Annotated in this window: 54 protein-coding genes and 2 tRNA genes (1 of these 56 only partly in view); 18 read left to right on the top strand and 38 right to left on the bottom strand. The window is 65.7% G+C overall.

Annotated features, from left to right (window positions below; all coding sequences use genetic code 11):
- Positions 1–88: 88 nt before the first annotated feature.
- From VRZ08_RS15985 to VRZ08_RS15975, 3 genes are all read left to right on the top strand, one after another.
- Complete coding sequence (locus VRZ08_RS15985) at positions 89–1,279, top strand: M48 family metallopeptidase (protein WP_414533162.1); 1,191 nt, start codon at positions 89–91, stop codon at positions 1,277–1,279.
- 178 nt (positions 1,280–1,457) lie between these two features.
- On the top strand, positions 1,458–2,231 hold the full coding sequence (locus tag VRZ08_RS15980; protein ID WP_011160028.1) for a hypothetical protein: 774 nt from the start codon (positions 1,458–1,460) through the stop codon (positions 2,229–2,231).
- 58 nt (positions 2,232–2,289) lie between these two features.
- Positions 2,290–2,955: a hypothetical protein gene (locus VRZ08_RS15975; RefSeq protein ID WP_164573842.1), complete on the top strand. Its 666-nt coding sequence runs from the start codon at positions 2,290–2,292 to the stop codon at positions 2,953–2,955.
- Positions 2,956–3,131: 176 nt separating this feature from the next.
- Here VRZ08_RS15975 and VRZ08_RS15970 read toward each other — a convergent pair whose 3' ends face one another.
- The 4 genes from VRZ08_RS15970 to VRZ08_RS15955 all read right to left on the bottom strand — a co-directional run bounded on the left by VRZ08_RS15970 (position 3,132) and on the right by VRZ08_RS15955 (position 7,286).
- The gene (locus VRZ08_RS15970) at positions 3,132–3,677 is read right to left on the bottom strand and encodes an adenine phosphoribosyltransferase (RefSeq protein WP_011160026.1); all 546 of its coding nucleotides are present in this window, start codon (positions 3,675–3,677) and stop codon (positions 3,132–3,134) included.
- Between the two features lie 153 nt (positions 3,678–3,830).
- Entirely contained in the window at positions 3,831–5,990 is a 2,160-nt protein-coding gene (locus tag VRZ08_RS15965) for an anthranilate synthase component I (protein WP_414533161.1), read from the bottom strand.
- Between the two features lie 232 nt (positions 5,991–6,222).
- The gene (locus VRZ08_RS15960; protein ID WP_346295731.1) at positions 6,223–6,873 is read right to left on the bottom strand and encodes a hypothetical protein; all 651 of its coding nucleotides are present in this window, start codon (positions 6,871–6,873) and stop codon (positions 6,223–6,225) included.
- Positions 6,873–7,286 carry a RusA family crossover junction endodeoxyribonuclease gene (locus VRZ08_RS15955; RefSeq protein ID WP_414533160.1) on the bottom strand — a complete coding sequence of 138 codons (414 nt, stop codon included), beginning with the start codon at positions 7,284–7,286 and terminating at the stop codon, positions 6,873–6,875. Before VRZ08_RS15955 ends, VRZ08_RS15960 begins: the two co-directional genes overlap by 1 nt.
- 393 nt (positions 7,287–7,679) lie before the next feature.
- On the opposite strand from VRZ08_RS15955, the gene VRZ08_RS15950 reads away from it, so the two are divergent.
- Positions 7,680–7,856, top strand: a complete 177-nt coding sequence (locus VRZ08_RS15950) for a hypothetical protein (RefSeq protein ID WP_199851773.1) — start codon at positions 7,680–7,682, stop codon at positions 7,854–7,856.
- 36 nt (positions 7,857–7,892) lie between these two features.
- Here VRZ08_RS15950 and VRZ08_RS15945 read toward each other — a convergent pair whose 3' ends face one another.
- The 10 genes from VRZ08_RS15945 to VRZ08_RS15900 all read right to left on the bottom strand — a co-directional run bounded on the left by VRZ08_RS15945 (position 7,893) and on the right by VRZ08_RS15900 (position 19,094).
- The gene (locus tag VRZ08_RS15945) at positions 7,893–8,105 is read right to left on the bottom strand and encodes an alkylphosphonate utilization protein (RefSeq protein ID WP_174270129.1); all 213 of its coding nucleotides are present in this window, start codon (positions 8,103–8,105) and stop codon (positions 7,893–7,895) included.
- 140 nt (positions 8,106–8,245) lie between these two features.
- Positions 8,246–8,935 (bottom strand): OmpW/AlkL family protein, encoded by a 690-nt coding sequence (locus VRZ08_RS15940; protein ID WP_107357007.1) that lies wholly within the window; start codon positions 8,933–8,935, stop codon positions 8,246–8,248.
- 232 nt (positions 8,936–9,167) lie between these two features.
- Positions 9,168–9,428, bottom strand: a complete 261-nt coding sequence (locus VRZ08_RS15935) for a hypothetical protein (protein WP_414533159.1) — start codon at positions 9,426–9,428, stop codon at positions 9,168–9,170.
- 177 nt (positions 9,429–9,605) lie between these two features.
- Positions 9,606–11,516, bottom strand: a complete 1,911-nt coding sequence (locus tag VRZ08_RS15930) for a propionyl-CoA synthetase (RefSeq protein ID WP_414533158.1) — start codon at positions 11,514–11,516, stop codon at positions 9,606–9,608.
- A 173-nt stretch (positions 11,517–11,689) separates the two neighbouring features.
- Positions 11,690–12,448, bottom strand: coding sequence for a tetratricopeptide repeat protein (locus VRZ08_RS15925; RefSeq protein ID WP_414533157.1), 759 nt, complete (start codon positions 12,446–12,448; stop codon positions 11,690–11,692).
- A gap of 235 nt (positions 12,449–12,683) precedes the next feature.
- The gene (locus VRZ08_RS15920) at positions 12,684–13,487 is read right to left on the bottom strand and encodes an SDR family NAD(P)-dependent oxidoreductase (RefSeq protein WP_107357010.1); all 804 of its coding nucleotides are present in this window, start codon (positions 13,485–13,487) and stop codon (positions 12,684–12,686) included.
- A 98-nt stretch (positions 13,488–13,585) separates the two neighbouring features.
- On the bottom strand, positions 13,586–15,361 hold the full coding sequence (locus tag VRZ08_RS15915) for a B12-binding domain-containing radical SAM protein (RefSeq protein ID WP_414533156.1): 1,776 nt from the start codon (positions 15,359–15,361) through the stop codon (positions 13,586–13,588).
- 147 nt (positions 15,362–15,508) lie between these two features.
- Complete coding sequence (locus VRZ08_RS15910) at positions 15,509–15,883, bottom strand: DUF1850 domain-containing protein (RefSeq protein ID WP_414533155.1); 375 nt, start codon at positions 15,881–15,883, stop codon at positions 15,509–15,511.
- Positions 15,880–18,000: a TRAP transporter permease gene (locus VRZ08_RS15905; RefSeq protein WP_414533154.1), complete on the bottom strand. Its 2,121-nt coding sequence runs from the start codon at positions 17,998–18,000 to the stop codon at positions 15,880–15,882. Before VRZ08_RS15905 ends, VRZ08_RS15910 begins: the two co-directional genes overlap by 4 nt.
- 146 nt (positions 18,001–18,146) lie before the next feature.
- Positions 18,147–19,094: a TAXI family TRAP transporter solute-binding subunit gene (locus VRZ08_RS15900; protein ID WP_414533153.1), complete on the bottom strand. Its 948-nt coding sequence runs from the start codon at positions 19,092–19,094 to the stop codon at positions 18,147–18,149.
- A gap of 155 nt (positions 19,095–19,249) precedes the next feature.
- Here VRZ08_RS15900 and VRZ08_RS15895 point away from each other — a divergent pair, with 155 nt between their 5' ends.
- Positions 19,250–20,515, top strand: a complete 1,266-nt coding sequence (locus VRZ08_RS15895) for an MFS transporter (RefSeq protein WP_414533152.1) — start codon at positions 19,250–19,252, stop codon at positions 20,513–20,515.
- 18 nt (positions 20,516–20,533) lie between these two features.
- On the opposite strand, the gene VRZ08_RS15890 is transcribed toward VRZ08_RS15895, so the two are convergent.
- Together VRZ08_RS15890 and VRZ08_RS15885 are read right to left on the bottom strand one after the other, a co-directional pair.
- Positions 20,534–20,890, bottom strand: a complete 357-nt coding sequence (locus tag VRZ08_RS15890; RefSeq protein WP_414533151.1) for a response regulator — start codon at positions 20,888–20,890, stop codon at positions 20,534–20,536.
- A 9-nt stretch (positions 20,891–20,899) separates the two neighbouring features.
- The gene (locus VRZ08_RS15885) at positions 20,900–21,904 is read right to left on the bottom strand and encodes an HWE histidine kinase domain-containing protein (protein ID WP_408017926.1); all 1,005 of its coding nucleotides are present in this window, start codon (positions 21,902–21,904) and stop codon (positions 20,900–20,902) included.
- A gap of 178 nt (positions 21,905–22,082) precedes the next feature.
- On the opposite strand from VRZ08_RS15885, the gene VRZ08_RS15880 reads away from it, so the two are divergent.
- The 3 genes from VRZ08_RS15880 (at position 22,083) to VRZ08_RS15870 (ending at position 26,286) form a co-directional block, all read left to right on the top strand.
- Positions 22,083–23,687 carry an alkaline phosphatase D family protein gene (locus tag VRZ08_RS15880; RefSeq protein WP_414533150.1) on the top strand — a complete coding sequence of 535 codons (1,605 nt, stop codon included), beginning with the start codon at positions 22,083–22,085 and terminating at the stop codon, positions 23,685–23,687.
- A 135-nt stretch (positions 23,688–23,822) separates the two neighbouring features.
- A complete protein-coding gene (locus tag VRZ08_RS15875) occupies positions 23,823–24,830 on the top strand; it encodes a Bug family tripartite tricarboxylate transporter substrate binding protein (RefSeq protein ID WP_414533149.1) in 1,008 nt (335 codons plus the stop codon).
- Between the two features lie 241 nt (positions 24,831–25,071).
- Complete coding sequence (locus VRZ08_RS15870) at positions 25,072–26,286, top strand: EAL domain-containing protein (RefSeq protein WP_263989784.1); 1,215 nt, start codon at positions 25,072–25,074, stop codon at positions 26,284–26,286.
- A gap of 16 nt (positions 26,287–26,302) precedes the next feature.
- On the opposite strand, the gene VRZ08_RS15865 is transcribed toward VRZ08_RS15870, so the two are convergent.
- Positions 26,303–26,761, bottom strand: coding sequence for a hypothetical protein (locus tag VRZ08_RS15865; protein WP_234822426.1), 459 nt, complete (start codon positions 26,759–26,761; stop codon positions 26,303–26,305).
- A 273-nt stretch (positions 26,762–27,034) separates the two neighbouring features.
- Between VRZ08_RS15865 and VRZ08_RS15860 the strand changes: the two genes are divergently transcribed.
- A complete protein-coding gene (locus VRZ08_RS15860) occupies positions 27,035–27,337 on the top strand; it encodes a hypothetical protein (protein WP_264074750.1) in 303 nt (100 codons plus the stop codon).
- Positions 27,338–27,356: 19 nt separating this feature from the next.
- On the opposite strand, the gene VRZ08_RS15855 is transcribed toward VRZ08_RS15860, so the two are convergent.
- Together VRZ08_RS15855 and VRZ08_RS15850 are read right to left on the bottom strand one after the other, a co-directional pair.
- Entirely contained in the window at positions 27,357–28,568 is a 1,212-nt protein-coding gene (locus VRZ08_RS15855; protein ID WP_263989786.1) for a hypothetical protein, read from the bottom strand.
- Between the two features lie 130 nt (positions 28,569–28,698).
- On the bottom strand, positions 28,699–29,325 hold the full coding sequence (locus VRZ08_RS15850) for an NUDIX hydrolase (protein WP_263989787.1): 627 nt from the start codon (positions 29,323–29,325) through the stop codon (positions 28,699–28,701).
- Positions 29,326–29,404: 79 nt separating this feature from the next.
- Here VRZ08_RS15850 and VRZ08_RS15845 point away from each other — a divergent pair, with 79 nt between their 5' ends.
- On the top strand, positions 29,405–29,830 hold the full coding sequence (locus VRZ08_RS15845) for a PaaI family thioesterase (RefSeq protein ID WP_104512854.1): 426 nt from the start codon (positions 29,405–29,407) through the stop codon (positions 29,828–29,830).
- Positions 29,831–29,845: 15 nt separating this feature from the next.
- On the opposite strand, the gene VRZ08_RS15840 is transcribed toward VRZ08_RS15845, so the two are convergent.
- Positions 29,846–30,592: an HAD family hydrolase gene (locus VRZ08_RS15840; RefSeq protein ID WP_414533148.1), complete on the bottom strand. Its 747-nt coding sequence runs from the start codon at positions 30,590–30,592 to the stop codon at positions 29,846–29,848.
- A gap of 133 nt (positions 30,593–30,725) precedes the next feature.
- On the opposite strand from VRZ08_RS15840, the gene VRZ08_RS15835 reads away from it, so the two are divergent.
- Entirely contained in the window at positions 30,726–30,878 is a 153-nt protein-coding gene (locus VRZ08_RS15835) for a hypothetical protein (RefSeq protein ID WP_159059386.1), read from the top strand.
- Between the two features lie 6 nt (positions 30,879–30,884).
- Here the strand turns inward: VRZ08_RS15835 and VRZ08_RS15830 are convergent, their stop codons facing one another.
- The gene (locus VRZ08_RS15830; protein ID WP_107357024.1) at positions 30,885–31,274 is read right to left on the bottom strand and encodes a response regulator; all 390 of its coding nucleotides are present in this window, start codon (positions 31,272–31,274) and stop codon (positions 30,885–30,887) included.
- Between the two features lie 357 nt (positions 31,275–31,631).
- Here VRZ08_RS15830 and VRZ08_RS15825 point away from each other — a divergent pair, with 357 nt between their 5' ends.
- Positions 31,632–32,003 carry a hypothetical protein gene (locus tag VRZ08_RS15825; RefSeq protein ID WP_264053516.1) on the top strand — a complete coding sequence of 124 codons (372 nt, stop codon included), beginning with the start codon at positions 31,632–31,634 and terminating at the stop codon, positions 32,001–32,003.
- A 145-nt stretch (positions 32,004–32,148) separates the two neighbouring features.
- Here VRZ08_RS15825 and VRZ08_RS15820 read toward each other — a convergent pair whose 3' ends face one another.
- The 13 genes from VRZ08_RS15820 to VRZ08_RS15760 form a co-directional block, all read right to left on the bottom strand.
- Positions 32,149–33,054 carry a DMT family transporter gene (locus VRZ08_RS15820; RefSeq protein WP_107357026.1) on the bottom strand — a complete coding sequence of 302 codons (906 nt, stop codon included), beginning with the start codon at positions 33,052–33,054 and terminating at the stop codon, positions 32,149–32,151.
- Between the two features lie 16 nt (positions 33,055–33,070).
- Complete coding sequence (locus tag VRZ08_RS15815) at positions 33,071–33,712, bottom strand: aminotransferase class I/II-fold pyridoxal phosphate-dependent enzyme (RefSeq protein WP_414533147.1); 642 nt, start codon at positions 33,710–33,712, stop codon at positions 33,071–33,073.
- Positions 33,627–34,286, bottom strand: a complete 660-nt coding sequence (locus tag VRZ08_RS15810; RefSeq protein WP_263989794.1) for a hypothetical protein — start codon at positions 34,284–34,286, stop codon at positions 33,627–33,629. Before VRZ08_RS15810 ends, VRZ08_RS15815 begins: the two co-directional genes overlap by 86 nt.
- Before the next feature lie 377 nt (positions 34,287–34,663).
- Positions 34,664–34,739, bottom strand: a tRNA-Phe gene (locus tag VRZ08_RS15805).
- 135 nt (positions 34,740–34,874) lie between these two features.
- Positions 34,875–35,057: a DNA gyrase inhibitor YacG gene (gene yacG, locus VRZ08_RS15800; protein WP_047308655.1), complete on the bottom strand. Its 183-nt coding sequence runs from the start codon at positions 35,055–35,057 to the stop codon at positions 34,875–34,877.
- Complete coding sequence (locus VRZ08_RS15795) at positions 35,047–35,670, bottom strand: Maf-like protein (protein WP_012497704.1); 624 nt, start codon at positions 35,668–35,670, stop codon at positions 35,047–35,049. The genes yacG and VRZ08_RS15795 overlap by 11 nt, the downstream gene beginning before the upstream one ends.
- A gap of 96 nt (positions 35,671–35,766) precedes the next feature.
- Positions 35,767–36,933: an AAA family ATPase gene (locus VRZ08_RS15790; RefSeq protein ID WP_414533146.1), complete on the bottom strand. Its 1,167-nt coding sequence runs from the start codon at positions 36,931–36,933 to the stop codon at positions 35,767–35,769.
- 583 nt (positions 36,934–37,516) lie between these two features.
- Positions 37,517–37,984, bottom strand: a complete 468-nt coding sequence (locus VRZ08_RS15785; RefSeq protein ID WP_414533145.1) for a low molecular weight phosphatase family protein — start codon at positions 37,982–37,984, stop codon at positions 37,517–37,519.
- A gap of 58 nt (positions 37,985–38,042) precedes the next feature.
- Positions 38,043–38,534 (bottom strand): UPF0262 family protein, encoded by a 492-nt coding sequence (locus VRZ08_RS15780; RefSeq protein WP_107357030.1) that lies wholly within the window; start codon positions 38,532–38,534, stop codon positions 38,043–38,045.
- Entirely contained in the window at positions 38,531–39,826 is a 1,296-nt protein-coding gene (gene hisD, locus VRZ08_RS15775) for a histidinol dehydrogenase (protein ID WP_107357031.1), read from the bottom strand. Before hisD ends, VRZ08_RS15780 begins: the two co-directional genes overlap by 4 nt.
- A gap of 123 nt (positions 39,827–39,949) precedes the next feature.
- Complete coding sequence (locus tag VRZ08_RS15770) at positions 39,950–40,405, bottom strand: DUF2948 family protein (protein WP_107357032.1); 456 nt, start codon at positions 40,403–40,405, stop codon at positions 39,950–39,952.
- Positions 40,406–40,424: 19 nt separating this feature from the next.
- Entirely contained in the window at positions 40,425–41,714 is a 1,290-nt protein-coding gene (gene murA / locus VRZ08_RS15765) for a UDP-N-acetylglucosamine 1-carboxyvinyltransferase (protein WP_414533144.1), read from the bottom strand.
- A 148-nt stretch (positions 41,715–41,862) separates the two neighbouring features.
- Entirely contained in the window at positions 41,863–42,153 is a 291-nt protein-coding gene (locus tag VRZ08_RS15760) for a DUF3551 domain-containing protein (protein WP_414533143.1), read from the bottom strand.
- Between the two features lie 239 nt (positions 42,154–42,392).
- Between VRZ08_RS15760 and VRZ08_RS15755 the strand changes: the two genes are divergently transcribed.
- Positions 42,393–42,680: a hypothetical protein gene (locus VRZ08_RS15755; protein WP_263989801.1), complete on the top strand. Its 288-nt coding sequence runs from the start codon at positions 42,393–42,395 to the stop codon at positions 42,678–42,680.
- A 63-nt stretch (positions 42,681–42,743) separates the two neighbouring features.
- Here the strand turns inward: VRZ08_RS15755 and VRZ08_RS15750 are convergent, their stop codons facing one another.
- Entirely contained in the window at positions 42,744–44,435 is a 1,692-nt protein-coding gene (locus tag VRZ08_RS15750; RefSeq protein ID WP_414533142.1) for an FAD-dependent oxidoreductase, read from the bottom strand.
- Between the two features lie 73 nt (positions 44,436–44,508).
- Here VRZ08_RS15750 and VRZ08_RS15745 point away from each other — a divergent pair, with 73 nt between their 5' ends.
- From VRZ08_RS15745 to VRZ08_RS15725, 5 genes are all read left to right on the top strand, one after another.
- The gene (locus VRZ08_RS15745; RefSeq protein WP_414533141.1) at positions 44,509–44,694 is read left to right on the top strand and encodes a hypothetical protein; all 186 of its coding nucleotides are present in this window, start codon (positions 44,509–44,511) and stop codon (positions 44,692–44,694) included.
- A 59-nt stretch (positions 44,695–44,753) separates the two neighbouring features.
- Positions 44,754–45,200 carry a nuclear transport factor 2 family protein gene (locus VRZ08_RS15740; RefSeq protein ID WP_414533140.1) on the top strand — a complete coding sequence of 149 codons (447 nt, stop codon included), beginning with the start codon at positions 44,754–44,756 and terminating at the stop codon, positions 45,198–45,200.
- A gap of 186 nt (positions 45,201–45,386) precedes the next feature.
- Positions 45,387–45,461 (top strand) — tRNA-Thr (locus VRZ08_RS15735).
- A gap of 195 nt (positions 45,462–45,656) precedes the next feature.
- Entirely contained in the window at positions 45,657–46,046 is a 390-nt protein-coding gene (locus VRZ08_RS15730; RefSeq protein ID WP_414533139.1) for a hypothetical protein, read from the top strand.
- 125 nt (positions 46,047–46,171) lie between these two features.
- Complete coding sequence (locus VRZ08_RS15725; protein WP_414533138.1) at positions 46,172–47,461, top strand: DUF2130 domain-containing protein; 1,290 nt, start codon at positions 46,172–46,174, stop codon at positions 47,459–47,461.
- Positions 47,462–47,497: 36 nt separating this feature from the next.
- On the opposite strand, the gene VRZ08_RS15720 is transcribed toward VRZ08_RS15725, so the two are convergent.
- The 3 genes in view from VRZ08_RS15720 to VRZ08_RS15710 are tightly spaced (at most 56 nt apart) and all read right to left on the bottom strand, a layout consistent with a single transcriptional unit that may run on beyond the window.
- Entirely contained in the window at positions 47,498–48,742 is a 1,245-nt protein-coding gene (locus VRZ08_RS15720; protein ID WP_414533137.1) for an acetyl-CoA hydrolase/transferase family protein, read from the bottom strand.
- A 25-nt stretch (positions 48,743–48,767) separates the two neighbouring features.
- Entirely contained in the window at positions 48,768–49,934 is a 1,167-nt protein-coding gene (locus tag VRZ08_RS15715; protein WP_414533136.1) for an acyl-CoA dehydrogenase family protein, read from the bottom strand.
- Positions 49,935–49,990: 56 nt separating this feature from the next.
- Positions 49,991–50,844 carry the 3' portion of a TRAP transporter large permease gene (locus tag VRZ08_RS15710; RefSeq protein WP_414533135.1) on the bottom strand. It continues 436 nt past the right edge of the window, so 854 of the gene's 1,290 nt are visible here — the last part of the coding sequence; the start codon falls outside the window, past its right edge — the gene reads right to left on this strand; it ends in the stop codon at positions 49,991–49,993.

Below are 50,844 nucleotides of genomic sequence, written 5' to 3'. Positions count from 1 at the left end.
ACCCCCACCCGACCGGCCTTACGGCCGGCCACCCTCCCCGCAGGGGGAGGGAGGTTCAGGCCGGCGCTGCGAGGATTGGACACCCATCATGGCCGCCTACGGTCTCTACACCCACATCGCCGCCAACAAGACCCGGTCGGTCGTGCTGCTGATCGGGCTGTTCGTGCTGGTGTATGTGCTGGTCTATGCCGGCGCACTGATCGCCGAGGTGGTGATCGATGGCGAGCGCACGGTGCCGGACTATCTGCGTGCCGCCACCGCTGACCTGATCAAGGCGGCGCCGTTCGCGACCCTAGGCGCGGCGCTGTGGATCGTGATCGCCTATTTCTTCCACCAGAAGCTGATCGACGCGGTCACCGGCGGCCGTGCGGTGACGCGGGCCGAACAGCCGCGGCTCTACAATCTGCTCGAGAACCTGTGCATCTCGCGCGGCATTCCGATGCCGAAGCTGAAGATCATGGACAGCAATGCGCTGAACGCCTTCGCCAGCGGCCTCAACCCCAAGCAATACGCCGTCACGGTGACGTCGGGGCTGGTCGAACGGCTCGACGACGCCGAGCTCGAAGCGGTGCTGGCGCACGAGCTGACCCACATCAGGAACGGCGACGTCCAGATGATGGTGATCGCGGTGATCATCGCCGGCGTCGTCGGGTTCTTCGGCGAGTTGATGTTCCGACTGTTCTTCCAGGGTGGGGTACGGATCGGTGGCGGCTGGTCAGGCGGCGGCTCGTCGTCGTCCTCTTCCTCCTCGTCGTCGGGCGATCGCAAGAGCGGCGGCGGCGCGATCATCGTGGTGATCCTGGCGATCGTGCTGATCCTGCTGGCCTGGCTGCTGTCGCAGGTGGTGAAGCTGGCGCTGTCGCGGTCGCGCGAATTCCTCGCCGACGCCGGCTCGGTGGAACTGACCAAGAACCCGGATGCGATGATCTCGGCGCTGCGCAAGATCGAGAACCGCGGCGAACTGCCGGGCGCGACCTCGGCGGTGATGGAGATGTGCGTGGACAATCCGCGCTCCGGCTTCTCCGATCTGTTCGCCACCCACCCTTCGGTCGAGGCGCGGGTCGACGCGCTGGTCAAGTTCGCCGGCGGACATTACCAGCCGCCGCTGCCCACTCTGCCGACGGCGGAGCATGACGATGACACCGCCGCCGAGCCTGAGGGTTCGACGGTCGATGGTGAATCGCCAGCTTCCGCCGAGCCGCATGGACCTTGGAGCGACACGCCCGCGCCGGCGCCGAAACCATCGTTGCTGCGCGGGCCTTGGGGCCGGCGCGGCTGACCGCCCAAATCAGCGGCACCGCCTCGCATCTGAACGATTTTGTTGAGGACCTGTCGGCGTCATTGCCCGACCGATTGAATTATCCCTTGTTTCTGCCATGTTCGCGCCCAAAGCAGAGGTCTGCACCCTGGCCGGCACGGCCGCGGTGGGGGATCGAACCGGCCGGTAAAGGAATCTCATGGCGAAGCCAGCAGTGATCGTCGTCGGCGCAGACAAGGGCGGCGTGGGCAAAACCACGGTGTCGCGCACCCTGCTCGACTATTTCAGCGCCAACAACGTCCCGACCCGCGCCTTCGACACCGAGTCGCCGCGCGGCACGCTGAAGCGCTTCCATCCCGACATCACCGAGATCGTCGACATGACGTCGACGGCCGACCAGATGAAGATCTTCGACACGCTGAACTCGGCGGTGCCCTCGGTGACCGTGATCGACGTCCGCGCCGGCCTGTTGTCGCCCGCGCTGGCCTCGTTGCGCGACATCGGCTTCCTCGACGCGGCGCGCTCCGGCCAGATCACCTTCGCGGTGTTCCATATCCTCGGCCCGTCGATCGCCTCATTGGACGAAATCGCCGAGACCGCCAACTTCATGATCGGCGCGAAGTACTTCCTGACGAAGAACTTCATCAACAACACCAGCTTCTTCGAGTGGGACCAGGCGACCTACAATTCGTACTTCCACCGCATCAAGGACGCCACCGAGCTGACGATTCCGAAGCTCAACGAAATGGCGTACGAGCAGGTCGAAGTGTCGTCGGTGCCGTTCCTGAAGTTCGTCGCCAACAAGGGCGTCAGCGGCGAGCCGGCCAACTACTCGTTCGTGCTGCGCGGCTATGTCCGGCATTGGCTCGCCAACGTCTGGAGCGAGTTCGACCGGATCAAGCTGACCGACATCGTAGGCAAGGACAAGAACGGCCGCGGCACCCCGGTGACCGACGAGCCGGGCGAGAAATAGTTCGCATCGCTGAGGAATCCGGCTATATCGGACGGCCTTCCCCGACCGATACAGCCTGATGTCGCGCACTCCGGTTTACATCGTCTGTTCGCCGCGCCCGTTCGTCGGCAAGACCCTGATCGCCCGCGTGCTCACCGAATATCTGCTGCTGCAGCGCGGCTCGGTGCTGGCGTTCGACATCAACGTCAAAGAGCCGTCGCTGCTCGACTATCTGCCGCGCGTCACCGAGACCGCGCAGGTCGACGACACCTTCGGCAAGATGGCGCTGATGGATCGGCTGATCCTGAACGACGGCCTCGCCAAGGTGATCGACCTCGGCTTCCACGCCTTCGACGAGTTCTTCGACACCTTCGCCGAGATCGGCTTCATCAAGGAAGCGGTGCGGCGGCAGGTGGCGCCGGTGGTGCTGTTCCTCGCCGACACCGACCGCAATTCGGCGCGCGCCTATGACCACCTTCAGGATATCGTGCCGCCGCGGCAGCTGATCACCATCGACAACGAGCATATCCTGCTCGGCGAGCTGCCGGCGGTGTACCGCCACGGCCGGGTGATGCGAATCCGCGGGCTGCCGCCGTTCCTGAAGACCTATATCGACCGCGTGAACTTCTCGTTCACCGGCTACCTGCGAGCCGAGCCGGACGCGTCCACCGAACTGAACCAGTGGATCCGCACCAACTACACGACGTTCCGTGCGCTCGAGCTGGAGCTGACGCAGGGGCGGTAGCGCTGCCTCGCCGCCCGCAAAGCCTGCTCCCTCACCCCGCTCTTGCGAGGAGAAGGCTGGGGTGAAGGGCTGCGGCCTCCCAGCGCGTGCCGCAGCTTGCTGATATGCCGTGCCTGGCCCCTCACCCGGATTGCTACGCAATCCGACCTCTCCCCGCATGGCGGGGAGAGGTTAAGTCAATGCCCTTCGAACGCGACCAGGGTGCGGACCGGGACGCCCATGGCGCGGATCTTGGCGGCGCCGCCGAGCTCCGGCAGGTCGATCACGAAACAGGCGGCGACGACTTCGGCGCCGATCTGGCGGAGCAGCTTGATCGCCCCCTCGGCGGTGCCGCCGGTCGCGATCAGATCGTCGACCAGGATCACCCGCTCGCCGGGCGTGATGGCATCGACGTGGACCTCGATCTTGTCGGTGCCGTATTCCAGCGCGTATTCCATCGACACGCAGGTATGCGGCAGCTTGCCCTTCTTGCGGATCGGCACGAAGCCCGACGAGACCTGATGGGCGATCGCCCCGCCGATGATGAAGCCGCGCGCCTCGATGCCCGCCACCTTGTCGATCTTCGAGCCCGCCCACGGCTGCACCAGCTCGTCGATCGCCCGGCGGAACGCCCGCGGTTCGCCGAGCAGCGTGGTGATGTCGCGGAAGATGATGCCAGGCTTGGGATAGTCCGGAATCGCCCGGACGCTGGCTTTCAAATCGTTTGCAAACTCGGGGGTCATCGGCGCGGGTCTTTCGTTACGGATGGGCGCAATTCGTCATCGGAAGGCGGGAGGCGCAATCGGGCAATTCGGCTGAGTTACCGCCGGGGGTGGTAGCAGAGCTCCCCCGGCGGGCCTTCGATCTGGATCAATCGGCGCCGCAGGCCATTGGGCTTAGGCCGGCTGGCCGAGACGGAAGGCGTTTTCGACGATCCGCAGCCCGACTTCGCCGCCGAGCGACATCAGCGACTCGGGGTGGAATTGCACGCCGCCGACCGGCAGGGTCTTGTGCTCGATCGCCATCGCGATGCCGTCGTCGGTGGAGGCGGTGACGGTCAGCTCCTTCGGCATGTCGCGCATGTCGACATACAGCGAGTGATAGCGACCGATCGTGACCTCGTTCGGCAGGCCGCGCATCAGCGTGCCGCCGCGCACCTGGATCCGCGACGGCCGGCCGTGTGCCGGCTGTGCCAGCTGGCCGAGCGTGCCGCCGAAATACTCGCCCATCGCCTGCACGCCGAGGCAGACGCCGAAGATCGGCAGCTTCTTGGCGAGCGCGGCGTCGATCGTGTCCTTGATCTTGAAGTCCTCCGGCCGGCCGGGGCCGGGCGACAGCACCAAGAGATCGTAGGCGTTCTCGGCCAGCATCTTGAGGCCGTGGATGTAGCGCACCACGGTGACCTGGGCGCCGACCTGGCGGAAATAGTCCGCCAGCATGTGCACGAAGCTGTCGTCGTGATCGACCAGCAGCACCTTCTTGCCCGAACCGGTGGCGTCCGGCGCTACCGCCGACAACGGCTTGGCCGGATCGCCGCGCAGCGCCTGGAACAGCGCCGCGGCCTTGACCTGGCATTCCTTGTCCTCGGCCACCGGATCGGAATCGAACAGGCAGGTGGCGCCGACGCGCACCTCGGCGAGGCCGTCCTTCATCCGGATGGTGCGGATGGTCAGACCGGTGTTGATCGAACCGTCGAACCCGACCGCCCCGAATGCGCCGGCATACCAACGCCGCGGGCTGCGTTCATTGTCCTCGACGAACTGCATCGCCCACAGCTTCGGGGCGCCGGTGACCGTCACCGCCCAGGCGTGGGTGAGGAAGGCGTCGAGCGCGTCGAAGCCCGGCCGCAGCATGCCCTCGACGTGGTCGACGGTGTGGAACAGCTTCGAATAGGTCTCGATCTGCCGCCGCGCCAAGACCTTGATGGTGCCCGGGACGCAGACGCGTGCCTTGTCGTTGCGGTCGACGTCGGTGCACATGTTGAGCTCGAACTCGTCCTTCTCGGAGTTCAGGAGCTTCTGGATCTGCTCGGCATCGCTGATGGCATCGACGCCGCGGGCGATCGTGCCGGAGATCGGGCAGGTCTCGATCCGGCGGCCGTCGGAGCGGACGAACATTTCCGGCGAGGCCGACACCAGGAATTCGCCGCCGCCGAGATTGAGCAGGCCGCCATAGGGCGACGGGTTGATCCGGCACAGCCGCTTGAACACTTCGGCCGGCGACCGCTCGCACGGCTCGCCGAACAGCTGGCCCGGCACCGCCTCGAACAGGTCGCCGCGGGCGAATGCCGCGCGGGCCTTCTCGACCACCTTGGGATAGTCGCCCGGGGCGTGATCGGCAAAGCCCTGCCGGCCGGTCTGGGTATAGACGCTCTCGGCGGTTTCGTTCGGCAGGCCGGCGGTGGACTGGCCCTTCCAGGCAAATTCATACGAGATGCTGACGCCGCGGCCGGTGGCGCGGTCGTAGGCCAGCAGGCGGTCCGGCACGTACAGCACGATGTCGCGCTGGTCGGCCTCGCGGGCCCGCTTTTGCTTCAGGTCCTCGAACTGGAACACCAGGTCGTAGGCGAAGGCGCCGTACAGCCCGAGCATCGGATCGGCCGGCGAGGCAAACGCGGCGACGACGGCGCGCACCAGCGAGATCGCGCTGGCCCGGCGGGTGCGCTGCTCCTCATCGACCGGAGCCTCGCCGCGGACGATGTGGCCCCTGATTTTGGTGGCGCAGGCCTGCTCGACGACGACGCAGGGCTCCTCGAGCTTGTCGGACAGGAACGCGATCAGCACCCGGCCGCGCGGATTGAGCGCCTCGATGGTGAATTTCTCGGCCTGCGTGGTGAGCGCCAGCGGCGGATCGGCAAAGCCGAGGTCGAAGCTCTCGTAGCGGCCCGGCACCGTGGTGCCGGACGACAGCATCACGCCGCGGCGGTGATCGAGCAGGTCGATCAGTTCGTCGAGCGCCTGGCCGCCGGTGAAAGGCTGGGCGCTGCGCGTCACCGCGAGGCCCGTGGCGGTCTTGTAGTCGCTGGTCGCGGGAAGCGAGAAAACGGTCCTGTTCATGGCATCCTCTTAAGCAACTTGCCGGAGGAACGCCACACAGGACAAACGAAAGCCGCCTCGCGTGGCGGCCTCAGGACGATCGGAAATTAACGGGATCGCACGGCCACCTCTGGTCAGGAGGTGCGCCACCAACGACGTCTGAGCAGCGGGGTCGGGCGGAACGTGCGCATGGACCGGAGACGACCACCCCGGCCGTGCGGAGTCAAGGGGCTGCGGACGGGCTTAAATCAGACTATGGGCTTAAACTCGGCGCGGGGACCATCTCAGCCAAAGTCGAGAGGACCTCAATGAACGAGTCGACGAGGCTGTCATCGACCGGGCCGAACTCGCCGTGCGCGACTGCGTTTCGAACCCTGCTGGCTTCTCTGACAATTTTCGCTTCGTGCGGAGTAATCAGTCCCTGAGACGCGAGCACCTCGATCAACCGAACAGAACTTTGAGGATAGCGGAACTCGTCCGGAAGCAAAGCCCGGCCGATCGCCTCCAAGGTGGCATAGGCCAGCAGGATGGCAGGCCGTGGCTGGCCTGCCGCTCTCAAGCTTTCAACTTCGTGAATAGATGCTTCAATCTGTTCGCGGGACGCGACATCCAATTGTTCCGTCGAATTACTTGGAGAAGCGTAGATGACCATAAGCTCCCAATCGCTTTGTCCAACGAACAGAGATCGCAGGTCTTGAATCCGCCGACGATCCTCATCGGAGGGACGAGCGACTTCAACCGCGACTTTCTTTCCACTCTTCAGTGCAATCGCATCGGGCCGATAGGAGCGCATGAACGAGGGCAACACCGAAGGCGACGGATGCATATAAACCTCGTAGCCCTCAGCCTGAAGCCGGGGCAGCACGAGGTCAATGACTTCCCGTTCGCCGACATCCGCGGTCATCAGTTCAAATCCTCAAATGGGTTGTCTGACAGCCTGACATAAAGGATCGGTTTCTGAGCCAGGAGCGCTGCCTCCAAGGTACGACTAGGCGCGCGAAAGGGGAAGATGTCGTCAGGCTCAAACTTCTGGGCCACAACGCGATGGATCTGCCGGTCGTCAACATAGATGTGGCGTCCCAAGGCATCAAGGATGGGCTTGATGATGTTGTCGACATCACCCGCCATCTCACCCGGGGGGAAGTAGAACACCGTCACAGACAACGGCCGGTCGGTTGCGAAGTGAGCATCGGGAAGGACTTCCCGGCTGGCAGCAATCACCAAGCTCTTCCATTGATCCAGCGACTGGCGTCGTTTCGCCTGCAAGGAAACGGGGGTACCAGAAACGAGAAACTCGATCGGAAAGGGTATTTCCAAGACTGCCCACCATTCCCACGCTCCGAAAAAGCTAGCCCAACCACGGTAGGGTTCAATCCTGAGCAAGATACCTTTCCGATTGAAAGCTCAGGAACGTCCCCGCCGGTTCGGCGTTCTCCTTGCGCATGCCGGGTGACAACCGGCCGCAACGGGGATGGCGGACGTGGCTCATTTTGCCGGTTTCTGGCCACGACACCAACGCATCGGTACGCGCTGACGCCTAACCCGTTCCTGGCATGCATCCTCTAAAGTCGTTACTTCTTTGGGGCGCCGTGGGGACAACGGCAACAACCTCCTGCCATCGCAATCGCGCCGTATTCGCACGCAACTTCCGCCCCAATCGGAAGATCGGATTTCGGTTCCGTGACGTGCCGATTATCAGTGAGTGCCCCGATGCCGAGCAGACTGGATCAACAGATCGACCGGATCGTCGCCGAAAACGGCGGCAGCCTGCATGACGCGCTCCGCGCGTTGATGCAGGTCAACGAACATCTCGAGGCGGAATTGGAAAGGCTGCGCGCCGTGATGGTGTACAGCCAGGCCTGTGCCGACGGTCAATCGCTGCATTAAGAGATGGTGGCAAGCGCCCTGCACCGGGCGCAGTGGTTACGCCTTCTTCAAAAATTCCGTGCGCAGCACCAGGCCCTTGATCTTGTCAGTGCGGCCTTCGATTTCGTCTTCGCTGTCGGTGAGGCGGATGCCGCGGATCATCGTGCCGCGCTTCAGCACGGTCGACGAGCCCTTCAGCTTCAGGTCCTTGATAAGGGAGACGTTGTCGCCATCGGCGAGCAGCGCGCCGTTGCAGTCCCTGACTTCGATGGTCATGTCGGTTCCTCGTTTCGGTGGCGCAAAGCCAAAGCAGGAATGCGGCGTGCGCGCAATGCTGCGGCGGGGTGCATCCAAATGAAAAGCGCGAGGCGGATCGCTCCGCCCCGCGCCATGTGTCGAAGCCGAAAGGCTCAGAACCGGTAGGTGATGCCGGTGCCGATCAGCCACGGATCGAGGTTGACCTTGCCGGTGATCGGGGTGCCGTTCGCCAGCGTGCCGCTCCACTCGGGGCGCAGCCACAGCTTCTTGACGTCGACGTTGATGCCCCAGTGCTGGTCGATCATGTAGTCGAAACCGATCTGCACCGCCGGCGCGAACGCGTCCTTGAGGTGGCTGTCGATCACGGTGCAGCAAGCCGCGCTCTGGCTGAAGAAGAAGGTGTAGTTCACACCGGCGCCGACATACGGCTTGAACGCGCCGAAGTCGGTGAAGTGATACTGCAGGGTCAGGGTCGGCGGCAGCAGCCAGGCCTTACCCACGTCGATGCCGGTCAGGGTGCCGGCGCCCGAGACGCTGTGGCGGGTGACGCCGAGGATCAATTCGGCCGCGATGTTCTTGGTGAAGAAGTAGGTGATGTCGAGCTCGGGGACGATCGCGTCGGAGGTCTTGAGCGACGAGCCGGCAACCTGGTCGACATATCCCGAATCCCGGGGCACCACGCCCAGCGCGCGCAGGCGGATCATCCACGGGCTGGATTCCGCCACAACCGGCGCCTTGTAGATCGGGCGGGTGGCGAGATCGGCGGCGTCGGCATTGGCCGACACGAGGTTGAATGCCGCCGCCAAAGCCAGCGCCGACACTGCGGTCAGAAACTTGGTCATAGATGCCCCTTTTGAAGCTCGGTCGCGTGAGCGGGAAACCCACGCTCAAGGTGCACAGATGCCGCCGGGGGCTAAGAAGATTTGATCTGGATCAAATCGGGAGGCGCCCGCTGCGTCATTGCGACGCGCGTGACTTTCAGGTCACAGATTCACGTCATGGCGCGGGCAAAGTGGTATCAGTTCGCGCGGGAAATTCCCGGCTTCGTGCACAAAGCGCATGTAGCGCAGAGGCTTACGGACGCTCCGGATTGCGCATCATGTACTCGCCGAGATTGCGCTGGGCGCGATTCGCACGGGTGATGGCGTTGGAGCGTTGGACGTCGCGATCCTTCCGGCATGCGACGTATTCGGACGATCCTGCAACCACGCCGTTCTGCCGGCAGTAGGCATCGTCGTCGCCGATATCCGCCGGAGCGTCGTTGCGGCTGGCGCAGCCGGCGAGCGCGACGGCGACGACGGACAGGGCGAGCAAACGTTTCGAGGTAAGCAACATTCAAGACCCTAAGCGTCCGTCATTCCGGGGCGCGCGGAGCGCGAACCCGGAATCCCGAGGTGTTCGGCGAAGCGAGATTCCGGGTTCGCCGCTTCGCGGCGCCCCGGAATGACCGTTGAGGCCGATGCCTGTTTACCGCCAATTGCGGACTTTGTAAGTCCGCAACTCCGAGCCGGCTCAGCTATGGCTCTTCAGCGCCGAGGAGATGTCGTCGAGCGCGGTCGGGTCTTCGATCGTGGCCGGCATCGTCCAGGCATCGCCGTCGGCGATCTTCTTGATGGTGCCGCGCAGGATCTTGCCCGAGCGGGTCTTCGGCAGCCGCGGCACGGTGATCGCGAGCTTGAACGCCGCGACCGGGCCGAGCTTGTCGCGCACCAGCTTGACGATCTCCTTCTCGATCTCGGCCGGATCGCGATCGACGCCGGTCTTCAGCACGATCAGGCCGCACGGCACCTCGCCCTTGATCGGATCGTTGATGCCGAGCACGGCGCATTCGGCGACGTCCGGATGCGAGGCCAGGATCTCCTCCATGCCGCCGGTCGACAGCCGGTGGCCGGCGACGTTGATGATGTCGTCGGTGCGGCCCATCACGAAGACGTAGCCGTCCTCGTCGACATAGCCGGCGTCGGAGGTCTTGTAGTAGCCGGGATAGTCGGCGAAGTAACTCTCGCGGCAACGCTCGTCCTGCTGCCACAGCGTCGGCAGGTTGCCGGGCGGCAACGGCAGCTTGATCACGATCGAGCCCATGGAGCCAGCGGGCACCGGCTTGGCGCCCTCATCCACCACTTCGAGCTTGTAGCCGGGCATCGGCACCGTCGGCGAACCGTGCTTGACCGGCAGCAGGCCGAGGCCGACCGGATTGCCGGCGATGCACCAGCCGGTTTCGGTCTGCCACCAGTGATCGATCACCGGCACCTTGAGCTGCTGCTCGGCCCACTCCACCGTCGGCGGGTCGGCGCGCTCGCCGGCCAGGAACAGCGTGCGCAACTTCGACAGGTCGTATTTGCGGATGAAGCTGCCATCCGGGTCTTCCTTGCGGATCGCGCGGAACGCAGTCGGCGCCGTGAACAGCGCCACCGCGCCGTGCTCGCTAATCACTCGCCAGAACGCGCCGGCATCCGGGGTGCCGACCGGCTTGCCTTCATACATGATCGAGGTCGCGCCGTGGATCAGCGGGCCGTAGATGATGTAGCTGTGGCCAACCACCCAGCCGATGTCGGAGGCGCACCACCACACCTCGCCCGGCTTGATGCCGTAGAGGTTTTCCATCGTCCATTTCAGCGCGACGAGATGGCCGCCATTGTCGCGGACCACGCCCTTCGGCTTACCGGTCGTACCGGAGGTGTAGAGAATGTAGAGCGGGTCGGTGGCATCGACCGCGACGCAGTCGGCCTTCTTGCCGGCGGACATCGCCTGCTCGCGCAAGCTCGCCCAGTCGTGATCGCGGCCCGCCTTCAGGTCGCAATCCTGCTGCGGCCGCTTCAGGATGATACAAGCCTCCGGCTTGACCGAAGCAAGCTCGATGGCTTCGTCGAGCAGCGGCTTGTACTTGACGATGCGGCCCGGCTCGATGCCGCAGCTCGCCGACAGGATCAGCTTCGGCTTGGCGTCTTCGATGCGGGTGGCGAGCTCCTTGGCGGCGAAGCCACCGAACACCACCGAATGCACCGCGCCGATGCGGGCGCAGGCCAGCATCGCCACCATCGATTCCGGCACCATCGGCATATAGAGGATGACGCGGTCACCCTTCTGAACGCCGAAGTCCTGCATGATCGCGGCGAGCGTCTGCACTTCGCGCAGCATCTCGGCGTAGGTGTACTTGCTCACCGTGCCGGTCAGCGGCGAGTCGTGGATCAGCGCGAGCTGATCGGCGCGGCCGCCGGCGACATGGCGGTCGAGCGCGTTGTAGCAGGTGTTGACCTTGGCGCCGGGAAACCAGCGGCCATACAGGCCGAGCGAGGGATCGAACACCTTCTTCGGCGGCTCGATCCAGTCGATGCTCTGCGCGACCTCTCCCCAGAACCCTTCCGGGTCGGCCAGCGAGCGGGCATGAACCTCGCGGTAACGGCTCTTGTCATGGATAGTCATGGCGTCACGCTCCCGTGGATCTCAGGCGGTTTGCCCGCCATGTCCGGCTTTTAGGCGCGGCATGCAACCCCGCCTTTGTTCCTAATCAAGCCGCGTCCTTTGGTTCGGTCCGGCCCGGGCGGCATTGTGGCGAGCTGCCAACGGGTTGCAAGCACCGCCGGAGGGCCGCGCGTCTAGCCGCCGCCGGCGCCCACCAATTGCCGCAGGCGTGCTTCCAGCGCGGCACGCAGATCGTAGCCGGGGCGACCGAAGCCGGCCTCGCGCGCGGCAACGAATGAAGCATGCGCCTGCTTCAGCGCCCGCAGGGCGACGGGCTGACCGGCGCTGTCGCGGAGCGACCGGCGGTACAGCGCATCGATCCGGCGATCGAGATCGGCCAGCGCCGGATCGGCACAGATCGCCTTGTCCACAGCCTTGCGGGCGCGGCGGCAGTCGAAGCTCGGCTTGCCGGCGACCGCCTGCTGGGCCCCGACCCGCTCGACCTCCAGCGCCAGCGCCTTGTGGTTGGCGCGCGCCGCGACGTGGTCCGGTTTCAGCTTCAGCGCAGCGGAGAAGTCGGCCAGCGCCTTACGAGTGTCGCCCTTGCCGCGCCACAGCTCGCCGCGGGCATTGAGCGCATCGGGCTGCTTCGGATCGACCCGCAGCGCGTCGTCGTAATCGGCGATCGCCCGATCGACCTGACCGATCCGGGCATGAGCGGCGGCGCGCGCCAGCAGCGCCTTGCAGCGCTCGCCCTTCTCGGTCTCGCGGCTGTCGATCACCTTGCTGCACTGCGCGATGGTGTAGCGATCATCGGGCTTGCTCGCTGCAGCAAGGCACGCGCCCGGATCGGCCGTCGGATCGTCCGGCGGCTCGCCACCGGTTGCGAAAGCGGACGACGTAGCAAGGGTCGCTGCGATCAGAAAATTCGCGGCAATGAGAACAGCGCGCATCGAAATGTCTCGTAGCAAACGGCCTCGGCGTATCGTCAGACCCCGGTCCAATGCAGCTGCGCTCTCGCCGCTTTCAGCGTCATTGCGAGCGGAGCGAAGCAATCCAGAGGCCCCGCATGCGGCGCTGGATTGCTTCGTCGCGGAGCCTGTGCTCGGACGGCGCGAAGCGCCGATCCGAGTACTCCTCGCAATGACGACCTTGAGGCAAGCGCTCAGCGCAATCAATCGCTTGCGCTTAGTTCACCTTCAGCGTCAGGCCGCCGTCGACCACCAGTTCGATGCCGGTGACGTATTTCGACTCGTCGCTGGCGAGGAATAGCGCGGCATTGGCGACGTCCCAGGCTTCGCCCATGTGGCCCATCGGCACCTGGGCGTCGCGGGCGCGCCACATCGCGTCGACGTCACCGCCCGAATAGCTGGCGGCGAGGCCGGCGGAATGCGCCACCATCGGGGTCTTCATCAGCCCCGGCAGGATCGCGTTCACGCGGACATGGTCCTTGGCGTATTCCACCGCGGTGTTGCGGGTCAGCGCGTTCATCGCCGCCTTGGAGGCCGCGTAGCTGACATAGGAGATGCCGAGATACCGGATCGACGCGATCGACGAGATGTTGATGATCGAACCGCCGCCCTGGCGCTGCATCACCGGCACGACGTACTTCATCGCCAGATAGGCGCTCTTCAGGTTGATCGCGAACACCCGGTCCCAATCGGCTTCGGCGACGTCGACGACGCCGCCGGTCTCGGCGATGCCGACATTGTTGTCGAGCACGTCGATGCCGTCCCAGGCCTTGACGCAGGCCGCCACCATCGCCTCGACGTCGGCGGCGCGCGACACGTCGGCGGCGAACGCGATGCCGCGGCCGCCTTCGGCCTTGATGATGTCGACGGTTTCCTCGGCTGCCGCGAGATTGCGATCGACGCAGAACACCTGCGCGCCCTCGCGCGCGAACGTCACCGCGGTCGCCTTGCCGTTGCCCCAGCCGGGTCCGATCGAACCGGCGCCGACCACCAGCGCGGTTTTGCCTTCAAGTCGTGGCATATTCTGTTGTTCCACTACACGCTACGGCCGCGCCATCACGGGCGCGGGCCTACTCCGCCCTCGCCGTCGGGCAACTCGGCACCCGCGACGAGGGCTGATTACGGCGTCCCGTGCGTGAGATCAAACACCTTCTTCTGGTGGGCGACGGCCTGCTTGGCGCTCGCGCTCTGGGTGAAGAGGTCGAGCGACTCCGCATCGTCGTCCGACACCGGCGTCAGCGCCTGATCGGTGTAGGCCAGCCGCTGCGGATCGCGCGCGACGCGGACGCCGATCGCCGCGACTTTGGCGAACGCAGCCAGAATGGCGCCGGTTTTGCGTACGCTGTCGAGCGCAAAACGCGGCCAGAACAGCAGCGTGCTCGGCGCCGGAAGACCCGGCCGCCGCTCCGACGGGTGCCGCTGCCGAAACAGGCCGCATTGCAGCGGATGCACATTCTCGACCCGGATCGCAGTGGAGAAGATTGCCAGCAGCTTGACCAGGCTGCTGATCTTGATCCCGGTCGCTGCGGCACGCCGCAACAGCGTCTCGATGTGGTCGGGCGTGTAGTAGCGGCTCCACGCCTCGCGGTAGATCGCTTCCCATTCGGACCGCGACATCAACGGGTGCGCGGTGCAGACGTGCTCGACGTCGTAGTTGTTGAGATCCGGGTCCATCGCGACGCCGGCGCGCCATAGCGTCTGGTGATCCTCCGAACCCGGCAGCGGCGTCAGGCAGAAGAACTCCATGACGTCGATCGGCAGTTCGCGCTTGATGATATCGATATCGGCGCGGATCGAGGCCGGCGTATCGGCCGGGAAGCCCAGGATGTAGCCGGCCAGCGTGATGATGCCGTGATCCTTCCAGGCCAGCAGCATCGCGCGATATTCGGTGATCTTGTTCTGCCGCTTGTTGGCGGTGAGCAGATTGGCCGGATTGATATTCTCCAGCCCGATGAATACCCGCGTCACGCCGGCTCGCTTGGCCTTCTCGATGAAGCGCGGGATCTTGTGACACAGCGTGTCGACCTGGATCATGAAGCCGAGCGGAATGTCTTCGGTCTCGCGGATCTGGATCAGCCGATCGAGGATCGCCTCCCAGTCCTTGTTGCGGGCGAAGTTGTCGTCGGTGATGAAGTACTTGCTGATACCCTGCGCCCAATTCCGGCGCACCATTGCCTCGATATCGTCGGGCGTGCGGTAACGCGACTGGCGGCCCTGCACGTTGATGATGGTGCAGAACGAGCATTGATACGGACAGCCGCGCCCGGCATCGACGCTGGTCGACAGGCCGAGCGTCCGCTTCACGGTGGCGAGCGGCAGATACGGCGCCGGCACGCCTTCGATCCCGGGCAGGTCGTTGAGGAAGTTATAGACCGGCTGCAGTTGCCCGGCCGCCGCGTCCTGCAGCACGCCGTCGAACCGGCCGCCCTCGGCCTCGCCGGCGAACATCGCCACGCCCATGTCGCGGCAGTCGTCGAGCCCGATCGCCTTGCCGTCGAGCATCGCCAGGCAACCGGAGACGTGAAACCCGCCCATCACCACCGGCACGCCGCTTTTCCGGAACGGCCGGGCGATATCGAGCGCGCGCGGATATTGGTTGGACTGCACCCCGACCAGCCCCACCAGGCCGAAATTGCCGTTGCGGACGAAGCGGTCGAGCAGCGCCGGAATATCGATCCGGGTATTGAACTCGTCCATCGCCTCGATCTCGAACTCGACGTCGGCACCGAGCACCTGGCGCGCAGCGACGTCGGCGGCGATACCGTAGAGCGTGGCGAGTGAGTTCGAGGGAATGATGCCGCGCCACCAGCGCAGCACATAACCGTCATCGTCGTAATGTGACGGTTTGATGAGCAACAAAATAAACTTCCGCTTCGCGTGCGCGACCGGAGCCATCAGTGACACCTTTCCCTGGAACCGGCCGAACGCCCCGCAGCGGACGATCTGTTTTGCGGTGCAGTCTGCCTGTGCTTCGGCGGTGGCCGCAAGCGATTAATCGGCATCAGGAGGGCGATATTCAACCTGCAGCAATGCGCTGAAGGGTTAGTCCGGGCAGCTAGTGAGCGTCGTCGGCTGCGCGCCGATGGCGTGCCCGACGATCTCGGACAGGCTGCGGCAGTTCCCTCCGCTGCACAGCTGCCATTCGCCGGCGAGGCCGGAATTGCCGAGCAACACCTCACGCTGCGCAGGGCGTGTCACCGGCCATTGAAACCAGCCGTCGACCAGCCGCGCCTCGGGGGCCGGCTCCATGCCGGCGCCGCTGCCTTTGACGCGGGCGGTGATCAGTTCGAGGCCCTGCGGCGTCACCCGCCAGTCCTCCTGCCATTCGGTCTTTTCGATCGAATGCGTCCAGGCCAGCGTGAAGGCGGCGACCGCCAGCGTCTTGATGACGCCGGCGGACGCGACGCACAGGCTCACGCGGCCGCCACCGCATTGCGCGGCCGCTGCCGCCATTGCCACGCGACCAGTACGGCGGTGATCAGGAAGCCGACATAGTCGCTGTAGGGAAATTCGCCGAGCAGGCAGATGCTGGCCGCGAAGGCGACGATGCGTTCGATCACCGTCATCCGGGTGTAAAGGAAGCCGATCGACACCATGCCGAACAGGCCGATCGCGACCAGCGCCTTGAAGGTGGCGTAGGCGACCGCGCCATAGAAGCCGAGCTGGGCCGCCATCGGGTCGCCGGGCTGCAGCATCAGGGCCGGCGAGTACACCGCGATGAACGGGATGACGTAGCCGGCAAGCGCGATCCGCATCGCCTCCCAGCCGATCTTGTCGGGGTTCTCGCGGGCGATCGGCGCCGCGGCGAGTGCCGCCAGCGCCACCGGCGGCGACAGGTCGGCCATGATGCCGTAGTAAAACGCGAACATGTGGCTGACGATCAGCGGCACGCCGAGCTTGGCGAGCGCCGGCGCCGCCAGCGCCGCGGTGATGATGTAGGTCGGGATCGTCGGAATGCCGGTGCCGAGCAGGATCGACAGCAGCATCGTCATTACCAGCGCCAGGAACAGGCTGTGCTCGCCGAGCCCGATCACCCAGGTGCCGAACACGGTGCCGACGCCGGTCTGCGTCATCATGCCGATGATGGTGCCGACGATGGCGCAGGCCATGCCGACGGTGAGCGCCGACTTGGCGCTGTCGGCGAGCGAATCCCGGCAGGCGTGCAGCGTGGCGCGGCCGCCGCGGGTGATCGCGGCGATCGCCACCAGCGCGGCGACGATCACCACGATCCGCATGATGTCGAGGCCGTTATGCGAGGCCGCGCCGACCACCAGCGCCAGCCCGATCCAGAACACGTAGCGCAGCACGGTGTTCGAGAAACCGTGCACGATCGAAGCGCCGAGGATCAGCGCCACCGTCAGTGCGAGGCCCATCGAGCCGGCGTAGAGCGGCGTGAAGCCCTCGAACAGCATGAACACCAGCGCCGCCAGCGGCAGGATCAGGTACCAGCGATCGACCGCCGCGCGCCACGCGCTCGGGATCTCGGACTTCTTCATCCCGACCAGGCCGTGCTTGCCGGCTTCGAGATGCACCATCCAGAACGCGCTAGCGAAATACAGCATCGCCGGGATCACCGCGGCCTTGACGATCACCGCATAGTCGACGCCGAGCGTCTCGGCCATGATGAAGGCGACCGCCCCCATCACCGGCGGCATGATCTGGCCGCCCATCGAGGCGGTGGCTTCGACGCCAGCCGCGAAGGCGCGGCGGTAGCCGAACTTGATCATCAGCGGAATGGTGAACTGGCCGACGGTGACGACGTTGGCGACGCCGGAGCCGGAGATCGTGCCCATCATGCCCGAGGCGAACACCGCGACCTTGGCCGGGCCGCCGCGGCTGCGGCCGAACAGGCCGAGCGATACGTCGGTGAACAGCTGAATCATGCCGGCGCGTTCCAGGAACGAGCCGAACAGAATGAACAGGAAGATGTAGGTCGCCGATACGTAGATCGGCACGCCGTAGAAGCCTTCGGTGCCGAACGACAGGTGGGTAATGACCTGGTCGAAATCGTAGCCGCGGTGATTGAACGGCGCCGGCAGGTACTGGCCGAAGAACCAGTACAGCAGGCACACGCCGCACATGATCGGCAGCGCCGGGCCCATCAGTCGCCTTGTGCCTTCGAAGATCAGCACCGCCAGCAACGTGCCGACCGCGAGATCGAGGTGGGTGGGGTCGCCGTCGCGCTGGATTAGGTCGGCGTAGAAGATCCACTGATACAGGCCACAGAAGAACCCGGCCGCACCGATCAGCCAGGCCACCGCGCGGCCGAAATCGGTACGCGCGGAGAAATTGCCGATCAGCCCGAAGGTCAGCAGCAGCAGGAAGCCGACATGGACGCCGCGCACCACCTGGCTCGGCAGGATGTTCCACGCCGCGATGACGAGTTGGAAGCTCGCAAACGCGATCGCCACCGCGTAGGCCAGATGGCGCCAGCCGCGCGGCCCAAAGCCGGCCGGAAAGCCGTGCTCGAAATTATCGAACTCGACATGGACCGGCGCTGGCGTCGGCTCGACCGCAACCTCAGGCTTCAACATCGATGACCGTTCCCGCCGCGTGGTTTGTTGTGTGGTTTGTTATTCTCAACGTCATGCGCGGGCTTGACCCGCGCATCCATCGTTCTTCCGAAAAAGATGGATGGCCGGGTCGAGCCCGGCCATGACACCTCAATTGCGGGTCGCGCTTACTTCAGCACGCCCTTTTCCTTGAAATACTTGATCGCGCCGGGGTGCAGCGGGACCGGGCTGTCGGCGGCGGCGGTTTCGAGCTTGATGCCCTTGCCGGCGGCGTGGGCGCTGGCGAGTTCGGGCAGCGATTCATAGACCAGCTTGGTCATCTGATAGGCGAGATCGTCGGACACCGCGCTCGAGGTCACCAGATAGTTGATCACCGCGGCGGTCGGCACGTCCTTGTCCTGCCCCTTATAGGTGCCGGCCGGGATCGTCTCGGCGACGAACGGGGAGCCGATCTTGGCGACGACGTCCTTCGGCACCGCCACGACGTTGATGTCGGAGGAGTTCGACAGGTCCTTCAGCGAAGCGACGCCGAGGCCGGCCGACTGCAGCGTGGCGGCGAGCTGGCGGTTCTTCATCAGGTCGACGGATTCGGCGAACGGCAGATACTCGACCTTGCCGAGATCCTTGTAGTCCATGCCGGCGGCCTTCAGGATCGCGCGCGAATTCAGCTCGGTGCCGGATTTCGGCGCGCCGACCGACAGGCTCTTGCCCTTCAGGTCGGCCAGCGTCTTGATCCCGCTTTCGGAGGTGGCGACGATCTGGATATAGTTCGGATAGATCGCGCCGATCACCCGCAGCTTGTCGAGCTTGGCCTTGAAGCCGGCTTCGGCGTCGCCGTCCCAGGCGGCCTTCAGCGAGTCGCCGAGCGAGAACGCGATCTCGCCGCGCCCCTGCTGCAGCAGATTGAGGTTCTCGACCGACGCCTTGGTGGCCTGCACCTGAGCTTTGACGTTGGGGATCTTCTCGCCGTAAATCTTGGCAATCGCGACGCCGAGCGGATAGTAGACGCCGGAGGTGCCGCCGGTCAGCACGTTGACGAACTGCTGAGCGCGGGCTTGCGGCGCCGCCAGGACAATGACCGCAGCCGCGGCGACACCAAACAATCTGGCCTTCATGAACAGTTTTCTCCCTTAAGTTGTTGCTTGGAAAACTGACCGGCCGAACCGCCGCGGTCAACCCGTCAAATCGGCGGTCGCGGCCGAAGGGTGCGGAACCCGAGGGCGGCAACGGGAATTGTACGTTCCCGTGCAGTACAGCCGACGAGGATCGCGTGCCGCCCAGCTCTCCCCAGCCCCTGGCGCGGCCGCTCGACGCGCTGAACTTCTTCCTCGCAGACGTGCGCGACGGTCTCGGCCCGTATCTGGCGATCTACCTGCTGGCGGTGCAGAACTGGAACGAGGCGTCGATCGGCCTGGTGATGTCGATCGCCGCGGCGGCCGGCATCGCCGCCCAGACCCCGGCCGGCGCATTGATCGACCGCTCCACCGCTAAGCGCGCGCTGATCGTAGCCGCAGCCCTGGTCGTGACCGCGGCGTCGGTGGTGCTGCCGTGGCTGGACAGTTTCGCGCTGGTGGCGGCGACCCAGGCGCTGGCGGCAGCGGCCGGCGCGATCTTCGCGCCCGCGGTGGCGGCGCTGACGCTCGGCATCGTCGGGCCGCGCGCTTTCGCCCGCCGGACCGGCCGCAACGAAGCCTTCAACCACGCCGGCAACGCGGTGGCGGCGATGCTCGCCGGCGCGTTCGCCTATGAGTTCGGCCCGGGTGTGGTGTTCTGGCTGATGGCCGCAATGGCCCTCGCCAGCATCGTCGCGACGCTGTCGATCCCGGCCGCGGCGATCGACGATCACGTCGCACGAGGCTTGGGCGACGATCACGAGCCGGGCGCGCATCACGATCAGCCGTCCGGCTTCAAGGTGCTGCTGACCTGCCGGCCGCTGTTGATCTTCGCCGGCGCCACCGTGCTGTTTCACTTCGCCAATGCGGCGATGCTGCCGCTGGTCGGACAGAAACTGGCGCTGGTGAACAAGAACCTCGGCACCACGCTGATGTCGGTGTGTATCGTCGCGGCGCAGCTCGTGATGGTGCCGGTGGCTGCGCTGGTCGGCCACAAGGCCGACGTCTGGGGCCGCAAGCCGATCTTCGCGGTCGCGCTCGCCGTGCTGGCGCTGCGCGGCGCGCTGTATCCGCTGTCCGACAATCCGTATTGGCTGGTCGGGGTGCAACTGCTCGACGGCGTCGGCGCCGGCATCTTCGGCGCGCTGTTTCCGCTGGTGGTGGCGGACCTCACCCACGGCACCGGGCATTTCAACATCAGCCAGGGTGCGATCGCGACGGCGGCCGGCCTCGGCGCAGCGCTGTCGACCGGCTTTGCCGGACTGATCGTGGTCAGCGCCGGCTACAGCGCCGCTTTCCTGGCGCTTGCCGGCATCGCCGCCGCGGCGCTGGTGCTATTCCTGCTGCTGATGCCGGAGACCCGGCAACAGCAACCTGCAACGCCTTCTTCCGCAGCGCCGGACGCGGTGTCATCCACCGTCTAGGGCGATCCGGCAGAAACGTCAGCTCTCGGTCAGCAGCTTCAAGGTCGTCAGCACGTGCCGCTCGTTGGCCGGCTTGCCGACATTGGGGACGCCAGCCAGCACGTCGCCGCCGCGGCTCTCGGGCTTGTCATAGGCGCTGGCTACCGCGAAAGGGACGTTCTGCGCCTTCAACCGTTCCGCCACCGGCGTCACCAATTCGTCGCCAAGATTGACGTCGAGCATCGCCACCGAGGGCAATTCGGCTTCGAGTAGCCGAAGCGCATCTTTCACGGTTGCGACCGGTCCAATGATTCTCCAGCCATCGCCTTCGACCATCCGGACCAGATCCATCGCGATCAAGAATTCGTCTTCGACGATCAGAACCGTCTTCTGCACGGGGCACTTTCAATTCTGGAGCGCTTCACTCCTCAGCGGGATGATGATCTCAGCCCGTAAACCCTTGACGGCGTAATCGAGTTCCAAACGTCCGCCGAGGCTGTAGCTGGTCACCGAGCGGATCAGCTCCGTGCCGTAACCCGTGCTGGCCGGCGGCGTGACCGCCGGGCCGCCACTCTCAACCCAGCTCAGCCTCAGTTCCTGCTTGTCGGCGTCGACCGCCCAGGTCACCCGCACCTGGCCGCCCGGCGCCGACAGGGCACCGTATTTGGCGGCGTTGGTCGCAAGTTCGTGCAAGACTAGGCTGAGCGACCCCAGCGAGCGGGGCGCTAGAACCAGCGGAGGGCCCGACTCGATCGCAATGGCAGCCGGGCCCCCCTTGTAGGGCGCCAGGATCCGCTGCAGCAGCTTGAGAAGCGCGGTCTCGTCCTGGGTGACGAACGCCAGGTCTTCGGCCTCCATCAAGGCGCCGAAGCGGCCGAGGAAGTCGTCCCGGTATTGCTTGGCGGTCCGCCCGTCCGTCGTGGTCTGCCGCGCCAGCGACTGCACGACGCTGAAAAGATTTTTCATCCGGTGCCGCATCTCGCCGAGCAGCAGATCCTTGGCGGCGTCGCGCCGAAACCGGTCGGTGGCATCGATGATCGACAGCAGCATCGAATGGCTGGCGTTGTCGGGATGCACCAGCGTGCGCGCGGTCAGCAGCATCGTCCGCGGCCCCAGGCCCGGGAAGACGTGATCGACCTGGTAGTTGATCACCGCCGTCGCCTTGGGAATAACTTCGAGCAGCAGCCGGCGCAGCTCGGGGATGTCCCATTGGCCGTTACCGAGTTCGAACAGCGGCTGGCCGATCGTCTCGTAACGGTCGACCTTGAAGGTCTCGAAAAACGACCGGCTGGCATTCTGCACGGTCAGGCTGGCGTCCAGGACCAGCATCGGATCTGCGACCGTATCGACGATGCCTTGCGCCTGAACGTGGCTGGTGCGCAGCAGCCGATAAAGATCTTCCATATTCATGCTGACCAAACCTGCGACACGAATGCGAAAAGCTATCGAGAAACCCGTCCCGTCACAATCCGGGAACCCGGATGATGTTGAACGTGATACGGCAATTTCGTGTCGAGAGAGTTTCATCCGGCGCTGCTAGGCTGCGTCGAACCGCAGCCCGCAAGACGCCTGCGCAAGAGTACCACCGATGCCGCCCGATTCTCTCGACCCGTTCGCATTCGACCGCCGCACCGTGCTGCGCGGTGCGCTCGGCGCAGGATTGATCGGCATCGTGCCGGCAAGCGCCGGCGCAGCCACGCCGGTGTCCTTCTCCACCGATCCGTTCACGCTCGGCATCGCCTCCGGTGATCCGGCGCCGGACGGTTTCGTACTGTGGACGCGGCTGGCGCCGGAACCGCTGAAGGCCCGTGGCGGCATGAGCGCCCAGACGGTCGAGGTGACGGTGGAGATCGCCGACGATCCGGCGATGACCCGGATCCTGCGCAGCGAGCGCACCACGGCCTATCTCGAACTGGCGCATTCGGTGCACGTCGAGGTCGAAGGCTTGGCGCCGGGACGCGACTACTTCTATCGGTTCCGCGCCGGCGGCGCCGACAGCCCGGTCGGCCGCGCCCGCACCTTGCCGGCACCGGATGCGACGCTGCCACAGCTCCGCTTTGCTTCTGCCGGCTGCCAGCGCTGGGAGGGCGGCTACTATGCGGCGTGGCGCGCGATCGCCGAGGATCAGCTCGACTTCGTATTCCACTACGGCGACTACATCTACGAATACGGCTTTGCGGCCACCGACAAGAACGACGCGCCATGGCCGCGAACCATGCCGAAGGACTTTCCGACCTGCTACACACTGACCGACTACCGCCGCCGCTACGCGCTGTATAAATCCGATCCCGATCTGAAGGCCGCTCACGCCGCCTGCCCGTTCCTGATCAGCTTCGACGACCACGAGATCGCCAACAACTGGGCGAGCGACAGCGATCCGAAACAGACTCCGCCGGAAGCGTTCCTGTTTCGGCGGGCGATGGCGCTGCAGGCTTGGTACGAGCACATGCCGGTGCGCCGGGCGCAGCGGCCGCGCGGACCGGACGTGCAGGCGTATCGCGGCTTTCGCTTCGGCAGACTGGCCGACGTCGCGGTGCTCGACACCCGGCAGTATCGATCGCGCCAGCCTTGCGGCGACGGTTTCCTGGCGGGCTGCACCGAGGCCGACGCGCCGGACCGCACCATGCTCGGTGCCGCACAGGAGCAATGGCTCGCGACAAGGTTGAAACAGGGCGATGCGATCTGGCGGGTGCTGGCGCAGCAGGTGCTGTTTGCGCCGTTCGACTGGCGCGGCTTTCCCAAGATCGAGGACAAAGGCGAGCCGGTGTTCGATGTCGACACCTGGAACGGCGCCACCGCGGCGCGCGACCGGGTGATCGCGATGCTCGATGAAGCGAAGGTCACCAACGCCGTGGTGCTGAGCGGCGACCTGCACCGGGCGCTGGCGCTCGACCTGCATCGCGACGCACGCAATCCCAACTCACCGTGTGTCGGCGTCGAATTTCTGTCGACCTCGATCTCATCCGTCGGCGGCGCACCGCCGGACGAAGCGGCGATGGCCACGATGCATCGCAACAATCCGCAGCTGAAGTTCTTCAGCGACCAGCGCGGCTACACACGGCACACCGTGACGCCGCAGCAATGGCTGGCGGACTTCCGCGCGATCGACAGCATCGCCGTACCGGGACACCCGGCGCAGACGATCCGTTCGCTCGTCGTCGAAGCCGGCCGCCCCGGACTCATCACTCGCTAACGACGATCGTAGGAGACCGCGCCGCCGCGTGTGGCCGCGCTGGTCCTCGCCGAATCGCGCGCATAGGATCATGCTGGCCGCTCAACGTAGCTGGCTGCGCTGCCCGCAGCGCGGGACGATGCTCCAAGGGAATAGATGATCGAACCCCTCCATCCACGATCGCGTATCAGCCGGCGCAGCATTCTGCGCGGAGCTGCCGCGATCGCCACCCTGCCGCTGCTGCCACGCCGGGCGCGCGCAGCGGATTGGCCGACCCGGCAGGTGACGCTGGTGGTACCGTTCACCGCCGGCGGCACCACCGACATCCTGGCGCGGTTGATCGCGACCCGACTCTCGGAGCACTACGGCCAGGCATTCGTGATCGACAATCGCGGCGGCGAGAGCGGCAACATCGCCGCCGCCTACGTCGCCAAGGTGCCGGCAGACGGCTACACCTTCATCGTCGGCACGCCCGGCATCCACGCCACCAATCGCCTGGTGTATCGGACGATGGGGTACGATCCGGCCACCGACTTCACCCCGGTGATCGTGATTGCCCGCGTGCCGAACCTGTTGTCGGTGACCAAGTCGCTGCCGGTGACCAGCGTCACCGAACTGATCAGCTACGCACGGCAGCGTCCGCGCGAATTGTTCTACGGCGTCTCGGCGCTCGGCTCGACCGGGCACCTGTCGACCGAACTGTTCAAGACGATGACGGGCGTCGAGATCACCGCGGTGCCGTACAAGGGATCGGCGCCGATGCTGCGCGATCTCGCCGAAGGCCGCGTGCATCTCACCATCGACAATCTGCCGGCGTCCAAACCGCTGCTCGAAGCCGGCGAGATTCGTCCGCTCGCGGTGACCACCGCCAAGCGCTGGCCTCCGCTGTCGCACCTGCCGACCATCGCGGAAGCCGGCGTGCCGGGCTACGAGACCGCCTCCTGGTTCACCATCGGGGCGCCGCGCGGCACTCCGCCGGAGATCGTCACCAGCCTCAACGCTACGGTTGCGGCCTTCCTCGCAAGCGACAGCGGAACGGCGAAACTTCGCGACATCGGCGCCGAGCCGGGCGGCGGATCGCCCGAGGATATGCGGCGTCACGTCGAGGCCGAGATTGCACGCTGGGAGAAAGTGGCGAAGACCGCCGGAATTGTGCCGCTGTAGCTACGTCGCACTCATTGCAGCGTGTGCAAATTTGATCTCCGACGAAGGAGCGAGGCGTCGTGATTGCGACCGGCGCGTGACACCTAAACCCATTACATCGTGCGCGTTTCAAAAGATCGCATTTGAATCATAGGCATCCATTTAACCCTACCCGGGACTTAGTGTGGGTTTCGGTTTAATTCCACATTTTGAACTCTCTCCAACCCCTAAAGTTTGGCGCGTTATTTCGGGGGGTGGACCAATGAGAGCAACGACGGAAGCGGAAGTGTGCGTACCTGCAGGCGGTTTCGGCCGCCGCAAGGTGGCGCCGCGCGCCTGTGTCGTCGATCGCAAGCCGCACCTGCGGGCTTTCCTGGCCGACGCGCTGGAGGAGTTCCGATTCGTCACGGGGGAATGCGCCGGCGCGCTGGAACTGCCGGCGCGGCTCGCCGAACATCAGCCCGACCTGCTGGTGATCGGTTCGAGCGTCGACGGCGTCGAAGCGGAAGCAATTCTCGATACGCTCGCGGCGACTTGTTTTACCGGCAGCGTGCTGACGATCGCGCCGCGCGAGACCATCATGTCGGACGCGATCCGCCGGCACGGCGCCGCGCGCGGCTTGCGGATGCTACCACCGCTCGCGACGCCTTTCAGCGTCCACACGCTGAGCCTCAGCCTGGCGCCGCTGCTGCCGCAGGAGCCGGCGCCGGAGCCGGAGATCGACGTCGCCGAGGCGCTGAAGGCCGGTTGGTTGGAGCTGTGGTATCAGCGCTGTGTCGATGCGCATTCGCTGACGCCGCAGGGCGCCGAGGCGCTGCTGCGAATGCGGCATCCGAGCTGGGGCGTGGTCTCGCCGTCGGCGTTTCTGCCCGACGGCAACGATCCGCATTTCCGCGCGCTGTCGGAGTTCGTGGTGAAACGCGCGATCGCCGACTGGCACTATCTGCTCGACCATCAGGGCCCGATCGATCTGTCGATCAACCTGCCGGTGAGCTTCCTCGGCAATGAGCGCGCGCTCGACGATCTCTCAGCCTGGGTGCCGCAGCATCCGGCGTTCGGCGGGCTGATCATCGAGATCGACGCCGCGCAAATTGTCGACCACCTCGATGAGATGGCCGAGATCGGCCGGCGGCTGCGGCTGCGCAACGTCGCAATCGCGATCGACAAGGTCGGCGCCGACTGGCCGGCGCTGATGCACCTCGACACCTTCCCGTTCGTCGAACTGAAGGTCGACCGCTCGTTCGTCACCGGCTGCGCCGATGACCGGCTGAAGCGCACAGTGTGCAAGCGAATCGTCGAACTCGCCGGCGACTACGGCGCGCGCTGCACCGCGACCGGAATCGAGACCCGCGCCGACTTCCAGGCCGCGCACGAACTCGGCTTCGACAAGATGCAGGGCTATCTGTTCGGCAAGCCGATGGGCCTGAAGAAATTCGCCCGCGCCGCACACGCGCGCCCGGTGGCGATGCAGGACTGAGCGCGTTCGCGGCGCCTCAGTCGAACGTCATCTCCTGGCACTTGGAAACGTCGTCGCCGAGGCCCGACGCGATGGTGACGCAGCCGCGGACGCGGCGCTGCTTGGTATCGGCGGCCCATACCACATAGCCGCCGGCGCCGAAGAACGCGTTGGTGTTGGCCGGCTCGGTCTCGGCGCCGTCGAACTGATAGTCGCCATCGGCGTCGAAGATCCGCGGCCGGCGGAAACAGCCGCCGTCGGTCTGGACGTTGATCACTTCCTTGTTGTCGCGCGTCATCGCCAGGCTGACGGCGCAGCGGAAGTATTCCGATGTCTTGGTGTTGAACAGATACGCGTAGGACCGGCAGGTGGCGGTGACCAGCTTGCCCGGGCTCAGGCCGCGGCTGCAGGAGATGCGCTGATTGTTGCTGAGCCGGTATTCGTCGGCGGAGGCCGGCGCCGCGGCGACCAACGAAGCCAATCCGGCGATCAGCATCGCGCCGATCGAAAGGCCCTGCATCTGCATCGTCGTCCTCCCGCTGCGATCGTCGCGCGTGAACGGCGACTCGGTGGCCGAACCATAGCGGCGCGCCGACATCGGTAAAATCACAAAGTCGAACCAAATGGCGCTGACATCCGACCGACATCAGCATGCGGCATTGTTGACCGCAACTGATTGTTCGTGATTTGTTCAGAGACGGCCGCGCGGCACGATGGTCGACCGACTCGGTTGGTCACGGCTCGGCATGCTCTGGTTGGAGCCTCAGCGATGACCGCGTTTCGCACCACCCTGCTGATCACCGCCGCGAGCCTTGCGGCGCTGACGTCGGTCGCTTACGCCGACGCCGGCGAACCGTGGGTGCTGGCACCGGACAAGGGCTACGGCTACACCCGCGACGGCAAAACGCTGACCTACAAGATGGGCACCAGCAACGCCAAGGAGCTGTTCAAGGGCGCCAAGAAAGTCCCGCGCGAGACGCTGTTCTTTATCGGCGCCAACGGCCAGCTCTACATGCGCTCCGGGCCGTTCCTCGAAGGCGACGGCAACTTCAAGTTCGGCGCCGATCAGTAGCGCCGAACGCGATCGCGCTTCAGCGCTGCGCGCTGGTCTCGAACGCGGCGAACAGCTCGCGTGCGCCCGGATTGTTGCTGTTGGCGTCCATCCGCGCGTCGGTGACGGCGAGCAGCTTCGCCACGGTGTTGTGGCGGATCGCCACCGGATTGCGCTCATAGCCGGAGCGCTGGAAGAAGTTCGAGGTCGGCACCACCTCGCGCATCTCCTGCGGCATCGTCACCATGTCGAGGCCGGTGCTGTCACCGGTGAGATTCATCATCTCGAGCTCGGCGGCGGTGAGCCGCTCCGGGTACCCTTTGCGCTGCGCGAACACCACCGAGGTCAGCAGCTTGTGAGTCTGCAGCAGCGGGCCGACGTCGATGTCGAGCACCAGCGCGTGCACGCCCCAGCCCTGCGGAGTGCGGCCGAGTTTCTCGTGCTCGCTCCAATTGCCCGGGATCGAGCGCGCGAACGCCACCATCCGCTTCACCACCGCGATCTTGCGATCGAGCGCCTGCCGCCGCGGCCCCGACAGCGTCGCGGCCTTCTCGCTCAGCGACTTGATGATCTGATTGCCCTGCTCGGCCAGCAGCACCAAGGTGTTGGTGGTGAGCAGCTGATTGTAGCCGATCGCGGTCGAGATCGGCCGCGAGCCGGGCCGCGTCTTGCTGAGCCCCGACTGCATGTCGTGATCGCCGTTGCCGCCGGTCTCGAACGCATAGACCCGCACCGCCTGATCGCGCGTCAGGCCGGCTTCGCGGGCGGCGCGGGCGTAAGCGCGCTTGAACTCGACCTCGCTCGACGGACGCTGCGGCGTGAACTGATAGTATTCGGCGGCGGCGCGGACGAAGTCGGCGACCACCGGCAGCGACTTGCGCTCGCGCGGCGGTTCGGTCGACGGCTCCGGATCGATCGGCCGCTTCGGCCCGGTATAGACCGGCGGCTGCACCAGCACGTAGTCGTCCATCGTGATCTGCTCGCCGGTGCGGCGCTTGGCATTGCGGATGCGCCGCCGCTCGGCGATCGCGTCCCAATAGGCGCCGGCGTCGCGTTCGAATTCGGCGCGCGCGGCCTGATACTGCTGCAGCCGGTAGCGATATTCGGCGATCGCTTGCGGCGAGACGGCTTGCGCCATCGCGTTCGCCACCGAGGACGGCAGCGGCGCCGCGGTCTGGGCGAGCGCGTGGGATCCAAAAGCGAGCAGCGCGACCGGCGCGAGCCGGGCGAGATGGATGATCGAATGAGCCATGCCGCATCCTCGCCCGATAGGGTGAATGAACCGTTGCCCCACAGCTTGCGCCGGGCATCACAAGCTGTGAACCCGGCGATTGTTTGTTTGAGAAAGCCGTCTCGCTTTTGTGCGCACCGCACGGCGCGGGCTACTTCCAGGCGAACACCGGCTGTTCGAGATCGGCGACGCGGGTGACGCGGCCGGCCAGCACTTCGCGAAACTGATAGATCAGCGCCGCGGTCGGTGCGTGGATGAAGTCGTCTTCGTAGCGGAACCGAACCACGCGGCGGTCGCTCTCCGGGATCGAGGTGAAGTCGAACACATCCGGCGGCGCGATCTCGCCGAGGCCGACGTGATGCACCGAGGCGACTTCGTCGGGGTTCGGCGCCAGCGGCCCCGCCGCCGCAGCCCACGCCACCACCGGGGTCACCAGATAGCCGGAGCGGGTCGGATAATCGTCGAGGATGCCGAGCACGTCGCCGGCGTCCAGCGCCAGGCCGAGCTCCTCGTGTAATTCCCGCAGCGCGGTTTCAGGTGCGGTCTCGCCGGCATCGCAGCGGCCGCCGGGCAGCGCCCATTGATAGGCGTGGGAGCGCAGCCGCGGCGAGCGCCGCGTCAGCAGGAACGCGGCGCTGCCGTCCTCCATCGCCACCAGCGCGATCGCCACCGCGGCGCGCTTCAGTCCGGCCGGCGACAGGCCGTCGTCGTGGCGCGGAAAAGCCGCGCAGCGCGCGGCGATCAGGGCTCGGGTGGCATCGTCGTGCGCGTGGCTCATTCGTCTTGACTACACTGCGCACCTGACCGAGGAAACCGTTACCGCCGCGCGACGCCATGCGGCGACGGAGACGCGAGCGATGACCGAGACCACCACTGCCCGCAGCATGAAGGCCGACGGCTGGAGCGTGATCCACGACGACGGCTTCATCGATCTGGTCGGGCCGCTGTGGCACCGCTGCGTCGACGGCACCAACGAATACGCGATCGCGACCGCGGCCAAGCACCGCAACAAGCGCGGCCTGGTGCAGGGCGGGCTGATGATGACGCTGGCGGACCGCACCTCGGGCATCGCGGCGCGCGATCAGTCCGGCGCGCCGCATCTCGCCACGGTGCAGATGGACACGCATTTCGTCGACGCCGCCGAGATCGGCGACCTGCTGATCTCGCGGCCGCGGGTGGTGCGGACCACGCGCAGCCTGATCTTCACCTCGACCGAAGTCAGCGTCGACCGCCGCTGCATCATCCTGGCGCACGGCGTGTTCAAGATCGTGCGACCGCGCTGACGACCGCCTTGCGGCTCAGGCGGCGCGGCACCAGCGCGCCAGCGCGTCCAGCGTCACCAGGGAATCGCCCGCGCCCGCACCGGCCAGATGCCGATACGGCGCATCCGGCTCGCCGAGATCGCTCAGCACCGCGAGCGCGCCGGGGAAGTCGTCGCCCTCGGTATAGAGCCCCGGGGTGACGATGGTCGGCAGCCCGGCGGCGCGCGCGGCGCGCACCCCGTTGGTGGAATCCTCGAACGCGACGCAAGCGGCGGCCGGCAGCTTCAGCGCATCGAGCACGTAGAGGTAGATGTCCGGCGCCGGCTTCTTGGCCGGCACCACGTCGCCCGCCCCGACCGCGTCGAACATCGCCATCGCGTCCGGTCCGAGCGAGGACTGAAGCAGCGCTTCGACATTGGGCAGGCTGGTGGTGGTGGCGATGCCGAGCTTCACGCCCGCCGCCTTGGCCTCGCGGATCAGCCGCGCCACGCCCGGGCGCAGCGCGGTGCCGGCGGCGACCAGCGCGGTGTAGCGGTCGGTCTTGGCCCGGTGCAGTTCGGGGATCCGATCGGCCGCCCGCTCCGCGCCCTCCGGCTCCGACTTCAGGAAGTGAGCGATCCGCTCCTTGCCGCCGGTGACATCGAGCAGCTTGCGATACAGCGTCGCATCCCAATGCCACGGCAGTTGCTCGGCCGCGAAGGTGGCGTTGAAGGCCTGACGGTGCAGTTCTTCGGTTTCGGCAAGCGTGCCGTCGACGTCGAAGATCAGCGCAGAAGGTATCATAAAACCTACTTACTCTCGGACCGTTCAGGGCGTCCAAAAAATGAACACAAATCGGACCTGACAATGACTTGGGCAAGGTGTAAAGCAAACTTTACAATCATCATCAAGCCGCTCCCATCATCAAGCCGCTCCGATGTCCGATATCGAACACGACTATTCTGCTCAGCGCCGCTGCGAGAAGTGCGGCGGTGAAATGAAGCTGATCGGCCGTTTGCCGCGTCGGCTGCAACATCCTCCGCGCACCGTGTTCCGCTGCTCGGCCTGCGACAACGTCGTGCAGGAATAGCCGAGCCTATCCAGGCGCCCGGTCGCCCGGCGCCAGCGCGGCCTGCATCAGCGTCTGCAATTGTTTGGCGGTGAACGGCTTGGCCAGGCAATAGACGCCGTTCTCGACCGTCATCCCTTCCCGCTTCAGCATCGCCGCATCGAATTCCGGCAGCATCCCGCTGATCACGATGATCGGCAGCGCCGGCCGCGCCGCCCGCACCGCCGCCAGCACGCTCTTGTCCTGCACCTTGGGCAGGCTGAGATCGATCAGCACCAGCGCCGGATCGCTCCGGCTGAGCCAATCGAGCGCCGCAGCCCCGCTGTCGCACACCGTGACCTGATGGCCGGCTTTGCTCAGCACCAGAGTCAGCACCGTGCGCACCGCCGGCTCGTCGTCGACGACCAGCACCTCCATCACCACCTCTTGGCAGGCGTAAGGACCGTGAGCGCCGCGACGCAAAACAAAGACCGGCTATGACGGTGTCAGATTGCTGCAGTTTGCGAAACGAGCGCAACTGGTAACGCTACGAGCGCGGGCAAAGATGCACGCCGTTCAGCGATGCTGGTTTGAATGGCGTGGAAAGTGATCGGCTGGATAACGGGACCGGGCCCATGAACTCGCGTCCGTCACCCCTCGGGAGCTCAAGGCGAGGAACAGACGATCGCGTCAATCTTGCACCGAGAACCCGGCATCATCACATCGGAAGACGGCCCGAAGCATTTCGATGCATGTAGGCTATGCTGCTCAAACCAGCGAACGGAAAATGAGAACGTGAGCATTTTCCCGCAAGACCCATGGGGCGCTGCCCGCAAAGTGATCCTCTGCGTCGGCTCCGGTTGGCCCGTTGCAGGGTTGATCGCAGGTGTCTGGCAAAGCGATGATCTCGTGTGGATGTTCATCACCGCGGGATTGATGGCCGTGCTCTTTGGAGCTCCTGCGCTCATCCTGTCAGCGGTGCTTCTGCCGACATACAAGAGCCGCATCGTCGCGGTCCCTCCTTTTCTCATCATCCTCTTCTGGGCGGTGTCCAGCCAGTCAGCCACCTACAATGGTTTTCAATTGCCGCCTTACCTAATTCTCTGGTTTACGACCTGCACGGCTGTCACATTGCTTCTTCCGGAAGCGAAACGAAGCCTGCCGTAATCGGCTTCGTGGGTTGCCTATCAAGTGATGGTCAGGCCTTACGCGCGGCAACCACCAGCCTTCCTAGGCAAGTTGGGCAAGCGCATCACATCGCGTCCGCGCTCGCCGCAGACCGGGCGCGTTGAGCGAGCTGCGAAATCACGTATTACTTTTGCAGCAGGGCCGACAGCAGAATCCCGCATACGATCATCAGCAGGCCAAGCGTCAAATTCCACGAGATTGCTTCGCCAAGGAGGACGGCCCCCGCCATCGCGCCAATGATGGGAACAAGATAGTTGTTGAGCGACGCGAACCCCGCCCCCGAAATCGAGATCAGCTTGTAGTAGATGGCGTAGGCGCACCCCGTATTCAGCACGCCGAGCGCAATTAACGCGGTGGACGACGCGGCGTCGGCACGGCCAAAGGCAGCGAGCGCATCTCCCTGCAGCACGGCGCCGCCCGCCAGCAGCAGCGATGAGCACGACAGTGACGTGGCCGCCACGACTATCGGCGGAATTTGCGACGGAATCGACCGGAAGATGATCGCGCCAAACGCGTAGCCGAGAGCGGCGCCCAGTGCACAGAGCTTGCCGATCGAGTCGTCCGCTCCGAACCCCGCCTGCGCGGGCGATAGAAGGATACCGTTCCACCCGAACGCGATCACCACGCCAGCGCCAGCGATGACCACGCCGAGCCAGCGCCCCGCTGACCAGCGCTCATGGAACATCAGCCTCGCGACCACGATCGTTGCAATCGGAGCTGCCCCCATCATCACAGCCGAACTGCTGCTGCTGGTCAAACGACCGCTGAGGCCGAGCAGGAAGAACGGTAATACCTGCCCGACCACCGAGAGGGACACGATGCGCGACCAGATGCGCGCATCAATGCGCAGCCGGTGCACGGCCGGCAACGCGACCGCACCGAGAAACACCGCGGCAACGGCAGCCCTCGACAGCGCCATCGACAGTGCGCCGTAGTCGCGCGCGGCGATCTCGATCAGCACGAAGGACGTCCCCCACAGCAGCGAGACCGCGATCAGAAGCGACAGGCCGAGCCAGGGAGATCCACTCATCGTATTTTACAGAATTTCAACTCTTGGTCAGATCTTTGACCAACGCGCACAACCTTGCAATATCAGTTTCGTGATGATCGGCAGTAAGACACACGCGGAGAGCTGCTTTGTCGTGCGGAACGGCAGGGAAGAATGCTGCCGCAAGGTAGAAGCCGTTCTCGATTAGAGATGCAGCGATACTGATTGTTCGCTTTGCGTCACCGATCCGGATCATTTTGATCGGCAGGTCATGCTTGACCGCATCCTCGTCCCACTGTGCGTTGAAGAACACATTCATTGCATTGAGCCGGCTCTGACGAACGCTCAATTCAGGAGATTTGTGGAGCTCTGCTGACGCAAGAGCCGCTCCGATTGCCGGGATACTTGGCCCCATCGAGAAAGCGTGGGGGACTGCATACCGCCTGAGCACTCGTTCTTGGGCTTCATTGGCAATCATGACCACACTTCCGGTCACCCCGAACCCCTTGCTTAGCGAAGCGACAATCATTGTTAGATCATTCAGCCGCTCCCCGAATTCTGACCGAGCAAAGCCTTCGCCGTACCTCCCTCGGATCGAAACGCCGTGGGCGTCGTCAATATAAAGAAATAGTCCGTATTTCTCTTGCAACCGTATCAACTCTCTGATCGGGGCTGCGCCCCCCCATCGAGTAGACGCCATCGCACAAGAAGGCGACAAAGCTGCGGGTTCGACAGATATCTTCGAGCTCTTCCAGATTATTATGATCGATAGTAATAACTTCGGTGTCCTCAGCCATCACTGCCTTGTGATACGAAATTGTTGCGTGGGCAAATCTATCGACAACGATGACTGGTCGCCTCCCGTTGGTAAGCGCACCACAAGCAAGAAGAGGAAGAACGCCCATATTGGCGGTAAGAACCAAGGAGAACACCATGGCCCGGCATCCGAAGAGGCCCGCCAAGCTGTCTTCCAAGTCCTTTGTGATTGCAAAATTCAGACGCGTTCGCGCCCCAGACCATTGAAGAGAATTGTATCGGTTCAGCGCGTTCATCGCTCCCGCAACGATGGAAGGGTGATTGTCTAAGCCGAGATAGCTGCCACGCTGGAAATCGACGATCGTACGACCGTCGAGCAATTCAATTTGACGTTCCTGGGTCGACCGTCCGTAGATCGTCATCACCCCGGCGCGATACGCACAATCGAGATTCTCTCCGCTTTTCGCGATCAGCTCTGGGACGTTGCGGAATCGCCTGACCGGCTGTTGCTCGAGCATATCACCACCACAATCAAAGATTGATCTTTGATACACACACTACCAAAAGTTGAGTTGATGCGCTAGTTAGTTTTTCGGTCGAATCGCCCAGTGCACCGTCTCTGCAGCGGACACTTCGTTTCGAAACGAGGAGCAGGATTAAGTCTCCCCGCAGTGGAGGGCACCCAGACGGCACGCAAATATGGGATTGGGGATACGTCGATTGGCGCGCGTTGTTCGCGAAAGCGAGCGTCGTATCGAACGCCAGAGCTCCGACAGGTCACCCGGACAGGCGAACCTATGGAGGCGGCGTTGTTTCGCAACGACTGCTGCACAGTCGGCCGCAACGCAGTTCTTTAAGGCTTAAGCTTCTGAGGGGACAGACGTCTTCAATAAAATGGTGCCCAGGGGCGGGATCGAACCACCGACACTGCGATTTTCAGTCGCATGCTCTACCAACTGAGCTACCTGGGCGTCGTCCGCCCGGTTCGAAACCGGGGGAGCGCCGGGTTATAGTCAGACACGGCGGCGCTGTCCACCCGTCGTGACGGTGTTTTGCCGGGGAAAAATTCACCGGATCGTCGCACAGCCGCCGCCCGGAATTCCGGCTCAATCCTCTTCGTCGTCGGCGGGCCGGCCAGGAATGGCGTAGGAGCCCGACAGCCAGCGATTGAGGTCGACGTCGCGGCAGCGCTCGCTGCAGAACGGGCGCGATTCGGCGGTCGCCGGCTTGCCGCATACCGGGCAGGGCTTGGCGCCGCGCGCGGGCGGCTCGACCGGATCAGCCGGCATTGAGCCAGCCATGGCGGATCGGGAAGCCCTCGCCGCCGAGCAGCGAAATCGTCTCATACAGCGGCAGCCCGACCACGTTGGTATAGGAGCCGACCAGCTTGACCACGAACGAGCCGGCGATGCCCTGCACCGCATAGCCGCCCGCCTTGCCGCGCCATTCGCCGGAGCCGACGTAGCCGGCGATGTCCTCTTCGGACAGCCGCTTGAACCGCACCCGGGTCTCGACCAGACGCTGGCGGAACGCCTCCTTGGGCGTGACCAGGCAGACGGCGGTATAGACGCGGTGATTGCGGCCCGACAGCAGCCGCAGGCACTGCGAAGCTTCGTCGGTCAGCTCGGCCTTCGGCAGGATGCGGCGGCCGACCGCCACCACGGTGTCGGCGGCGAGCAGATACGAGCCGCGCAGATCGTCGTCGAGCTGGATCGACTGCAGCGCCGCCTCAGCCTTGGCGCGGGCGAGCCGGTTGGCGCAGGCGCGTGGCAGCTCGCCGCGGATCGGCGTTTCGTCGACGTCCGCCGGCCGCAGCGCATCGGGCTCGATGCCGGCCTGGTTGAGCAGCGCGAGCCGTCGCGGCGAGCCGGAGGCGAGAACGAGTTTGGGGCGGCCGAGCATGCGGAACTTTTGATTCGACGGGGTGGCGGGAGAGAGCGCGGAACCTATCGGAAGGCGAGTGCCGGGACAACAGGCGCCGGGCACAGAGCAGGACGGTCAACGCGCCGGCCAGTTCCAGGATGGACGCTCGCCATCGCGGACCAGCGTCTCGCTCAGCTCTTTCTCGAGCACGATCTCGCGGCTGTCGGCCTCGCGGCGCAGCGCCGAGACCAACCCGTCGGCGTGCGACACCACGACGATCTGCGAGCGTGTCGCGGCTGCGGCGATCAGCCGGGCGAGTGGCGACAAGAGATCCGGATGCAGGCTGGCCTCCGGCTCGTTGAGGATCATCAGTTCGGGCGGCCGCGGCGACAGCAGCGCGGCGACCAGCAGCAAATAGCGCAACGTGCCGTCCGACAATTCCGCGGCTTTCAGCGGACGCAGCAGGCCGTGCTGCTGCATCGCCAGTTCGAAATAACCGTCGGCCTCGAACACCTCCAGCCGCGCACGCGGAAAGGCATCGTCGATAGTGGCCGCGAGCGCCTCGTGATCGCCGATCTCCAGGATGGTCTGGATCGCTGCCGCCAGATCGGCACCGTCGCCGCCGAGCACCGGCGTGCGGGTGCCGATCTGCGGCCGCCGCGCCGGCGCATCGCGATCGGTACGCAGCTGATCATAGAACCGCCAGTCCCGCATCCGGTCGCGCAGCAGCAACAGTTCGAGCGCCTCGCGCGGATCGGCGCCGTGAGTCATCATGCTGTCGGCGGGGCTCAGCGACCGATACACCTCGCGCCACTGGCCGCCATCGTCACGCACCCGCACGAACGGACCGCGGCGTTCGGCAAACGCGTTGGCGCGGCCGAGCAGTTCGCCGGTCCACACGCTCTCGACCTTGATCTCCGGATCACGCGTGAACCTCGACGCGTGCGGCCCATCCGGCGGCGGCGGCAGCCCGAGATCGATCGCGTAGCCGTAATCCGGGCCAGCGAACCCGAGCTTGATCGCGATGCGGTTGCTGCGCGTCGTGCCCTGCACCGGATGAACGCCGCGTTTCATCGTGCGCGACAGCGTCTCGGGCCCGGCCCACAGCGTCGACGGCAAGCCGCCCTCGGCGGCCAGCGATTGAATCACCCGCCCCTGCGCGATCTCGGCGAGCAGCCGCAACGCGCGATACAGGCTCGACTTGCCGGTGCCGTTGGCCCCGGTGACGACATTCAGCGGCCCGAGCGACAACCGAACATCGCGCAGCGATCGGTAACCCGAGACAGCGAGGCGCGTGATCATTGCGATTTCCGATCGTGTACTAACGCTTGATGGATAGCAGATACCGGGCGAGCGGCCAAAGCATGGAGCCGCAGTCTGCGAAGGGAGCGCGCTTCTCTTTGCATGCTTGCGCCCCTTCCCCGCGGAACGTCACGCCGGGGCGCTCGCGCAGCGAGCAAACCCGGAAGCTCGATGTACAGGAGGCCGTGCTCCACAAGCTCGGGATTCCGGGGTCGCGCCTGGCGGCGCGCCCCGGAATGACGAATGTGGAGGCCAGTACTCAGTGCGTCGTGCGAATGGCGTGCAAAGCAAGTCACGTTTTGCCGAAACGGATGACCAGCTCTCAACTACTCGTTCCCGCCGCCGTAGCGAGCGAAGCATCATTGCATGCGATGGATACACATGACCGGGATGACTGAGCCCGCACCATCGGCGGCGAGCTCCCTCGCCCCGCTGTTGCGGGGAGAGGGTTGGGGTGAGGGGCAAACGCAAGCACTGAGTCTCGGCCTCGCCGAAACGCCCCCTCACCCGGATCATCGCTGCGCGACGATCCGACCTCTCCCCGCGCGCGGGGAGAGGTTGCGCTGTGCCTCGCAACGACCAACTACTCGTTCCCGCCGCTGTGGCGGCCGAAGCGTTTGTAGATGCGTTGCATCAGGGAGTCGGCGACTTCGCGGTAGGCGGCGAGCTTCTGTTCGCGGTTGCCTTCGGTGCCGGTGGGATCGTAGGTCGGCCAGTATTCGACATCGACCGCGTGGGCGCGGGTCAGCTCCAGCGCCTTGTGGTGCGCTTCCGGCGACAGCGTGACGATCAGGTCGAAGTTCAGGCCCTCGTAATCGTCGAGCTCTTCGAACGTGGTCGGCTTGTGCTTGGAGATGTCGAGACCGCGCTCGGCCATCACCGCCACGGCAAACGGATCGAGTTCGTGGGTCTTCACGCCGGCGGAGCGCACATACATCGTGTGCGGCGCGATGCCGCGCAGCATCGCCTCCGCCATCGGCGAGCGCACGCTGTTCATGCCGCAGGCGAACAGCACCGCGTGCGGCAGGCCGGTCCGCGACGGCGGCGTCATCACCATCGTCCGCCGCCGCTCGGCCCACGCCAGGTTGCCCCGCGCGCGCCGTGCATCATCAGCCCTTCCAGTGCAGCACGGAGATCAGGGTGAACAGCCGCCGCGCGGTCTCGAAATCGATACGGACCTTGCCGGCCAGCCGCTCCTGCAGCGTGCGCGAGCCTTCGTCGTGGATGCCGCGGCGGCCCATGTCGATGGCTTCGATCTTGTCGGGCGTGGCGGTGCGGATCGCCTGATAATAGCTGTCGCAGATCATGAAGTAGTCCTTCACGATGCGGCGGAACGGCGTCAGCGACAGCAGATGGGTGATCACCGGCGCACCATCCTCGCGGCGGATGTCGAACATCAGCCGGTTGCCGGTGATGCCGATGTGCAGCGTGAACGGCCCCTCGCCCGCGCCCTCGGGCGCGAACAGGTTCTTTTCGACCAGATCGTAGATCGCGATGGCGCGCTCGTGCTCGATGTCCGGTCCCGAGCGCCCGATCGATTCCTCGTCGAGCGTCACCGCGACGATGCGATTGTTGGAATCGTCTGGTTCCGGAGTGCTCATCGTTGATTCAGACGCAGTCCCACCGATCGCGCATGCGCGTCCAATCCTTCGGCCTTGCCGAGCGCCATCGCGGCCGGGCCGAGCGCAGCGAGCTGTTCGGGGCCGCACTTCAGGATCGAGGTGCGCTTCATGAAGTCGAGCACGCCGAGGCCCGACGAGAACCGCGCCGAGCGCGCGGTCGGCAGCACGTGATTGGAGCCGCCGACATAATCGCCGATCGCTTCCGGCGTATGGCCGCCGAGGAAGATCGCGCCGGCATTGCGGACCTTGGCGGCGAACGCTTCCGGATCGGCGGTCATGATCTCGAGATGCTCGGCCGCGATCGCGTTGGCGAGCGGGATGGCGTCGTCGAGCTTGGCAACCTTGATGATGGCGCCGAACTCGTCCCACGAGGCCCGCGCGATCTTGACCCGCGACAGCGTGGTGAGCTGTGCCGCGACGGCGCGTTCGACGTCGGCGGCGAGCACCGCGCTATCAGTAATCAGAATCGATTGCGCATTGGCGTCGTGCTCGGCCTGGGCCAGCAGATCGGCTGCGATCCAATCCGGGTTGGCGGTCTTGTCGGCGACCACCACGACTTCCGACGGGCCGGCGATCATGTCGATGCCGACGCGGCCGAACACCAGGCGCTTGGCGGCGGCGACATAAGCGTTGCCGGGGCCAACGATCTTGGCGACCGGCTGAATCGTCGCGGTGCCATAGGCCAGCGCGGCCACCGCCTGGGCGCCGCCGATGCGATAGATCTCGGTCGCACCGCCGAGCTTGGCCGCAGCCAGCACCAGCGGATTGAGCGTGCCGCCGGGCGACGGCACCACCATCACCACACGCTCTACGCCTGCGACCTTCGCCGGAATCGCATTCATCAGCACCGACGACGGATACGCCGCGGTGCCGCCGGGCACGTACAGGCCGACCGCCTCGATCGGGCTCCAGCGCCAGCCGAGCTCGACGCCGAGCGGATCGGTGAAGCGGTCGTCCTTCGGCAGCTGCCGGCGATGAAAGAATTCGATGCGGTCGCGCGCCAGCTTCAGCGCGTCGACCGTCTCGGAATCGCACGCCTTCACGGCGGCTTCGACTTCATCCTCGCTGACCCGCATGCCGGCGGCATCCAGCGTCAGCCGGTCGAACTTCTCGGTCGCCTCGAGCAGGGCAGCGTCGCCGCGATGCGCCACGTCGTCGACGATGGCACGGGTGGCGGCCTCGATATCCGCAGCGACCTCCCGCTTCATCGCCAGGAAGGCTTTGAATTTGGAAGCGAAATCGGGACTGGCGTTATCGAGACGAAGGGGCATGTCGATTGATCCGGCAGGCGGCTGCGGCGGGCGGCCTCTGCTCAATGGCGCGGCGCCTTACCGCCGTCAACCCTCATAACCTGCGGGGTTTGTCGGACACCGCGGAGCGACCCTGCGGCGCACTCAGCCGAGTCCACCGAGGTTTTCCGGCGGAGCCTCGCCATCGCCGACGCCGAGCGCATCGGGACCGAGATCGGTCAGGGCGCATTCGAGGCATTCGACGTCGAGGCGCAGCATGCCGCCGCGGGAAAACATCATCACCACGCTGCCGCCGGGCGGCTCCGGCGCGGCGTAGAATTCGAGGCCGATCAATTCAAGCGCCTCGTCCTTGGCGTTGATGTCGATCGCGCGCGACTTGCAGGCCAGCACCCGATCGAACCGCAGCGCCGCGATCAGGCGGCCGGGGACCGGTTCGCCCGACAGCGTCTGCTCCCAGTCGAGCCGGTGCAGGCCGATCACCAGGCGCTTCTCGGCCTGGCGCCAGACGATGTCGCCGATCTCGACCCGGGCGTCCTGCACATGGGCGGAGATCACCGCAAGATCGTCAGGATCGAAGGCAAGCAGCTTGAGATCGCCCACGGCCGGCCCCTTCGCGGCGTCAGCCGCTGATGCGCTCGATGTTGGCGCCGCAGGCCGACAGCTTCTCTTCGAGCCGTTCGAAACCGCGGTCGAGATGATAGATGCGGTTGACCATGGTCTCGCCTTCGGCGGCGAGCGCCGCGATCACCAGCGATACCGAGGCGCGCAGATCGGTCGCCATCACCGGCGCGCCGCGCAGCCGCTCGACACCGTCGATGGTCGCGGTCTCGCCGTCGAGCGAGATCTTGGCGCCGAACCGCGCCAGCTCCTGGACGTGCATGAAGCGGTTTTCGAAGATCGTCTCGGTGATGTGCGAAGCACCCTTGGCGCGGGTCATCAGCGCCATCAGCTGCGCCTGCAGATCGGTCGGGAAGCCCGGGAACGGTGCGGTGGTGACGGTGACCGGGCTGATGCCGGCGCCGTTGCGCGAAACCTTGATGCCGTCGTTGTTGACCGTGATGGTGGCGCCGGCCTGGCTCAGCACGTCGAGCGCCGCCTGCAGCAGCTCGGGACGGGCGCCAGAAAGCTGGACCTCGCCGCCGGCCATTGCCACCGCCATCGCATAGGTGCCGGTCTCGATCCGGTCCGGCAGCACGGTGTGGCGTGCGCCGTGCAGCTTGGCGACGCCCTCGATGGTGATGCGCGGCGTGCCGGCGCCGGTGATCTTGGCGCCCATCTTGTTGAGGCAGTCGGCAACGTCGACGATCTCCGGCTCGCAGGCGGCGTTGTCGATGATGGTGGTGCCCTTGGCGAGCGCCGCCGCCATCACCGCCACATGGGTGCCGCTGACCGTGACCTTGGGGAACGTGATGGTCGCGCCTTTGAGGCCGCCCGGCGCCTTGGCGATGACGTAGCCGCCGTCGATCGTGATCTCGGCGCCGAGCTGTTCCAGCGCCATGATCAACAGGTCGACCGGTCGGGTGCCGATCGCGCAGCCGCCCGGCAGCGACACCTTGGCTTCATGCATCCGCGCCACCAGCGGCGCGATCACCCAGAAGCTGGCGCGCATCTTCGACACCAGATCATAGGGCGCGGTAGTGTCGACGATGGTCTTGGCGGAGATGTGCAGGGTCTGGCCCTGATATTCATGGTCGCCCGGGCGCTTGCCCGCCGCCATAATATCGACGCCGTGGTTGCCGAGAATCCGTTGCAGCAGCGCGACGTCGGCGAGGCGCGGCACATTGTCGAGAATCAGGGTCTCGTCGGTGAGCAGGGCCGCGATCATCAAGGGCAGCGCTGCGTTCTTGGCCCCCGAAATCGGGATAGTGCCCCGCAGCTCGTTGCCGCCGATGATCTTGATCCGATCCATGCCGATTCCCGCTGATTTGCTGTGGAATTATACGGCAGGAGCGCCGCCCGTGGCAAAAGCGTGGAATTTGAGGCGATTTCAAGGGCGGGGCGGTCGCGGCAGGCTCAGGCTGGCCTGCCGTCGTTGTCCAGAGCGGGCGAAATCCGCCTTACCAGCGCTGGCCGTAGGTCCGGTAGTCGCGGTGGCGCGGCTCGCGGAACGCCGCCCGCGGGTTGACGATGCAATCGGCCAGCCGGCCCGAGGCGGCGGCCCGGCACTGCCCATAGGAAGCGTAATTGCAGTCGCCCGGATAGCCGTAGCCGGGCGATGTCAGGCAGTAAGGATAGTCGCGCGCTTCAGCCGGGGTCGCCACCGAGAATAGACCGGCACCGGCCAGGACGGCGGCGAACGCGAGGGCGGCTGTGCGCGGCGTCGCGCCACTCTTCAAATTCGATAGCATTCCTTGATCCTCCGTGATCTGCCGCACCAACCGAGCTTCGGCTTTGTCGTTCCTGTTCGGCGAATGGTTCGCAGCACCGTGATAGCAGCGCAAGCTTCGGCTGCTGCCCCGCATCACGTTTTGATACCACGAGTTTTGCCGATGTGACCGCCTACGGTCATGCGCGCCGGAACGACGGCGCCAGGCCGCGGTTGGTGAGCCAGTCGGTGCAATCGCACCATTCACCCGATGGAGGTTCTATGACATCCCGACTGACTCGATTGACTGGTGTTGCTGCCGCCGCGCTGCTGGCCACCACGATGGCCGCGGCTGCGCAGAGCCAGACCGATTCCCGCGGCAACGCGATGGGCTCGCAGAACGTCGGCAACGGCGCCCCGCACACCGGCACCATGGCCCCCAGCACCACCACCGGCATGGGCGGCAAGGGCATCAACGGCGCCAATCATCCCACCCCGTCCTCGACCCAGGGCGACACCGGCCCTCGCGGCAACAACAACGGCACGATCAGCGGCAACGCCGGCCGCTAACCGTTCAGGCGGATCGGATTTCTTCAGAGCCCTGGCTTCGGCCGGGGCTCTTTTCGTTGGGGATCAACCGGCCAGATAGCTGTGCAGGGCGGCGACCACCTGGGCGCCCTCGCCGATCGCGCCGCCCACCCGCTTGACTGAGCCAGACCGGACGTCTCCGACCGCGAACACGCCGGGGACCGAAGTCTCCAGCGCCTGCGCCGGCCGCTGGCCTTCATCCGCCGAGGGCCCGCCGGTGACGACGAAGCCGGCGCGATCCAGCGTGACGCCGCAGCCGTCCAGCCAACCGGTCGCCGGATCGGCGCCGACGAACAGGAACAGATTGCTCACCGCCATGGTGCGGTCGTCGCCGGAGAGGCGGCTTCGCAGTGTCGCCTGCCTCAGGCCGGTCTCGGGCGAACCATCGAGCGCCACCACCTCGGTGTTGAAGACCAGCTCGATGTTCGGCGTCGATTCGATCCGCTCGATCAGATAGCGCGACATGCTGGCGGCAAGCCCGCCGCCGCGAACCACCATGTGCACACGCGCGGCGTGGCCCGACAGAAAGACCGCCGCCTGCCCGGCCGAATTGCCGCCGCCGACCAGGATCACGTCCTGCTGCTTGCACAGCCGCGCCTCGATCGGCGAAGCCCAGTAGTACACGCCGCGGCCTTCGAATTCGGGCAGCCGTTCGATCTGCGGCCGGCGATAGCGCGCGCCGCTGGCGACCACGATGGCGCGGGCGCGCAACTCGCCGCCGTCGTCGAGCGCCAGCTTGAAGGTGCCGTCGTTGCAGCCGCAGACCAGCGACTTCACCTCGGTCGGGATCATGATATCGGCGCCGAATTTCTGCGCCTGATTGTAGGCGCGCGCGGTCAGCGCCATGCCGGAGATGCCGGTCGGGAAGCCCAGGTAGTTCTCGATCCGCGCGCTGGCTCCGGCCTGACCGCCGAACGCACGCTGATCGCACACCGCCACCGCCAGCCCTTCGGAAGCGGCGTACACCGCGGTCGACAGCCCCGCCGGTCCGGAACCGACGATCGCAACGTCGTACAGCTTGGAGCGATCGATGTGGCCGTTCATCCCCATCGCCCGCGCCAGCTCGGATTCGCTGGGGTTGCGCAGCACGGTGCCGTCCGGCGTCACCACCAGCGGAAGATCGCGCGGCGCTGGCGAATAGCGCGCCACCAGCTCGGCGGCGTCGTGATCGTTCGCAGGATCGAGCAGATGATGCGGCCAGCCATTGCGGGTGAGGAAGCCCATCAGCCGCACCGCGTCCGACGCATTGGCGGAGCCGATCAGCACCGGACCGCCGACGCCGCCTTGGATCAGATTAACCCGGCGCAGGATCAGCGCCCGCATGATCCGCTCGCCGAGATCGGCCTCGGCGACAAGAAGACCGCGCAGCCGGTCCGGCGGAATCAGCAGGCATTCGACCTCGCCCTCGGCGATGCCGTCGATCAGCGCGACGCGGCCGGACAACTGGCCGATTTCGGCCAGGAACTGCCCGGGCCCCTGCTCGGCCACCGGGGTGATGTGGCCGAGGCCGTCGCGCTGGCTGACCGCGACATGGCCGGACAGCACCACGAACATCCCCGGCCCGGGCTGGCCGGTCTCGAACAGCCGCGCGCCGTCGGCATAGCGCCGTACCTCGCCGAACCGCCGGATGCGATCGATCTCGGCCGGCGTCAGCTCCGGAAAGGTCTGATCATGGCGATCGACCGGCCTGACCTGAGAGGCATCCGGCCGGTCGTTCTCAGAACTCGAATCCGCCATGCCTGTGCCTCTTCGCTTGGTCGCGCCGGTTTTGTCAGTCGCCGCCAGCATCACCGCGCTGGCTGGCGGTATCATGACCGCCGGTATCCGGCGTGTCTTGCACGATCGCGACAGGGCGTGCGGGCTCCGGCTCGGCGCGGCCGCGGGCCTGCGCTTTGCGGCGTTTCAGATTGGCGCGCAGCGCCTCGGCCAGCCGCTGCTCGCGACCAGCGCCTCGCGGGGGCGAATTCTGCATATCGGCCATGGTGAATACTGCTGAACCCTCGGTTCCATTGTTCGACATAATGGCTTCGGCATGTTGCCGCGAGTGAGACAACGATGACAATCGAGGTTTCGGGGATCGCCCCGGCTGCGCAGCGGACGCTGGCGGTCTGGCACGACGTGTTCGTCAGCCGGGACTGCGACCGGATGCGGCCGCTGCTCACCGAAACGGTCGTGCTGCATTCCCCGGTGGTGCGCTCGCCGATCGCTGGCCGCGCCGCCTGCCTGCTGGTTTTGTGCACGGTCTCCAGCATTTTTCAAGGATTTCGCTACCATCGCACCTACGTCGGCGGTTCACAGGAGGTCGCACTGGAATTCAGCGCCGCGATCGACAGCTGGGATCTCAAGGGCATCGACCTGATGCACTTCAACGACGATGGCGAAATCGCCGAATTCGAGGTCCTGATCCGCCCGTTGCGGGCGTTATCCGCCCTCGGCGAGGAAATCGGCCGCCGCATCGGGCCTCAGCTCGTGCAGATCAAGCGTGGCGATCCGGTCCGCTGACCATGGTTGGCGAGGGCTAGAACCCGGCCAGCGGCGAGCGGCTCGGATGCTGCGACCAATTCGCGAACCTTCTGGCCGGTTTTTCCCCGGCATCCGGCGCGATCCGCTTGCGCCGGCGGATGCCCTGTGGCAAGGAACGGCCGCGCCGCGCGGGAGCCCCACTGGCTGATTCCCCGCCCGGTCGATGCTGCCGTAGCTCAGTGGTAGAGCACTCCCTTGGTAAGGGAGAGGTCGACAGTTCAATCCTGTCCGGCAGCACCAGCGATTTGTAAGTGGCCGTCTCAGGCTCGGTCCCTCCCCAAACATCTTGAACACTTGGCGCGCTCGGTTTCGCGGGCTTGCATCGGCGTTCGCGATGGCAGGACACTGCGAGGAGAGCATGCCGATGCGTATTCCGATTGAAATTCGCCCGTGAGTAGAATTTCATAAGGCTTTGCGGCTGGTGGATTTGCCGAGATGTTTCAGCTGTTTTCACGCGCCAAAACCGCCAACCAGTTTCGGGCCCGCAATGCGGCGCGGGACGCGGAGACCGATGCGGCGCGGGTGGGCTCGATTGTCGGCGCGATTGAAGCGGCGCTGCAGGCAGCACAGGCCGAACATGCCGGACTGAGCGAGCGGCTCCACGACGTGCTGGCGCGGGCGGCGATCACCGTCGGCACCGAGACCGACGAATATATCGACCGCGCCCCCGAGGACACCGCACTGCAGAACCAATTCAGCACCGAAATCGCCAACGGCGAACGTCGGTTGCGCGAACTGGAGACCAGCATGGGCCACTACCAATTCCTCAAGACGGTGCTGGCGACGCGTTTTCCCGAACACGCGGCCGCCGACGGCGCGAAGTAGCCGAGAGGTCGCCAGACCGAGCCGACGGCTCACCGGTGAGTTCCGCGCTCTTTCTCCGTGAACATTCCATGAACCTCGGCTAGACTCCGCCGCATCGCTCCCGAGCCACGAGATTCGCAAATCCCATGACCGATCTGACCATCACCTGCCCGAACTGCGCCTCATCGGTGCCGCTGACCGAGTCGCTGGCGGCGCCGCTGCTTAAGGATACGCAGGCCAAATACGAGCGGCTGATCAAGCAGAAGGATCAGGACATCGCCGGGCGCGAGCAGGCGCTGCGCGCGCAGCAGGCGGAGGTCGAGAAGGCCAAGGCGGCGGTGGCGCAGCAGGTTGCCGACCAGGTGACGGCGGCGCGTGCGCGGATCGCCGCGGAGGAAGCCGCCAAGGCGAAGCGCCTCGCGGAAAACGATCTGGCCGACAAGGCGCGGCAGCTTGCCGAGCTGCAGGACGTGCTGAAGAGCCGCGACGCCAAGCTGGCCGAGGCACAGCAGGCGCAGGCGGAGTTTGTGAAGAAGCAGCGGCTGCTCGAGGACGAAAAGCGCGAGCTTCATCTGACGATCGAGAAGCAGGTCCAGGCTGGCCTCGACGAAGCGCGACAGAAGGCTCAGCAGGCCGCCGAGGATAATCTGCGGCTCAAGGTCACCGAGAAGGAAGAGCAGATCGCCGCGATGCAGCGGCAGATCGAGGATCTGAAGCGCAAGGCCGAACAGGGCTCGCAGCAATTGCAGGGCGAGGTCCTGGAGCTCGAACTCGAAGCCTCGCTGCGCGCCAAGTTTCCGCACGACCAGATCGAGCCGGTGCCGAAAGGCGAATTCGGCGGCGACGTGCTGCAGCGGGTAGTGAGCGCCGCGGCGCAGCCGTGCGGCAGCATCCTGTGGGAGTTCAAGCGCACCAAGAACTGGTCGGACGGCTGGCTGACCAAGCTGCGTGACGACCAGCGCAAGGCCAAGGCCGAGCTGGCGCTGATCGTCTCCAACGCATTGCCGAAGGGCGTGCACACCTTCGATCATATCGACGGCGTCTGGGTCACCGAAGCGCGCTGCGCGATTCCGGTGGCGATCGCGCTGCGGCAGTCGCTGATCGAGCTCGCCGCCGCGCGGCAGGCCGGCGTCGGCCAGCAGACCAAGATGGAGCTGACCTATCAGTACCTCACCGGCCCGGCATTCCGGCAGCGGATCGAGGCGATCGTCGAGAAGTTCACCGAGATGCAGAGCGATCTCGACAAGGAACGTCGCTCTATGATGCGGATGTGGGCGAAGCGCGAGGCGCAGATCCGCGGCGTGCTCGAAGCCACCGCCGGGATGTATGGCGACCTGCAGGGCATCGCCGGCAAGGCGCTGGCCGAGATCGACGGCATGGCGCTGCCGATGCTGGAAGACTTCAGCGACGACGACGGCGAGAGCGAAGCGGCGTAAGTCCGGTTCTATCCGCCCGCGCAAAGCCGCGTGGACTCAAGCGATCGTCCGGGCCTGTTCGGCGAGCCGGTCGCGGTGCTCCGGCGCCGCGATGGCGATCATCCGCCGCGCCCGCTCGGCGAGGCTGCAGCCACGCAGCTCGGCGACGCCCCATTCGGTGACGATCGCGTCGACATCGGCCCGCGGCGTCGTCACTGTCTCGACCCGCGCGACGATCCGGCTCGTCCCATCCGGCGCCGTCGCCGGCAGCGCGATCAGCGCCCGCCCACCCGGCGAGGCGTTGGCGCCGCGGACGAAATCGATCTGGCCGCCGATCGCGCCGATCGCGACGCCGTTCAAACTCTCGGCATTGACGCTGCCGTCGAGCCCAACCTGCAGCGCCGAGTTGATCGCAGTCAGCCGGTGGATCCGCCCCAGCACGCCGTGATCGTGGGTGTAGGCGGCCGGCTGCAGCCGCACCGACTTATTGCGATGCGCGAACCGATACAGCCGCTGCGTGCCGATCAGCTGATTGGTGACGGTGACGCCGGGGTCGATGCCCTTGCGCGCATTGGTGACGACGCCGCGCTCGATCAGTTCGACCACCGCGTCGTTGATCAGGCCGGAATGAATGCCGAGATCGCGGGCGTGCGCCAGTGACGACAGGATCGCGTCCGGGATCTTGCCGACGCCGAACTGCAGCGTCGCGCCGTCGGCAATCAGCCCGGCGGCGTTGGCGGCGATCCTCCGCGACACGTCGTCGAGCCCGCCGGACGGCAGCTCCACCGGCTGGCGACGTGCGGCAACACGGATGTGAATGGGCACCTCCCCCGGCCACTCCGCGCCATACGTGAACGGCGCATCCGGATTGACCTCGGCGATGACCACTCGGGCGCGGCGCGCGGCATCGATCACGTAGTCGCACGATAGGCTGGCGCTGAGGTGGCCGTCGGGCGCTTCTGCGAGCTGCACCAACACGACATCGGCGCGGTGGCGGCCGGTGGCGAAGTCGGCGCAGAACGCCGAGTAGTTGCTGGGAACGACATCGAGCCGGCCGGCGCGCGCCAGCTTTCGGGCGTTGCCGATGACGCCATAACTGACGAACGAGACGTTCAGCGGTGCGGCCGCGAACGTGTCCGAGAATACCGGCCCGACCATCAGCCGGAACGGCGGAAGATCGGCCGCCTGCGCCATCAGCGCCTCGGTCAGCGTCAGCGGCTCGGCGGTGGCCTGTCCGCACACCACGAGATCGCCGGCGCGGATCAGGCCGGCGAAGTCGATCGGCGCGCTCTCGTCGGACATCGGCGGCCTCGCGCCGGACCTGCGATCAGTACGACTTCGCCAAGCCGAGCACCTTCTCGGCGATGAAGCTGAGCGCGAGCTGCGGGCTGACCGGCGCAATCCGCGGGATCATCACTTCGCGCAAATAGCGCTCGACGTGGTACTCTTTGGCGTAGCCGAAGCCGCCATGGGTCATCACCGCCTGCTCGCAGGCCTGAAAGCCCGCTTCGCCGGCCAGATACTTCGCCGCATTGGCGGCAGCGCCGCACGGCATGCCCTGGTCGTATTGCCACGCCGCCGACATCACCATCAGCCAGGCGGCTTCGAGCTCGACCCAGTTCTTTGCCAGCGGATGCTGGATCCCCTGGTTCTGGCCGATCGGGCGGTTGAACACGATCCGGCTCTTGGCGTAGTCGGCGGCACGCGACAGCGCCAGCTTGCCGAGCCCAACCGCCTCGGCGGCGATCAGCACGCGCTCGGGGTTCATGCCCTCGAGGATGTACTGGAAGCCCTTGCCCTCCTCGCCGATCCGGTCCTCGACCGGGATCTCGAAGTCCTCGAAAAACAATTCGTTGGAGTCGACGATCTTGCGACCCATCTTCTCGATCTCATGCACCTTGATCTTGGTGCGATCGAAGTCGGCGTAGAACAGGCTGAGGCCGTGGGTCGGTGACTTCACCTCTTCGAGCGGCGTGGTGCGCGCCAGCAGCAGGATCTTGTTTGCGACTTGCGCGGTCGAGATCCACACCTTCTGGCCGTTGACGACATAACGGTCGCCCTTCCGCACCGCGCGGGTCTTGAGCTGGGTGGTGTTGAGGCCGGTGTTCGGCTCGGTCACGGCGAAACATGCCTTGTCGCGGCCCTCGACCATCGGCGGCAGCATGCGCTGGCGCTGCTCCTCGGTGCCGAACACCACGACGGGATTGAGGCCGAACACGTTGATATGCACCGCCGAGGCGCCCGACATGCCTGCGCCGGATTCCGAGATCGCGCGCATCATGATCGCCGCCTCGGTGATACCGAGGCCGGAGCCGCCATAGGCTTCCGGGACGCAGATGCCGAGCCAGCCGTCGTCGGCCAGCGCCTTGTGGAAGTCGTGCGGGAAGCCGCCCTCGCGATCCTTCTTCAGCCAATAGGCGTCATCGAAGCCCTCGCAGATCTTGGCGACGGCATCGCGGATGGCTTCCTGCTGATCGGTGAGTGCGAAGTCCATGACTGGCTCTTTGTGTTGTTGTTGCTTGAACGGACGAGCGGGCGTTGCATGAGGTTCTACGGCGCCATCTGCGACGGCAGCCACAGGATGATGCTCGGGAACGCCACCATGATGGCGATCGCGATCAGGTGGGCGATGAAGTGCGGGAAGGTGCCGTGGAACACTTCGGCGACCGGCCGCTTGGCGTAGCGCGCGACGATGAAGCAGTTCAACCCGACCGGCGGCGTGATCATGCCGACCTCGGCGGTGACGATCTTGATCACCCCGAACCAGATCGGATCGAAGCCGAGCGACTTGATCAGCGGCATCACAATCGGCACCGTGAGCACCAGGATGGCGATCTGATCCATGAACGAGCCGAGCACGATATAGCCGCACAGGATCAGCGTGATGATCACCCAGCGCGAGGTCTCCAGCGATCCGACCCAGGCGACAAGATCCTGGGTGACGTGGGTGAGCGTGAAGAAGTAACCGAAGATCGAGGCGCCGACCAGGATCGTCACGATCATGCAGGTGCCATAGCTCGCGCTGAGCAGCGCCTTGTACAGCGTCTTCGGCGTCACCTTGCGCTTGGAGATCGCCAGCACCAACGCACCGGCGGCACCGAGCGCCGAGGCCTCGGTCGGGGTGGCGACGCCGAGATAGATCGTGCCGGTGACCAGCGTGAACAGCGCCAGCATCGGGCCGATCTGCCACAGCAGCACGAAACGCTCGCGCCACGGTACCGACGCCACCCGAGGCGCGCGTGACGGATCGAGCCAGACCAGGACGTAGATCGTCGCCATGATGGTCGCGGTAACCAGCGCGGCGGGAATGATGCCGCCGATCAAAAGCTGGCCGATGTTGACCTCGGCGAGCAGGCCGAAGATCACGAGTGCCACGCTGGGCGGGATCAACATCGCCAGCGTGC

The sequence above is a fragment of the Rhodopseudomonas sp. G2_2311 genome (assembly GCF_047501505.1).
In the GTDB taxonomy this organism is placed as follows: Bacteria; Pseudomonadota; Alphaproteobacteria; order Rhizobiales; family Xanthobacteraceae; genus Rhodopseudomonas; species Rhodopseudomonas palustris_H.
The sequence above is the reverse complement of the archived record's forward strand: the minus strand, read 5'-3'. Positions and strand labels throughout refer to the sequence as shown.

Excerpts from the sequence above, each read along its gene's own strand:
- yacG (WP_047308655.1), bottom strand. The coding sequence starts at position 35,057 with ATGCCGGCTGATCCGGTCGAGCCGCCCGCGCGCGGCGCCAAGCCCTGC.
- VRZ08_RS15900 (WP_414533153.1), bottom strand. The coding sequence starts at position 19,094 with ATGAAGGCCAGATTGTTTGGTGTCGCCGCGGCTGCGGTCATTGTCCTG.
- VRZ08_RS15875 (WP_414533149.1), top strand. The coding sequence starts at position 23,823 with ATGATCGAACCCCTCCATCCACGATCGCGTATCAGCCGGCGCAGCATT.
- VRZ08_RS15750 (WP_414533142.1), bottom strand. The coding sequence starts at position 44,435 with ATGGCGGATTCGAGTTCTGAGAACGACCGGCCGGATGCCTCTCAGGTC.
- VRZ08_RS15785 (WP_414533145.1), bottom strand. The coding sequence starts at position 37,984 with ATGACGCCGCCGTCGCGGACCGGCCTGCCGCACGCGGTGCTGTTCGCC.
- VRZ08_RS15840 (WP_414533148.1), bottom strand. The coding sequence starts at position 30,592 with ATGATACCTTCTGCGCTGATCTTCGACGTCGACGGCACGCTTGCCGAA.
- VRZ08_RS15935 (WP_414533159.1), bottom strand. The coding sequence starts at position 9,428 with ATGTTGCTTACCTCGAAACGTTTGCTCGCCCTGTCCGTCGTCGCCGTC.
- VRZ08_RS15950 (WP_199851773.1), top strand. The coding sequence starts at position 7,680 with ATGCCGAGCAGACTGGATCAACAGATCGACCGGATCGTCGCCGAAAAC.
- VRZ08_RS15970 (WP_011160026.1), bottom strand. The coding sequence starts at position 3,677 with ATGACCCCCGAGTTTGCAAACGATTTGAAAGCCAGCGTCCGGGCGATT.
- VRZ08_RS15725 (WP_414533138.1), top strand. The coding sequence starts at position 46,172 with ATGACCGATCTGACCATCACCTGCCCGAACTGCGCCTCATCGGTGCCG.
- VRZ08_RS15830 (WP_107357024.1), bottom strand. The coding sequence starts at position 31,274 with ATGGAGGTGCTGGTCGTCGACGACGAGCCGGCGGTGCGCACGGTGCTG.
- VRZ08_RS15960 (WP_346295731.1), bottom strand. The coding sequence starts at position 6,873 with ATGACCGCGGATGTCGGCGAACGGGAAGTCATTGACCTCGTGCTGCCC.
- VRZ08_RS15940 (WP_107357007.1), bottom strand. The coding sequence starts at position 8,935 with ATGACCAAGTTTCTGACCGCAGTGTCGGCGCTGGCTTTGGCGGCGGCA.
- VRZ08_RS15965 (WP_414533161.1), bottom strand. The coding sequence starts at position 5,990 with ATGAACAGGACCGTTTTCTCGCTTCCCGCGACCAGCGACTACAAGACC.
- VRZ08_RS15810 (WP_263989794.1), bottom strand. The coding sequence starts at position 34,286 with ATGCTCGAGCAACAGCCGGTCAGGCGATTCCGCAACGTCCCAGAGCTG.
- VRZ08_RS15860 (WP_264074750.1), top strand. The coding sequence starts at position 27,035 with ATGACCGCGTTTCGCACCACCCTGCTGATCACCGCCGCGAGCCTTGCG.
- VRZ08_RS15905 (WP_414533154.1), bottom strand. The coding sequence starts at position 18,000 with ATGTTGAAGCCTGAGGTTGCGGTCGAGCCGACGCCAGCGCCGGTCCAT.
- VRZ08_RS15820 (WP_107357026.1), bottom strand. The coding sequence starts at position 33,054 with ATGAGTGGATCTCCCTGGCTCGGCCTGTCGCTTCTGATCGCGGTCTCG.
- murA (WP_414533144.1), bottom strand. The coding sequence starts at position 41,714 with ATGGATCGGATCAAGATCATCGGCGGCAACGAGCTGCGGGGCACTATC.
- VRZ08_RS15730 (WP_414533139.1), top strand. The coding sequence starts at position 45,657 with ATGTTTCAGCTGTTTTCACGCGCCAAAACCGCCAACCAGTTTCGGGCC.
- VRZ08_RS15880 (WP_414533150.1), top strand. The coding sequence starts at position 22,083 with ATGCCGCCCGATTCTCTCGACCCGTTCGCATTCGACCGCCGCACCGTG.
- VRZ08_RS15845 (WP_104512854.1), top strand. The coding sequence starts at position 29,405 with ATGACCGAGACCACCACTGCCCGCAGCATGAAGGCCGACGGCTGGAGC.
- VRZ08_RS15855 (WP_263989786.1), bottom strand. The coding sequence starts at position 28,568 with ATGGCTCATTCGATCATCCATCTCGCCCGGCTCGCGCCGGTCGCGCTG.
- VRZ08_RS15780 (WP_107357030.1), bottom strand. The coding sequence starts at position 38,534 with ATGAGCACTCCGGAACCAGACGATTCCAACAATCGCATCGTCGCGGTG.
- VRZ08_RS15795 (WP_012497704.1), bottom strand. The coding sequence starts at position 35,670 with ATGCTCGGCCGCCCCAAACTCGTTCTCGCCTCCGGCTCGCCGCGACGG.
- VRZ08_RS15745 (WP_414533141.1), top strand. The coding sequence starts at position 44,509 with ATGACCGCCGGTATCCGGCGTGTCTTGCACGATCGCGACAGGGCGTGC.
- hisD (WP_107357031.1), bottom strand. The coding sequence starts at position 39,826 with ATGCCCCTTCGTCTCGATAACGCCAGTCCCGATTTCGCTTCCAAATTC.
- VRZ08_RS15815 (WP_414533147.1), bottom strand. The coding sequence starts at position 33,712 with ATGGCGTCTACTCGATGGGGGGGCGCAGCCCCGATCAGAGAGTTGATA.
- VRZ08_RS15980 (WP_011160028.1), top strand. The coding sequence starts at position 1,458 with ATGGCGAAGCCAGCAGTGATCGTCGTCGGCGCAGACAAGGGCGGCGTG.
- VRZ08_RS15920 (WP_107357010.1), bottom strand. The coding sequence starts at position 13,487 with ATGCCACGACTTGAAGGCAAAACCGCGCTGGTGGTCGGCGCCGGTTCG.
- VRZ08_RS15915 (WP_414533156.1), bottom strand. The coding sequence starts at position 15,361 with ATGGCTCCGGTCGCGCACGCGAAGCGGAAGTTTATTTTGTTGCTCATC.
- VRZ08_RS15790 (WP_414533146.1), bottom strand. The coding sequence starts at position 36,933 with ATGATCACGCGCCTCGCTGTCTCGGGTTACCGATCGCTGCGCGATGTT.
- VRZ08_RS15870 (WP_263989784.1), top strand. The coding sequence starts at position 25,072 with ATGAGAGCAACGACGGAAGCGGAAGTGTGCGTACCTGCAGGCGGTTTC.
- VRZ08_RS15885 (WP_408017926.1), bottom strand. The coding sequence starts at position 21,904 with ATGAATATGGAAGATCTTTATCGGCTGCTGCGCACCAGCCACGTTCAG.
- VRZ08_RS15760 (WP_414533143.1), bottom strand. The coding sequence starts at position 42,153 with ATGCTATCGAATTTGAAGAGTGGCGCGACGCCGCGCACAGCCGCCCTC.
- VRZ08_RS15850 (WP_263989787.1), bottom strand. The coding sequence starts at position 29,325 with ATGAGCCACGCGCACGACGATGCCACCCGAGCCCTGATCGCCGCGCGC.
- VRZ08_RS15835 (WP_159059386.1), top strand. The coding sequence starts at position 30,726 with ATGTCCGATATCGAACACGACTATTCTGCTCAGCGCCGCTGCGAGAAG.
- VRZ08_RS15930 (WP_414533158.1), bottom strand. The coding sequence starts at position 11,516 with ATGACTATCCATGACAAGAGCCGTTACCGCGAGGTTCATGCCCGCTCG.
- VRZ08_RS15925 (WP_414533157.1), bottom strand. The coding sequence starts at position 12,448 with ATGCGCGCTGTTCTCATTGCCGCGAATTTTCTGATCGCAGCGACCCTT.
- VRZ08_RS15985 (WP_414533162.1), top strand. The coding sequence starts at position 89 with ATGGCCGCCTACGGTCTCTACACCCACATCGCCGCCAACAAGACCCGG.
- VRZ08_RS15740 (WP_414533140.1), top strand. The coding sequence starts at position 44,754 with ATGACAATCGAGGTTTCGGGGATCGCCCCGGCTGCGCAGCGGACGCTG.
- VRZ08_RS15715 (WP_414533136.1), bottom strand. The coding sequence starts at position 49,934 with ATGGACTTCGCACTCACCGATCAGCAGGAAGCCATCCGCGATGCCGTC.
- VRZ08_RS15865 (WP_234822426.1), bottom strand. The coding sequence starts at position 26,761 with ATGCTGATCGCCGGATTGGCTTCGTTGGTCGCCGCGGCGCCGGCCTCC.
- VRZ08_RS15720 (WP_414533137.1), bottom strand. The coding sequence starts at position 48,742 with ATGTCCGACGAGAGCGCGCCGATCGACTTCGCCGGCCTGATCCGCGCC.
- VRZ08_RS15975 (WP_164573842.1), top strand. The coding sequence starts at position 2,290 with ATGTCGCGCACTCCGGTTTACATCGTCTGTTCGCCGCGCCCGTTCGTC.
- VRZ08_RS15755 (WP_263989801.1), top strand. The coding sequence starts at position 42,393 with ATGACATCCCGACTGACTCGATTGACTGGTGTTGCTGCCGCCGCGCTG.